Source organism: Micromonospora sp. SYSU B005 (assembly GCF_055362685.1).
Map to the genome: position 1 here is coordinate 57,672 of NZ_JAXCFU010000002.1, position 57,671 is coordinate 115,342.

Below are 57,671 nucleotides of genomic sequence, written 5' to 3' on the forward strand. Positions count from 1 at the left end.
ACCGCCTCGGGCCACCGTCCGACGCTTCAGGACGCGGCGGTCAGCCGGGCGAAGTGCCCGGCCGACTGCGCCCGCGTCCTCGGCCTGGAGCCGGACTCGCCGGTGTGGCGGGTCGACCGGCTCTTCGCCGTGGACGGGGTACCGGCGGCCTGGATCCGTGATCACCTGCCGCTGCGCTTCGACGGCCGTGACCTCGACCCGTCCGGGTTGCTCAGCATCGACCTGGACATGTTCGAGTTCCTGGCCAGCGCGACCGGCATGCCGGTGCGGCGGGCGGAGATCGAACTCTCCGCGGTGCTCGCCGACGAGGAGGCCACCGAGCGGCTCGGCGTGGCGATCGGACACCCGCTGGTCACCGCGACCCAGGTCGGTTACGGGACGGGCGGCGCGCCGCTGTTCCACGGCCACATCACGGTTCGCACCGACGTGTTGACCCTGCGGATCAGTCGCGGCGGGGAGCCGGAACCGGCCTCGCCGGCCGAGTAGACGGCGGCCCCGCGACCTCTCGGGTCGCGGGGCCGCCCCCGGCGCCGTGGGAAGGAACGTCGGAGTGTGGAGTGCCGGTCAGGCGAGCGTGCAGGGTGAGCCGTTGAGGCTGAACGAGCCGGGCCGGGCGGTGTTACCGGTGTGCGTGGCCTGGAAGCCGATGGTGGTCGAGCCGCGAGCCGGGATGACCGCGTTGTACGCGAGGTTGCGCGCGGTCACCTGACCCGAGGCGGGGGAGTAGGAGGCGTTCCAGCCCGAGGTGATGGTCTGGCCGCTGGGCAGCGTGAACGTCAGCGACCAGCCGTTCACCGCGGTCGAGCCGGTGTTGCTGATGGTGATGTTCTCGGTCAGCCCGTTGTTCCAGGCGTTCAGCTCGATGCTCACCGAGCAGGCGCCCGTACCGGGCGGGGGCGTGGTCGGGCCCGGCGGAGGTGTGGTCGGGCCGGGCGGCGGCGTGGTCGGGCCCGGCGGGGGCGTGGTCGGGCCCGGCGGGGGCGTGGTCGGGCCGGGCGGCGGCGTGGTCGGGCCCGGCGTGGTGGTCAGGCCGAAGAACGCCACCGCGGCCGCGGCCATGCCGGCCGACGGCAGGCTGTGCCCGGCGCCCTGGATGCTGTACGCCTCGACCTGCACGGTGCCGGTGCCGTCGGCGTAGCGCCGCCGGTTCCAGCCGGACTGCGGGGTGTCGGTGGACGTGGGCGTCTGGCTGAGGCCGAACACGTTCGTCCACTGCTCGATCGTCTCCTGGAGCAGCGAGTACGGCACCAGCGTGTCGTTGGTGCCGTGCCACAACTGCACCCGGGGGCGGGGCCCGGTGTAGCCGGGGTACGCCTGGCGGACCGCGTCACCCCACTGCTGCGGGGTGCGGTTCATGTTCCCGCCGGTGCACTGGCTGGAGCCGGGGGGATAGTCGGCGGCGCCGGCGAAGCAGTTGAACGGCACGCCCATGAACGCCGCGCCGGCCTTGAAGACGTCCGGGTAGAGCGCCAGCATGTGGTTGGTCATCATGCCGCCGGACGAACTGCCGGTGGCGTACACCCGGTCCGGGTCGGCGCCGTACTGCTGCTGGACGTAGCGGACCATCGAGATGAGCGACACCGGGTCGCTGCCGCCGCCGCGCCGCTTGGCCGCGTCGGACCAGGTGTCGAAGCAGTTGCCGAAGCCGGCCTGCTGGGTCGCGCTGGGGTAGATGACGATGAAGCCGTACCGGTCGGCCAGCCCGGCGAACTCGCTGCCGGAGTAGAAGCCGGGGCCGGAGCCGCCGCAGCCGTGCATGGCCACCACGGTGGCCGGCCGGGCCGGGCGGGTGTCCGGGACGTAGACGTGCATGCGCATCCGGCCGGGGTTGTCGCCGAAGCTGGTCACCTCGGTCAGCGACGCCGCGTACGCGGGTTGGACGGCGGGGATCACCAGGCCGGCCGCCACCAGCGACGCGGCCAGGGCCACCACCATCTTGGCTCTGATTCTCACGGAATCTCCTTCGATCGCCCTGTGCGGGCGGTGACGGGCGGGCGCGCGCCGCGCCGGCGGCCCGGACCGCCGCGGTGTCGCGTCTCGCCCATTGACGTGTCTCGCCCGGCCCGGCTCCGTCGTGTGGCACATAGTGTTCCCGCCGGACGCTGAAGTGTCAATCGATGCGCTCCGATGAGCTGCGGCGGCGTTCGTCTACAGTCGGTGCACCGTCCCTGAGCCGAGCCCGGAGCGCGCGTGGCAAACCCGTTCGACATCGAGGAGATCTACCCGGACGAGGGGCCCGCCGCGCGGCTGCCCCGGCGGCAGGCCGGCACCTCGCCGCAGAGCGTCGCGGTGACCCTGCTCGCCGACTACACGCTGCGCACCCGCGCCGACCTGCCGTCCGCGGCGATCGTCGCCCTGCTCGGCGAGGCTGGGGTGACGAGCGCCGGGGCGCGTACCGCGATCAGCCGGCTGGCCCGCCGGGGGGTGCTGGAGGGCAGCCGGCAGGGCCGCAACAGCTTCTACCGGCTCAGCCGCTCCGCCGCCGAGTACCTGTCCGCCGGCGGGAACTGGATCATCGCCTCCACGACCGACGTCCAGACGTGGGACGGATGCTGGACCGTCGTCGCCTTCTCGCTGCCGCAGGACCACGGGGCGCAACGCCGGGCGCTGCGCGGCCAGTTGCGCTGGCTCGGCTTCGCGCCGCTCTACGACGGGCTGTGGATCTCGCCGTACGAGCTGACCGCGCCCGCGCGGGCCCGGCTCGCCCCGCTCGCCCTCGGCGCGGTCACGGTGTTCCGGGGCCGGCAGGACGCGCTGGACGCGATCGGTCAGCGCGCCCCCGTGGACGCCTGGGACGTCGACGCGATCAGCGGACAGTACGAGGCGTTCCTGCGCCGGTGGACCCCGATGGTGTCGCGGCTCGGCACCGTCGACGGCGCCGCGGCCGTGCGGGCCCGGACCGAGGTGATGGACACGTACCGGCGGTTCCCCACGCTCGACCCGCGACTGCCGCTGGAACTGCTCCCCGCCGGATGGCCGCGCCGGGCCGCCCGGGACCTGTTCGCGGCCGTCTACGACGGCCTGGCCGACGCCGCCGAGACCCACGTCCGGGCGGTCGTCGCGCGGTTCGCCGAGCCGGTGCCGCCGGGCATCCGGGCGCACACCACCGCCGACATGCTCGCCGGCATTCGCGAGGAGCGGCCATGCGCGTGACCATCTCCCTCGACGAGCTGCTCGGTGACGAGGTACGGCGTGACCCGTACCCGTTCTACGCCCGGCTGCACGAGGCGGGGGAGGCGGTCGCGCTGCGGCCCGCCGACCCGCACGCGCTCGTCGTGCACGGGTACGACGCGGTCAACCGGGTGCTGCGCGACCCGGTCTTCCGGGTGCTCGGCGCCGAGTACCTGGACCGGGCCGGCGTGCGCTGGCGCGAGCACCAGGTGATCCGGATCCTCCAGTCGTCGATGCTCAACGCCGCCGAGGGCGACCATCTCCGGGTCCGGCACCTGTTCTCCCAGGCGCTCACCCCGCGCCGGGTCGCCGCGCTGGAACCGGCCATCGGGCGCATCGCCGACGACCTGTTCGACGGGCTCGCCGCCGAGGGCGCGGACGGCCGGCCGGTCGACTTCATGGCGCGCTTCGCGCTGCGGCTGCCCAGTGACGTCATCGGTGAGCTGCTGGGCGTGCCGCAGGCGGACCGGGAGTGGTTCCCGTCCCGGGTCCGCGCGTTCGACGCGGTGCTGGAGATCGGCCGCCGGTCCATGCGCGAGGTCCGGGCCGCCAACGTGGCCGCGGCGGAGCTGACCGCGTACTTCACCGGCCTGGTCGCCGCGCGCCGGGCGGCGCCGCGCGACGACTTCGTCTCGGCGCTGCTGCGCGGCCTGGACGACGAACCCGGCCGGCTGACCTCCGACGAGCTGCTGGCCAACCTCATCATCATGTACAACGCCGGGTTCCGGACCACCGCGAACCTGCTCGGCAACGGGCTGGTGCTGCTCACCGAGCGGCCGGACGCCCGGGACGCGCTGCGCGCCGATCCGTCGCTGGCCGCGTCGTACGTCGAGGAGATCCTGCGGTACGAGCCGCCTGTGCACTTCGCGGTCCGCTACGCCGCCGAGGACGCCGAGGTCGCCGGTCTCCCGGTGGCGGCCGGCCGGACCGTGGTGGTGCTGACCGGCGCCGCGAACCGGGACCCGCGCCGCTTCCCCGACCCGGACCGGTTCGATCCGTCCCGCCCCGACAACCGGCACCTGGCGTTCAGCGCCGGGCCGCACTACTGCTTCGGGGCGACGCTGGCCCGCGCCGAGGGGCGGCTGGTGCTGCCCCGGCTGCTGGACCGCTTCCCGGCGCTGGCCGCCGAGCCCGGCCCGCGCCGCGCACTGATGCTGCGCGGGTACGACCGGCTACCGGTACGGCTGACCGGTCGGGCACCTTGCCAAACCAACCCGATCGAGTAAGGTCGATGCTACGCGGAGTGTCCGCTCCGCGCCTCACACGTTCCGTCGAGCAGGTCGAGCGCGCCGCCAGGACACCGTGGAAGGGAAACACCGGACATGACCGACGAGATCCGCGCGTTCCTCCTCGCCGCACTCACCGAGATGAAGTACGACGTCTCCGACGTCGACGACGACACCGTCTTCGGGCCCGCCGGGCTCGACGTGGACTCCCTCGGCCTGGCCGAGCTGGCCGTACGCGTGGAGGACCGGTTCGGGGTCGCCTTCGACGACGACGAGGCGGAGGACCTCGCCATGATGACCGTCGGCGAGTTCAGCCGGACGGTGGCGGCGCGCATCGCACCGGCCTCGGCGCACTGACCGATGTCGGGGCACGGCACCCGGCCGCGCGGCGTCCCGGCGCCCACGCCGGCGCGGCGGGTCCGGTGAGCGTGCGCGAACCGGTCACCGTCACCGGGATCGGACTGGTCAGCCCGGTCGGCGCGACCGCCGCCGAGGTGTTCGACGCGGTCTGCGACGGCCGGTCCGGGCTCACCCGGCCGCCGGTCGGCCATCCGCTGCACGGCGTCGTCGACGTCGCCGCGTTCGCCCCGGCGATCGACCCGGCGAGCGTGCTGCCCGGCCCGGAGTCCCGCGTCGTGGACCGGTCGATCGTGATGGTGCTGCGCGCCGCCGAGGACGCGCTCGCCGGCGCCGGGCTGCGGATCGGCCAGGACGTCGATCCGTACCGGGTGGCGGTCGTCGTCTCCGGCGTCGGCGGCCTGTCCACGCTGGAGGAGCAGGTGCTCGCCCGCGCCGGGCGGGGCCGGTTCGGGGTCAGCCCGTACATGCTGCCCGGCACGCTGCCGAACATGGGCGCGGCCCGCATCGCGATCAAGTTCGGCATCCACGGCTACACGTCGTCGATCGGCACGGCGTGCGCGGCCGGGGCGCAGTCGATCGGGGAGGCGCTGCGCATCCTGCGCGCCGGCGAGGCGGACGTGGTGCTCGCCGGGTGCGCCGAGGCGCCGCTGTTCCCGACGTTCGCCGACGCGTTCGGCAACGCCCGCGCGCTCGCCCGCGGCTGGGCCGACCCGGCCGCCGCGAGCCGCCCCTTCGACCGCCGCCGCAACGGGCTCGTCCTCGGCGAGGGCGCCGGGGTGTTCGTCCTGGAACGCGCCGCGCACGCCGCCGCGCGCGGTGCCCACCGCCACGCCGACGTGCTCGGCTGGGGCGCCACGAACGACGCCCACCACCCGACCACGCCGCGCCCCGACGGCGCCGGCGCGGCCCGCTGCATGCGCATGGCCGTCCGCGACGCCGGGCTGCTGCCCGGCGACATCGGGTACGTCAACGCGCACGGCACCAGCACCCGGGCCGGGGACGCCGCCGAGCTGGCCGCGCTCGCCGAGGTCTACGGCGCCGCCCCGCCACCGCTGAGTTCGACGAAGGGCGTGACCGGGCACATGCTCGGGGTCTCCGGCGTGATCGAGGCGGCGATCGCGGTCGAGGCGCTGCGCCGCGGCCTGCTGCCGCCGACCCACAACCTGGACGACCCGGAGCGCGACGGCGAGGTCGACCACATCCGCGAGAAGGCGCGGGCGGTGGCGGTGGACGCGGTGCTGTCCAACTCGTTCGGCTTCGGCGGCCACAACGTGAGCCTCGTCCTGGCCCGGCCCGCCTGAGCGGCGGCGTGCCTCAGCGGAGCGTGATCACGGTCGCGGCGTCGTACGCGGCGACGGCGACGGTGAAGTGCGGGCGCAGCATCTCGGCCACGTAGTCGAGGTCGGCGACCAGCGGCACCGGCAGCAGGGCGCGCTGGTCCGGGCCGGTCCGGGTGGCGACCAGCTCGATCCGGTCGGCCTTGAGCAGCCCCCGGGTGAGGAACGCGGGCAGGTCCTCGGGGAGCAGGCACCGCCACATGTCGACGTTGACGATCAGGTCCAGCGCACCTGCCTTGAACTGCTGGAGCACGGTGCCGAGCAGGTGGGAGTTCGTCTCGCCGACCGGCGCGTCGTGGTCGTACGTGTGCGACCCGGCACCCAGGTCCAGTGCGGACACGCCGTTGCCGACGACCAGCGCCGCGCTCGCCGCCAGCTCCTCGCGCAACGACGCGGGCAGCACGTCCGGCCGGCCCAGCCCACCGGCCCGGTACGCCTCGATGGCCTGGCCGTAGAGCCGGATCCGGCCCAGGTGCCGGCCGAACGTGTTGAGCCCGTACAGCACCTCGACGTCGTAGCGCAGGTGCTTGCGCAGCAGGTACTTCATGTTGTCCATCGAGGCGAGCCCGTTCGACGTCTTGCGGAAGTGCGGCAGGTGGTACGAGAGCGCGTCGACGTCCAGCCGGAACAGCTCCGCCGGGGCGCCGTGCAGGTGGAACACCCGGTAGAAGAAGTCGAGGTCCTCGAAGCCCCACTTGACCATCGCCTCGTCGAAGCCGCCGACCCGCCGGAACGACTCGTGGTCCACCGACGCGTTGTGGGTCAGGCCCAGCACCCAGGGCGCGCTCGGGAAGTCGTCCGTCCGCTGCGGGAGGGCGATGTCCTCCAACCGCGGGTCGCCGCGTTCGGCGTCGAGCATCGCCGGGGCGACCGGGTCGCCCCGGCGCAGCGCGTCCGCGCCGGCCCAGTCCAGGTCGTACCGCTGCCCGAGCAGCACCCCGGGCCGCCCGGCTCGCCCGGCGTGGAAGTCGCGGTGCCGCTTCAGCAGCCCGGGATGGGCCACCGTGTCGGCGTCCAGGAACATCAGCGTGTCCGCGCGGGCCCGGGCCGCCGCCGCGTTGCGGTTGGCGCTGCGGCCCCGGTTCCGCTCGCTGCGGACGTAGTCGATCCGCAGGCGGTCCCGGTAGGCGTCCACCACCGGGCCCAGTGCCACGGCCGAGCCGTCGTCGCCGACGATCACCTCGAAGTCGCCGGTCGGCAGCGTCTGCCGGGTCAGCGACCGCAGCGTCGCGTCGAGCGCGGAGCCGTTCTCGTGCGCGGGCACCACCACGCTCAGGCCGGGCCGGTCCACGTCTCGGCCTGCTCAGCGCGGGGTGGAGTTGGCGGTGATGTAGTCGGCCAGGTCGCCGAGCGTGGCCATCCGATCCTCGTCGAGTTCCTCGACGTCGATCTGGATCTCCAGCTCGTCCTCCAGCGACAGCAGCAGTTCCAGGCCGAGCGAGGAGCTGAGGCCGAGGTCGTCCATCAGCTGGGTCTGCTCGGTGACCGGCGCGTCCGGCCGGAGCATGCGGGTCAGCAGGACGGTCAGGCGGTCGACGACCTGGTCACGGGGCGGCGCGTCGGCCGGCGCGTCGTGTTCTAGCACCGGGCGTCCCACGAGTCGATCATGCGCGTCGGCATGGAGTCATCAGAGCAGGGGACATCGGCAGGTGTCAACGGGTGCGGCGAGCGTCACCGATCGTGACCGAGGCCGACGCGGCACTCGACGGCGTACGGCCGGTCGCCGGCGAGCGCCACCGCCACCGCGTACCCGGCGGGTGTGGGCAGGTCGGCGAGCCGGTGCGCGCCGGCCGGCTCGACGCACTCGACCACGTCGACCCGGTGCACCGGCACGGCGAGGTTGGGCCACAGCCGGCCCCCGGCCGCCTTGACCGCCGCCTCCTTGCGCGCCCACAGCCGGGTGAACCGGAGTGCCCGGCCGGCCGGGTCCGGTCCGGCGGCGACGTGCCAGGCCTCCCGCGGGTCGAAGAAGCGCGCGGACGCCGACACCGGGTCACCACCCGGCGCGACGTGCTGGATGTCCACCCCGACCGGGCGGCCCTCGCTGAGCGCGACCGCCACCAGGTCGCCGGAGTACGACAGGCTCGTGTGCAGGCCGCTCCACCGGCCGGTCAGCGCCGGTTTGCCGTACCGGCCCCGGCGCCAGGCGAGCGCCGCCGGTGGCGCACCGGTGGCCCGCCCGGCCAGGACGCGCAGCGCGCCGTGCGCCACCGTGAACCGGTCCCGCAGCGCCCCGGCGCCGAGCCGCGCGGCCCGGTCCCGCTCGTCCGCGTCGAGCACCGCCCGGTACCGGGCCAGCTCGTCCGCCGGCACCGCCACCGCGACGATCCAGACCCGGACGGCGTCCCGCATGGACGGCAGCGTAACCGTGCGCCGTCACGTTGACACACACCGATGCGCGTTGCTCTGATGAGCGGGTGTTCGCGCAGACGGTCCAGGCCCAGGTTCCCGTGGCGTTCGCCGGGCCGGGCGCCGGCACCGCGCCCCTGACCTGGGGGCAGAAGGCCATCATGCAGGACATGCGGGAGACCGGCTGGACGCACAACGTCAGCGGCGCCCACCCGATGCCCGCGGGTGTCACGATCGAGCAGGTGGTGGCCGAGTTCGCCGCGTTGATGGCCCGGCACCCGGCGTTGCGGATGCGGCTCGGCGCGGGCGACGGCGGCGGCCCGTGCCAGGTCGTGTCGGCGAGCGGCGAGACGGTCCTGGACGTGGTGGACGTGCCCGACGACGCGGACCCGGCCGACGTGGCCGCGTTCGCCTACGACCTGGGCCACGCCCGCCTGCTCAGCCACTACGACCTCTACCGGGACTGGTCGGTGAGGATGGCGGTGATCCGGCACCGCGGCGCGCTGGTGCACCGGGTGCTGACTATCGACCACCTCGTGGTGGACGGCACCGCCACGTCCCTCATCCTGGCCGACCTCGGCCTGGCCGGCCGGCCGGTCCGCCGGGTAGCCGACCCGCGTACCGTGCAGATCCTCGAACTGGGCCGGCGGGAGGAGACGCCGCCGCTGCGCCGGCTCAGCGACCGGGCCGTGCGCCACTGGGCCGAACACCTGCGGGACGTCCCGCCGCTGACGTTCGGCGAGCCGGCGGCCGGTGGGCGCCGGGGCCACCGGTACTGGCACGGCCGGTTCAGCTCGCCCGCGGCGTACCTGGCGGTGCGGGCCATCGCGGCGCGGACCCGCACGGACACCTCGCGCGTGCTGCTCGCGGTCATCGCGATCGCGATCGGCCGGGCCACCGGCGTCAGCCCGCTCACCGCCAAGCTCATCGTCGGCAACCGGTTCCGGCCGGGCTTCGCCGAGGCCATCGCCCCGCTCAGCCAGAACGGCGTGCTGCGCGTCGACACCGCGGACTCCACTGTGGACGAGGTGGTGGCGCGCGCCCGCCGAGCCGCCGTCTCCGCCGGGAAGTACGCCTACTACGACCCGGCGCAGCTCGCCGAGGTCTCGGACCGGCTGGACGCCGAACGCGGGTACCCGGCCCGGATCAGCTGCCGGATCAACGACCGGCGGGTGACCACCCGGCAGGCGGCCGACGACGGGCTGCACGACGACCCGGTGACCGCCGAGCGGATCCGCCGCCGGGCCGACGAGACGTTCCTGGTCTGGGACGGCCCGCTGGACCACCTGCCCGAGCAGGTCTTCATCACCGTCGAGGACCAGCCGGAGACGGTCCACCTCCAGGTCATCTTCGACTTCGGCTGCTTCACCGAGGAGCAGGCGGAACGGCTGCTGCGCGGCGTGGAGGAGGTTGCGGTGGAGGCGGCGCTCGACCCCGCCGCGCCGACCCGGGTCGTCCCCGGGTCGGCGGGCGGCTGACCGGTCACCGGTCCCAGGTCACCGGCAGCGACTCCAGGCTGCGCACCACCAGCCCCGGCCGGAACCGCAGCTCCGCCTCGTCGACGGCGAGCCGCAGCCCCGGCAGTCGCCGCAGCAGCGCACCCAGCGCCTCCTGCAACTCCATCCGGGCCAGCGCCGCGCCCAGGCAGTGGTGCGGGCCGGCGCCGAACGCCAGGTGCGGGTTGTGCACGCGGCCCAGGTCGAGCGTGTCCGCGCCGGGGAACACCGTGGCGTCCCGGTTGGCCGACGCGATCGCCGGCAGCACGGCGGCGCCGGCCGGCAGGCGTACGCCGCCCAGCTCCACCTCCTCGGTCGTGACCCGGGGCAGCAGCACCCCGTTGTCGCCGAGCTGGATGAAGCGGGACAGCTCCTCGACCGCCCGGGCCACCGCCACCGGATCGTCGCCGCGCAGCCCGGCGAGCTGCTCGGGATGGCGGGCCAGCACCAGCAGGAACAGGTTGAGCTGGTTGGTGGTGGTCTCGTGCCCGCCCACGAAGATGCCGGCGGTGACCGACACCAGCTCCCGTTCGGTCAGGTCGTCGTGGTCGTCCCAGACCTTGATGAGCGCGCTCATCAGGTCGTCGCCGGGCTCGCGGCGCCGCTGGTCGATCAGCTCGCGGAACGCCTCCAGCGCCGCCCGCGGCGCGTCCGGGTCGGCGTCCCAGTCGCCGACGAGCGCGTCCGACCACCGGCGTACCCGCTCCCGGTCCCGCTCCGGGATGCCGACCAGCGTGCTGATCACGGAGATCGGCAGGGGACCGGAGACGTGCGTGATCAGGTCGGCGGGCGGGCCGGCCGCCTCCAGGTCGTCGATCATCCGGTCGACCAGCGCCGCGACCGTCGGGCGCAGCTCCTCCACCCGGCGGACGGTGAACGCGTGCGAGACGGCCCGGCGCATCGTGGTGTGCCGCGGCGGGTCCATCCCGATCAGCGAGTCCTCGGCGAGCGAGCCGAGTTCCCGGGTCGGGCGGTTCGGGCCGGCCGCGGCGGCCCGGCTGAACCGCTGGTCGGTGAAGACCCGGCGCACGTCGGCGTGCCGGGTGGCCAGGTACGCGCACGCCCCGTCGGGCAGCTCGACCCGGGCCACCGGGCACGACTCGCGCATCCGGGTGTAGTCCGGCGACGGGTGGTAGATCGTCGGAGCCGGCGCGAGCGGGTACGGGATGGCGGGTGGGTCCTGCGTCATCTGCGACTCCTCAGATCGGGCCGCCCCGGGCCAGGGCGGCGAGCGTCGGCACCAGGTCGGCGGGGGCGGGCATGGCGCGGACCCGGTCACGCATCAGCGCCGCCGCCCGCCGCCGGGGCCCGTCGCCGACCAGCTCGGCGACGTGGTCCCGGACCGCGTCGGCGGTGGCCCGCTCGCCCGCCAGCCACGTGCCCGCGCCGGCGACCGCCAGCCTCCCGGCGTTGAAGTGCTGGTCGCTGACCTGGGGCAGGACGAGCTGCGGCACGCCGTACGCGAGCGCGGTCATGGTGGTGCCGGCCCCGCCCTGCTGCACGAGCGCGGCGCAGGTGGGCAGCACCAGGCGTACCGCCAGCGGCCCGTCGACCAGGCGGACCCGGGCCGGCAGCGGACCCAGCCCCTCGTGCTGGCGCGGTTCGACCACCACGACGACCTCCACGTCGAGCCCGGCCACCGCGCGGATCACCCCGCCCAGGTCGAGCCGGTCGTGCAGCCCGGCACCGGCCATCATGGTGCCCGCCGTGACGCACACGCGGGGCCGGTCCGCCGGGCGGCGCAGCCAGTCCGGCACCACTGCCGGACCGTTGTACGGCACGAACCGAACCGGGCGGCCGGGGCGCCGCATCGGCACCTGCATCGGCGGCGGCACCGGGTCGAGCGTCAGGACGCCGTCCAGCGGCACGTCGGCGGCGCGCAACCCGAACCGGGCGGCCAGCGGCCGGACCACCTCGTCCGGGTCCAGGCGCAGCGTGGTCGAGGAGTCCGGCCCCCACAGGTTCAGCACACCCGGCACGCCCAGCGCGGCGGCGGCCACCGGCGCGGCCAGGTTGAACGGCTCCCAGAGGACCAGGTCCGGCCGCCAGGACCGGCCGTACGAGACCATGTCGTCGAGGACGGCGTCGGCGAACCGGACCACCCCGCCGTCGGCGGTGATCGCCGGCTCGACGGCGCCGGACGGCGCGGAACCGGCGAGCGGGGCCACCGCGTCGATCCGGCCGGCGAACGCCTCGGCGAAGTCGACGTCCGCGCCCAGCGGTACGGCGGCGAGCCCGGCCGCGCTGATCGTGGCGGCCATCGACGGGTGACTCGCCACCCGTACCTCGTGACCGGCGGCCTGCAACGCCCAGCCGAGCGGGACCAGGCTGTAGAAATGCGACCGCCAGCCCCACGTCGACATCAGAATTCGCAGCGGCGCAGTCAAATCCCACCAATCCGCGCGGCGAAACGGCAGCCCTGGAGAACCGATGCTAGGGGATCGACACCGGTACGTGGAAGGCCGCGAACGCACGCGGCGGATATTGACGCCGGACTAACCGATGCTGGACTCTTAGCCGATGTCCGAGGTGGACCGCGATCAGCCGCCCGGCGGCCCGGTGACAGTCAATTCCGGGCTGCGTTCCTATCCGTTCGAACCGTTCACCGGTGACCTTCCCGCCGAGCTGCTGGAGATGGTCGTCGCCGAGCCGGTCAGCCGGGTTCGGCTGCCCGACGGGCGGGCGGCCTGGCTCGTGCTCGGCTACGAGCACTGCTGCACCGTCCTGGCCGACCCCCGCTTCTCCCGGCTGCCGCTGGGCGCGACGGCGACACCGGACGGCGGCGGTCACCGGGAGCTGAACATGGACGGCCCGGCGCACGCCGTGGTGCGGCGGGTGGCCGGCCGCGCGTTCACCGCCCGGCGCACGGGGACGTTCCGGCCCCGGGTGCAGCGGCTGGTGGACGAGCTGGTCGACGCCATGCTCGCCGGTCCGCGTCCGGCCGACGTGGTGGCCGGACTGGTGGCGCCGCTGCCGGTGCTCGTGGTGTGCGACGTACTCGGCGTCCCGGCCGCCGACCGGCCCCGGTTCTACGCCTGGATCGAGGGGCTCAACTCGGTCACCGCGTACGGCTCGGCCGCCGCCGCGACCGCGCAGGCCGAGCTGCGGGACTACCTGGCCGGGCAGCTGGCGCGCAAGCGGGCCGAGCCCGGCGACGACCTGCTCTCGGCCTGGGTCCGCGGCGGCGGCGCGCACGAGCTGGTCGACGCCGAACTGGTCGAGCTGGCCATGGGCGTGCTGCTGGGCGGGCTGGAGATCAATTCGACGAGCGCGGGCCTGCGCGCGTTGTTCCAGCACCCGGAGCAGCTGGCGAAGCTGCGCGCCGCGCCGGGCAAGCTCGCCGCGGCCACCGACGAGATCCTGCGCTACACGTCGGTGAGCGCCATGTTCCGGGTGCAGGTGGTTCGCGAGGACCTGGTCCTCGGCGGGGTCGCGATGCGGGCCGGCGACTGCGTGATGGCGATCCCGTGGGCCGGCAACCGCGACCCCCGGTTCTTCCCCGAGCCGAACGTCTTCGACATCGACCGCCGGCCCGGCGTACCGCACCTGACCTTCGGCTTCGGGCCGCACTTCTGCCTCGGCACGGCGCTGGGCCGGATGCAGGTGGAGCTGTCGCTCGGGGCGCTGCTGACCCGGATGCCGGCGCTGTCGCCGGCCGTGCCGCTGGCGGAGATCCCGTGGCGGCACGACCGGATGAACGGCGGCATCGCCTCCTTCCCGGTCGCCTGGTGACCGGCGGTCAGTAGCTCTCCACCGCGTTGACCCGGCCCGGCCAGTAGCGCTCGCCGGGTGCCGGCACGTAGTGCTCCCACCGGGGCTCGTCGCCGGTCGGGTGGTCGCCGAGCACGGTGATCCGCTGCCCGCGCCGCAGCCCGTCGTAGTCGTTCACGGCGTAGTGCTGGGTGACCCGGTTGTCCCACACCGCGACGTCCCCGGTCCGCCACCGGTAGCGGCAGGTGAACTGGGGACTCTCGGAGAAGGTGAACAGGTGCTCCAGCAGCGCGTCGCTCTCGTTGCGGGTCAGCTGCGGGATGTGCGACGTGAACAGCCGGTTGACGTACAGCGAGCGGCGCCCGGTCTCCGGGTGCACCCGGACCACCGGATGCTCGGCCCGGCTGGTGAACTCGGTGCCGATCCGGATGACGTGGATGGCGGTCAGCCCGTCGAGCAGGTCCCGCATCGGCGCGGAGAGCGCCTCGTAGACCCGGTACTGGTTGGTCCACATGGTGTCGCCGCCGACCTCGGGCAGCTGGATCAGGTGCAGGATCGAGGCGATCGGCGGGCTCTGGTGGAACGTCATGTCGGTGTGCCAGACGTCGACCTTGCCGCCGTCGGCGGAGTCGATGACGACGATCTCCGGGTGCCCGTCCAGCCGGGGCAGGTACGGGTGCAGCTCCACCTCGCCGAAGCGGCGGCCGAACGCGACGTGCGCCTGCGGCGTCAGCCCGGTCTGGCCGGCGAGGAAGACCACCTGGTGCTTGAGCAGCAGGTCGTGGATCAGCGCGAAGCCCTCGTCGGTGAGCGTGTTCAGGTCGATGCCGTGGACCTCGGCGCCCAGCGCGCCGGAGACGAGCCGGACCTCGGCCGCGATGGATGTGGTCATCGATGATCCCTCCGGTCTGCGCGCCTGCGCTGGCCCGCGAATTGTTCCACGTCCATGAATGTCCTCACCAGCCGTCGTCGTTGACTCACCCGCCGTACGCCTGGAAGCATGCGCACCGGCGGGGGCGGCGGTGCCGGCCCGCGACGCGGGAGGAGGCGCCGGTGTCGATCGATGCCCCGATCGAGGGTGACGCGAGGGAGCGGCTCGACCGGCTCACCGACCTGGCCACCCCGTTCGCGGTGCGCACGGCGGTGACGCTGCGCGTGCCGGACCGGATCGCCGCGGGCGTCACCGGTCTGGGTGAGCTGGCCGACGCCTGCGGCGCGGACGCCGCCGCACTGGGCCGCCTGCTGCGCTACCTCGTGCACCGGGGCGTGTTCGTCGAGGTGTCGCCGGACGTGTTCGGCCTGACCGACGTCGGCGAGCTGCTCTGCGACCGCGACGGCGGCGGCCACGGCGCCTACCTGGACCTCGCCGGGCTCGGCGCGCGGATGGACCTGGCCTGGACGGGCCTGCCGCACGCGATCCGCACCGGCGGGCCCGGGTACCGGGAGGTGCACGGGCGTGACTTCTGGGCCGACCTCGACGCCCACCCGGACCACCGTGCCTACTTCGACGCGCTGATGCTCAGCCAGCAGCGGTTCACCGCGCCGGAGGTCGCCGCGCTCTACCCCTGGCACGAGGCCGGCCACGTGGTCGACGTGGCCGGCGGCGCGGGCGGGCTGCTGCGGGAGGTGCTGGGCGCCCATCCGCACCTGCGGGGCACGCTCGTCGACCGCGACGAGCCGGTGGCCACCGCCGCCGCGACGTTCGCCGCGTGCGGGCTGGCCGACCGGGCCGAGACCGTGGTCGGGGACTTCTTCGCCCCGCTGCCGCCCGGCGCCGACGTGTACGTGGTCTCCCGCGCGCTCACCGACTGGAGCGACGCCCACGCCACCGCGATCCTGCGCCGCTGCGCCGAGGCGGCCGGGACCACCGGGCGGGTGCTCGTCATCGAGGTGCTGCCGACGATGCCGCACGTGCCGCACCTGTCGCCGTACGACCTGCGGATGCTGGTGCTCGTCGGCGGACGGGAGCGCGGGGTGCCGGAGTTCGCCGCGCTGGCCGCCGCCGCGGGTCTGGCGCCCCGGCGCACCTACCGCGGTACCGACGGGCTGACGCTCATGGAGTTCGCCGCCGGCGCCTGACCCGGCCGGGGCGGGTCGTACCTGTCCGGTGCCGTCCCGTGCGCCCGAACATTGACGTATATGCATCGACATGGCGGCCGTGGGTCAAACGGCGGATTTCTCGGTGCTTCGGTCAATGTGCTGAAGAATGCTGTCACGACATTTGCGGCCACCCATGTCCATGCGCATTTATCAATGGTTGTTCCGGGGAGGGCCTACCGGTAACGTCTCGCGTGGCGACTAGCCGATCCCTGGCGAAAGGGTCGACGCGTCATGACGGTTGCTGGCTCCACGCGATATCCGCCCTTCATCGACGACCTGGCCCGTAGCGAATCGGGGCGGCTGCTGCGCGCCGAACTCGGCCGGCGGTGGCCGGAGACGTCCGACCAGCTCGACGCGATCGTCCGCTACGCGCTGCTGCCGGCCGGAAAGATGCTCCGCCCGATGATGACGCTGCACGCCGCCGAGGCGGTGGGCGGATCGCCACGGGACGTCCTCGCCGCCGCGCTCGGCACCGAATACCTGCACGTCGCGACGCTCGTGCACGACGACATCATCGACGCCGACACGCTGCGCCGCGGCCGCCCGGCGGTCCCGGTCGCGTACGGCATCCCCGGCGCCATAGTGGCCGGCGACCACCTCATCTTCCACGCCTTCCGGGCGATCGTGGAGAGCGGCCGGGCCGTCCCCGCGGCCTCGGTCGTCGCCGCCGTCACCGCGCTCGCCGAGGCCGGTCAGGACCTGTGCCGGGGCCAGGCGCTGGAGGAGCGGCTCGTCGGCGACCTGGACGCGGGCGCCCGCTGGTATCCGGAGATGATCCGGCTCAAGACGGGCTCGCTGTTCCGCGCTGTGTGCCACATCGGCGCGCTGCTCGGCGGCGCCGACCCGCTGCTCTCCGCCGCGCTGGCCCGCTACGGCGAGCACCTCGGCACCGCGTTCCAGATCCGCGACGACCTGCTGTCCTACCTGTCCACCCCGGAGCAGACCGGCAAACCGGCGACGAGCGACCTCAACAACGGCCGGCCCACGCTGCCGCTGCTGCTGGCGTACGACGCGATCGGCGACGCCGCACGGGTGGAGCTGCTGGCGGTGCTGCACCGCCGCGGCGCCGGCCCCGGCGACGTCGAGTGGGTCACCGCCCTGCTCGACGACGTGGGCGCGGTCGCCGGCGCCCGGCGGCGGATGGTGGAGCACGCCGAGCGGGCCCGCGCCGAACTCGCAGCGCTCACCCCGTCCGCGAGCGCGGACGTGCTCACCGGCATCGCGGCCTGGATGACGAGCGAGATGGCGTGAGCACGGCCGGCGCCGTGCGAGCACTGCGGGCCCACGTGGAGACCTGGCGGCCCTACACCCTCTGGTACGTCGGACTGGTCGGCCTGGCCGGCGCCGCAGTGGCCGGTGGCCGGCACGACCCGTGGCTGCTGCTGTCGGCCTGGGCCGCGCCCACCGCCGGCTGGCTCGGCGGCCACTACCTCGGCGACTACTTCGACCGGGACCTCGACGCGGGCAGCAAACCGCACCGGCCGATCCCGTCCAGCCGGCTGCGCGCGGGCACGGCCCTGTGGTGCGGCAGCGCCTGTTTCGCCGCGCTCGGCGTCCTCGCCGTGCTGGACGGATGGGGCACCACGCTGGCGGCGCTGCTGGCCGGGTGCGGCATCGTCGCGTACAGCAGGTGGTTCAAGGCCCGGGGGATCGCCGGCAACCTGGTCCGCGGCGCACTCGGCGCGGTCGCGCTCGGCTACGGCGCGCTCGCCGCCGGGATCGCGCCGGACCGCGCCTGGGCGGTGCCGGTGCTGCTCGCGCTCGTCGTCGCGTTCTGGTCGCACGACGCCATGTCCAACCTGGTCGGCGCGCTGCGCGACATCGACGGCGACCGCGCCGGCGGCTACCGCACGCTGCCGGTGGGCCGGGGCGTGCCGGTGGCCGTACGGACCGTGGTGGCGCTCTACGCCGTCACGATCGGTGCCGCGGTGACCGCCGGACTGCTGGCCGGCACGGGCACGCGGATGGCGTACCTGGCGACTGTGCTCGTCGTCCTGGCCACCGGCGTCGTCGCGCTGGCCCCGCTGGTGGCGCGCCGCGACGGGATGCCCGTCCTGGTGGCGCTGCGCGCCCACTCGGTCCTGGTCGTCGAACGGGTCGTGCTGGCCTCGGCGGCGGTCGGGCTCGGCCTCGGCGTCGCCGTGCAGCTCGCGCTCGCGTTGCCGATGGTGCTGCTGACCTGGCTGGCGCAGCGCGGCATGCGCGTCCGGCACGAACTCGGCCCGCCGGTGGCGGGCCTGACCCTCGCCACCCGCAGTCGACTGCCGCTGGAGGACGCGCCATGACCGCTGTGACCGCCGAGGCCGTCGGGAAGGCCCTCACCGACGGCGCCGAGGCGCTGCTCCGCCGCCGCCGCCCCGACGGCGCCTTCGGCGACGACCCGCCCGCCTCGGTGCTCGGCACCGCCGGCGCGGTCGCCGCGCTGCACGCCGCCGACCCGTCCGGTTGCGCCGACCTGGTCGACGCCGGAACCGCCTGGCTGCGCCGCGCGCAGCACGACGACGGCGGCTGGGGTGGCGTCGTGGGCGCCGGCACCGCCGTCGTACCCACCGCCGTGGCGGTCGCCGCGCTGGCGCTGAGCGCACCGGCGGACAGCGCCGACGCGATTGCGGCGGGCCGCGCCCGGCTGGCCGCGCTCGGCGGCGTCGACACCATCACCGACCCGGCGATCTCGCTGCTGTGCCGGCAACTGCTCACCATGGCCGGGATGACCGCCGAGGCCGGCCCGCTGCGCCGGCTGCCGCTGGAGATCGTCCTGTTCGACCGGGTACGCCGGCAGCACCTGTCGTTCCGTACCGCGCCGTTCGTCGGGCTGGCCCTGATGCAGGCCGGCATGCTGCCCGCGGGCCGGCTGCGCCGGGCCACGCTGCGCCGCGCCCGTCCGGCGGCGGTACGGCTGCTGCGGTCCATCCACGACCACGAGGGCCGCACCGGCGCGCTCAGCGAGGACCCGTGGCCGGCCGCGCTCGTCCTGCTCGGCCTGGCCCGCAGCGGCGAAGCCCCCGACATCGCCCGCGCCGTCGTCGGCTGGCTGCGCCGCGCGGTCCGCCCCGACGGGTCCTGGGACGCGGTCACCAACCTCGACCTCACCCGATCCGGGTACGCGGCGACCGGGCTGATCGCGGCCGGCTACGCCGACGACCCCCGGCTGCACGCCACCCGGGAGTTCCTCCACGCCGCCCGCAAGACGGAGGCGTTCGAGGTGCTGGACGTGCCGCCGGGCGGGTGGAGCTACTCCAACGCCCGGGGCTGGCCGGTCACGCTGGAGTCCGCCGAGATCCTCTCCGCACTCGCCGGACTCCCCGGCGCCGGCACCGACCCGGTGCTGCGCCAGGGCCTGGCGTGGCTCGTCGGCCGCCAGGACAGCCGCGGCTCGTGGAGCCTGTGGGTCCGCGACACCCGGCTCGCCAACGACGGCCCCTGCCCGGCCATCACCAGCCAGGCGATCCTCGCGCTGCACGACGCCGGGCACCCGGACGACCACCCGGCCATCGCCCGCGCGGCGGCCTGGCTGCTGACCCGGGCCGCGCCCGACGGCACGTTCGAGAACCTCTGGTACCGCGACCACACCTCCGGCACCGCGGTGGTGGTCGCCGCGCTGTCCCGGGTCGGGCACGCCCGGCACGAGGTGGTACGCCGCGCGGCCCGGTGGCTGCGCGACACCCAGTTGCCCGACGGCTCCTGGGGCCCGGGCGACGGCAGCGGCGGCACCGTCGAGGAGACGTCCTGGGCGGTGCAGGGCCTGCTCGCGACCGGCGACCCGGACGCCGCCGGGGCGGTGGACCGGGGCGTCGCCTGGCTGGTGGCCGCCGCCGGACCGGACGGCGCCTGGCCCGCCGCCCGGGTCTGCAACTACATCCGCCACCACATGCGCTACCCGAACGCGGTGATCACCCAGGCGCTCGCGCTGCGGACGCTCGGCGAGTACCGCAGGGCCGCCGCCGCGCGGTCCGGCGCCGCACCGGGCGCGGTGGCCCGATGACCGCCGACGTGGTGGTGGCAGGCGCCGGCGCCGGCGGGCTGGCCTGCGCCCACGCGCTCGGCGCGCTCGGCCTGCGGGTGCTCGTGCTCGACCGGCAGCGCGCTCCCGCGTCGATCGCCAAGGGCGAGATCCTCCAGCCCGAGACGGTCCGCATCCTCGACTCCTGGGGCGCGCTGGACGCCCTGCGGGCCACCGGCGCGCGGCCGGTCGGGCGGCTGGCCATCCGCGACGCGTGCGGCGAGCCGCTGCTCTGCCTGGACTACGCCGGCCTGCCCGGGGCGTACCGGCAGATCCTCTGCGCCGACTACGGCGACCTGCGCGCGGTGCTCGCCGGCCGGCTGCCGGCCACGGTGGAGGTCCGGTGGGGCGTGCGGGTGACAGGCGTCCGGCGCGATCACGACGGGCGGATCGACGGCGTCCGGGTCGTCGCGGACGGCACCGAGCGGGACGTCGCGGCGCCGCTGGTGGTCGCGGCCGACGGCATGTCCTCGCCGCTGCGCCGCGCGGCCGGGATCGGCGTGGAACGCCGGGAGTACCCGCACGGCCTGGTCGCCTTCGACGTGGACGGCGCCGAGGTGGCCGACGAGGTGTCCGCCTACCGCACCGCCCGGGGGCTCTGCCTGGTCTACCCGCTGCCGGGCGGGCGGTGCCGCCTCTACGTGCAGGTCACACCGGACGAGTTCCGGGGGCGCGTGGACCTGGACGCGTGGTGCGGGCGGCTGCTCGCCGACGTGCCGGCGATCCGTCCGTTGGCCCCGGCCGTGCGCGCGAGCCTGCACCGGCGCCAGTTGCTCGCCGTCTACCGGCTGCGCAGCGCGCGCCTGGCCGTACCGGGGCTCGCGCTCGCCGGTGAGGCCGCCCACGCGGTGCACCCGATGGCGGCCCAGGGCGTCAACAGCTCCCTCGGTGACGCCGAGACGCTCGCCACCTGCCTGGCCGCCGAGGGCGGCGCGCCGGAACCGGCCGCCGTGGACCGGGCACTGCGGGCCTTCGAGTCGGCCCGGCGGCGCCGGCTCGACCACGTCGCCACCGTCAGCCACAACGCCTCCCGCATGATCACCGCCGTGTCCGGACTGCCGAAGCTGCTCGGCGCGCGGATGATGCGCCGCACCGCCGCCAACCCCCGGCTGCTCGGGCTCACCGCCGGCAACCTCTCCGGCACCGACGTGCGGCCGCTGTCCGCCGTCGACCGGCTCTACCAACTGGGGCTGCTGGCCGACCGGCACGCGCACACCCCGTCCCCACCGGTCCCGTCGGAAAGTGAGCGATGATGACGCCTGCCACCGCCGTCGGGACGCAACCCCCGGCCGACCTGTCCATGAACGAGACGCCCTACCCGCCGCTACCAGGGATCCGGCGGGTGGTCGCCGACGCCGCCGCGACGCTCCAGCGCTATCCGGACCGCACGTCGTCGGCGCTCGTCGCGGCGCTGTCGGCGCGGCTCGGTGTCGGCCCCGAGGCGATCCTCGTCGGCCCCGGCTCGGCCGGGCTGTGCCAGCACCTCGTGCAGTCCCTCGGGCCGCGTCCGGACGTCGTCCACCCGGCCCTGTCGTTCGAGGGCTACCCGCTGATCATCGGCAACGCCGGCGCCCGCGCGGTGCCGGTCCCGATGGACGGGTACGACCACGACCTGCCGGCGATGGCGGACGCGGTCACCGACCGGACCCGGTGCGTGCTGCTGTGCAACCCCAACAACCCGACCGGTACGGCGCTGCTCCGCGACGACGTCGAGGCGTTCCTGGACCGCGTCCCGGCCGACGTGCCGGTGATCGTGGACGAGGCGTACCGCGAGTTCGTCACCGACCCGCGCTCACCGGACGGGATGGACCTGTACCGGGCGTACGACAACGTCTGCGTGCTGCGTACGTTCTCCAAGGCGTACGGCCTCGCCGCGCTGCGCGTCGGGTACGCCGTGGTGCCGCCCCGGCTCACCCGGGCCGCCGCGCTCACCGGGGCGGTGTTCTTCCCCTCCGCGCTCGCCCAGGCGGCCGCGGTGGCGAGCCTGACACCGGAGGTGGGCGCCGAACTGACCCGGCGGTGCACCGACCTGGTGGCGGCGCGTACCCGCCTGATCGGCGCGCTGCGCGGCGTCGGGCTCACGGTCGCGCCCAGCGAGGCCAACTTCGTGTGGCTGCCGCTGGGGGAGCGGGCCGTGCCGTTCGCCGAGCGGGCCCGGGAGGCGGGCATCCTGGTGATGGCGCTACCAGGCGCCGGAGTCCGGATCACCGTCGGCGCTCCGGAGGCGAACGAGCGGCTGTGCGCGTTCGTCCGCGCCGCGCTCGCCGACGGGCTCTGACCGGCCCGCCGGTGCCAGCGCGGCCACGCTCAGGTAGCCCAGGCCGGGCTCGTAGTCGGCCACCACCACCGGCCGGGGACGCGCCGCGTCCGCGGCGAGACGGTCCAGCAGCGCCCACCAGACCCCGGTGGACGGCTGCCGCTCCGGACCGGTGGTCACCGCGCCGCCGCCGGGGCCGGGCCACACGGCCGCGAGGTCAGCGCCGAGCACGACCGCGACATCGGTACGCCCGGCCGTCAGCTCGCGCACCTCGGCCGCCGCGAGCGCGGCCACGTCGCTCGCGCCGACGTCCGCGTGCTGGCGCAGCGCGGTCACCCGCACCCCGCGCGCGTCGCGGCTGCCGCTGGTGCCGGTGCCGGTGCCGGTGCCGTAGAGCATGGCCACCGCCCGGTGGCGGGCCGGTACGGGCACCGTCGCGTCGTACGGCAGGACCGACTGCTCCACGGTGACCAGCAGGGCGCGGCGGCAGCCGTAGTCGCGGGCGATCCGCAGCCCGGTGAACGCCGCCGCCGAACCCTGGTCGCAGAGCGCGAACGACATCGGCGTGCCCGGGCACACGTGACTGAGGTACGCCGCGGTGGCCCGGCCGGGCAGCATGTCGTGCACGGCGAACGCCAGCACCAGCAGGTCCACCGGCTCGTCCGGCGGCACGAGCGCCGGGATCAGCTCGGCGGCCATCTCCCCGTAGGACTGTCCGAGCGCCTCCGACGGCGCGTCGAACAGGCCGTCCGGCACGCGCAGCCCGTACGGCCCGGTCAGGTCCGTCAGGTAGCCGGCGGTGCGCTCGCGCAGCACGGGATCGCCGAGCAGCGCGGCCGGGCCGGTGACCGTCTGACGGGCGGCCCGCAGCAGGCGGAGTCCGCTCTCCACGGTGACCACCGCCGCTCAGTGCTCGAACACCATGGCGGCGAACGTCGCGCCGTCCCCGGCACCGACCGCCGCGACCAGGTAGCGGTCACCCGGCCGGAGCAGGTCGCGTTGCCGGGCGGTGCGGTAGTTGACGAACGCGTCGGCGCAGAACACGTGACCGGTCTCGGTCACGTTGTCCAGCAGCACCCGGTCCAGCGGCAGCCCGATCAGCCGGCACAGCCGCTTCCAGGTCATCAGGTTCACGTTGTGCGGCAGCACCAGCCGCAGCTCGGACAGCGCCGTCCCGGCCCGGTCCAGCGCGCGGCCGATCACCTCGGCCAGCGCCGGCCGGTACGCCCGCTGGAACCGCGCCGGGGACTCGCCGCCTGCCACGTCGAACTCGCCCCGCTGGTGGCAGGCGTACGCGAGCAGCCGGTCCCGGCCGCCACCGGCGCTGAGCAGGCAGGCCGAGGAGCCCTCGCTGAACACCGACGTCTCCGGGATGAACTGGGCGTCGCGGGTGAACGCCTTCTCCCCGGTGAGCACCAGCGCGAGCGGCGGGCCGTCCGGCGTGTCCGGTTCGGACGCGAGCAGCCGCCCGGCCACGTCGATCGCGGCGAGCGCGCTCGCGCAGGACTGCTGGGTGAGCGTGAACGCGAGCGCGTGGCTCAGCCCGAGCGTGCGGCACACCTCGTGCAGAGGGTTGACCGGATAGGGGGTGACCACCGGGAACGCCCGCCCGTACACCACGAACCGCACCCGATGCCGCAGCGTGGGCAGCGCGGTGAGGCCGCCCGCCGCGCGCAGCAGCAGGTCGGTCAGGGACAGCGCGGGATCGCGGCGGACCTCGGTCAGGCCGTGGAAGCGGCCGAACAGGCGGACCTGCATGTCGGTCAGGCCCAGCGGCGCGGCCAGGCTCTCGACCGGCACCCGGCGCTGCGGCAGGAACACCGAGACGGCGTCGATCGCCGTCATACGCGTACCGTCACGACACGGATCAGATCAGTGACACAGGTGGATGTCAACGCGCGTGCGATCATATCGACGTGGCTCGCTTCCTGTTCGTCGTGCTGCCGGTGGAGTCCCATCTGCACGCCCCGGTCGCCATCGCCCAGGCGCTGGAGGCGGCCGGGCACGAGGTGGCCTGGGTCGGGCCGCGCAGCGACCTGCGCCCGCTGGTCGGCCCGGACGCCGTGCTGTTCCCGACCGGCAAGCGCTACTACCGGCCCGACGGCGCGTCCGGGGCGGCTTCGGTGCGCAGCCTCTGGGAGGGGCACGTGCTGCCGGCCAACCGGTTCATCCGCGACGCCGCCGACGCGGCGGTCGAGCGGTACGAGCCGGACGTGGTGGTGGCCGACCAGTACGCACTGGCCGGCGCGCTCGCCGCGCACCGCCGCGGGCTGCCGTGGGCGACGTTCTGCGTCGGCATGCTGGAGCTGACGCCGCCCACCGGGGAGATGCCCGAGTTCACCGACTGGGTACGCGCCCAGGTCCGCCGGGTGTGGGCGATGACCGACGTCCCCGTGGACGAGACGATCGACCTGCGCTTCTCGCCGTACCTCGTGATCGGGCTGACCACGACGACGCTGACCGGCCCGGCGCCACTGCCGCCGGGCTGCGTGCTCACCGGGCCGGCACTGGGACGGCGGCCGAACGCGCCCCCGTTCGCCTGGGAGGCGTGGGATCCCGGCCGCCGGCACGTGCTGGTCACCGTCGGCACGATGGCCGAGCACCTCGCCGCCGACTTCTTCCGGCGGATGACGGCGGCGACCGCGCCGCTCGCCGGCCGGGTCCAGGTGATCCTCACCGCCGGGCCGGGCCTGGTGCCCGACCCGCCGCCGCACGTGCTGGTCGCGCCCCGGGTGCCGGTGCTGGAGCTGATGCCCCGGCTCGACGCGCTGGTGTCCCACGGCGGGCTGGGCACGGTGTCCGAGGCGCTGGCCCACGGCGTACCGGTGGTGGTCGCGCCGATCCGGCACGACCACCCGGCGGTCGCGCGTCAGGTGCGGCGGGCCGGCGCCGGCCTGGAGGTCGCCTTTCACTCGGCGACCCCGGCGGAGCTGACCGCCGCGCTGAGCGCGGTGCTCGACGAGCCGGCGTACCGGGCCGGGGCGCGCCGGGTCGGTGAGTCGTTCGCGACGGCCGGCGGCGCGCGGGCGGCGGCGGCGCACCTCGCCGCGTTGGCACGGACGGCTCCCGACGCCTGACGCATCGACCGTTGTCCAACCGTCGGCGCGGAACTAGCCTGACCTGACGCACCCGCGCCGGCGTCGTGCCGCACGAGGAGGCTCGATGATCGAGGCCACCGGCCTACGCAAGTCCTTCCGGGTCGGACGCGGGCGCGGCGCCACCACAGTCGACGCCGTGCGCGGCGTCGACTTCGCGGTACGGCGCGGCGAGATCGTCGGGTTCCTCGGCCCGAACGGCGCCGGGAAGTCCACCACGCTGCGGATGCTCGCCACGCTGATCCGGCCCAGCGGGGGAGCGGCCACCATCGCCGGGGTCGACCTGCTGCGCGCGCCCGCGCAGGTCCGGCGACGGATCGGCTTCGTGGCACAGGCCAGCGGCACCTACGACGACTCCACCGCCCGGCGTGACCTGGTGCTCCAGGCCCGCATGCACGGGCTGTCCAAGTCGGTGGCGCAGGACCTGGCCGTCGGCGCGATCCACGCGTTCCAGCTCGACGACTTCGCCGACCGCAAGATCAAGACGTACTCGGGCGGGCAGCGCCGCCGCCTCGACGTCGCGCTGGGTGTCATCCACTCGCCGCAGGTCATGTTCCTGGACGAGCCCACCGCCGGGCTCGACCCGCCCAGCCGGGTCCGGATGTGGCAGGAGGTACGACGGCTGCGCGAGGAGGGCATGACCATCTTCCTCACCACGCACTACCTGGACGAGGCCGACAGCCTCTGCGACCGGGTCTCGATCATCGACGCCGGGCGGATCGTGGCCGAGGGCACCCCGTCGGCGCTCAAACGCGAGATCTCCGGCGACGTGGTCGCCGTCGACTTCGCCACCGCCGACGTCGCGGACCAGGCCGGCGGCGATCTGCCGGCCGCGACGAAGCTGCTGGCCGAGGCGCCGTACGTGCACGCGGCCGAGCCGGTCGACGGCACACTGCGGCTCTACGTGGACAGCGCCGCCACCGCCATCCCGCAGATCATGCGGGCGCTCTACGACAGGGGCATCGAGCCCGGCGCGATCGAGGCCCGCCGGCCCAGCCTCGACGACGTGTTCCTGGCCAAGACCGGCCGGTCGCTCGCCGAGTGACCGGACGCCGAGAGGAGTACGGCGTGAAGCTCGTCCGCGACACCTGGCTGATCTTCCAGCAGGAGGCCGGCCTGATGGTGCGCAACCCGGTGATGGTCGCGTTCAGCCTGGCCCAGCCGATCACCTACCTGATCCTGTTCGCACCGTTCCTCAAGGTGGTGATGGTCGACCGGGGCGCCGCGTCGTACGCCGACGCGTACCGCATCTACGTACCCGGCCTGTTCGTGGCGATGGGCCTGTTCGGCGGCCTGTTCGCCGGGTACGGGCTGCTCAGCGCGCTGCGCGCGGGCATCATCGACAGGTGCCGGGTGACGCCGGTGAGCCGGACCGGCCTGCTGCTGGGCCGGGCGCTGATGCACGTGTGCCTCAACGTGGTGCAGGCGGTGGTGGTCACGCTGGTGGCGCTGCCGTTCGGCCTGCGGGTGCACCTGGCGAACCTGCTGGTGTCGTACGCGCTGCTGTCGGTGATGGTGCTGCTCAGCACGTCGATCTCGTACGACATCGCGCTGCTGGTGCGTAACGAGAACAGCCTCGGCGTGCTGGTGAACACCGTCGGCCAGCCGGTGTCGCTGCTCGCCGGCGTGCTCATCCCGCTCGTGCTGGCGCCGATGTGGATCCAGCGGGTCGCGGTGTGGAACCCGTTCGCCTGGGCCACCGACGGCATGCGCGCGCTGTTCGCCGGCCAGATCACCCAGACCGTGGTGTGGCAGGGCGCGCTCATCATGTCCGGGCTGGCCGCCGCCAGTCTGTTCTGGTCGTCGCACCTGTTCAACCGCGAGGTCTCCTGACCGTCCGTGCATCGACCATTGTCTCAGCGTGGCGGGCGCTCTAGCCTGATCGTGTCCCCGCTCGGCGGCCGGTACGGGGCGCGGCCGTGACGCGTGTCAGCTGAGGAGGCCACTCGTTGGGTGCCGACAACTTCCGGGCGACGCTGGCGGCCGACATGGAGCTGGGCGCGGGCAACGTGCTGCTCCGGCTGGCCGAGCACGGCGCCGACATGGACATGCCCCGGGTGACGTTCGACGCCGACGTCGACGGCATCCCCGCCTGGACGCCGCTGTCGCTCGCCACGCTCACCGAGCGGGTCGCGGCCCGGGCCGCCTGGTTCCGGGCGCGCGGCGTCGGCCGGGCCGACCCGGTCGCGGTGTACGTGACCTCCGCGCCCGACGTGTTCCTCAACTTCCTGGCGCTGACCTGGCTCGGCGCGATCCCGGCGCTGATGAACGGAAACATGCCGGTCGAACTGGCGGCCGAGTTCGTCAGGCGGCTGCGCGGGGCCGGGGTGGTGGTCGACGCCGACCACGCCGCCCTGGCCGAGCACGACCTCGGCGCGCCGATCCTCGGCGACGCGGCGCAGACCGGCACCGGCGACCCGGCGCAGGCGCCGCCGCACCACCGGCACCACCCGCAGGAACCGGTGGTCATCACCCACTCCTCGGGCACCACCCGGGTGCCCGCCGCGATCGTCCACTCGCACCACGGGCTGTTCGCCGCGATCCGCGCGGTCCGGCTCACCGAGTCCCGGCCGTCCGGCGAGGTGCGGGAGATGTCCGCGCTGCCGGCCGCGCACGCCGCCGGCATCATCACGCTCAACCAGGCGCTCTGCAACGGCTACCAGCTGCTGTGCCTGTCCGCGCAGGGCGGCCCGTTCGCGCGCAGCGCCGAGACGATCCTTTCCGCGATCGAACGGTGGCGCCCCACCGGCGTGTTCGGCTTCGCGGTGACCTGGTCCGAGCTGGCCCGGGTCGACCTCACCACCCGCGACCTCAGCTCGGTGCGCAACTGGTTCAACACCGGTGACTGCGCGCACGAGGCGCACGTACGCCGGCTGGTCGCGGCCGGCAGCCATCCCGCGTACACCCGCGACGGCATGGTCGACGTCCCCGGCTCCAAGTTCGTCGACATGCTCGGCTCCACCGAGATGGGACACGGCGCGTTCCGGATCACCCACCGGCTCGGCAGCGACCGCTACGACCGCTGCGTCGGCAAGCCGTACCCGTTCGCCGAGATCGCCCTGCTCGACGTGGACACCGGCGAGGAGGTCCCGCCGGGGCAGGTGGGGCACGTCGGCCTCAAGTCGCCGACGCTGGCGCTCGGCTACTGGAACGACTCGGTCACCACGTACCGCACCCGGCTGGGCGGCTACTACCTGACCGGCGACCTGATGTACCGCGACGCGGCCGGCGACTACCACCACGTCGACCGGGCCAGTGACGCGGTCGACCTGGGCGGCGGCACCTGGCTGTACACCGCGCTGTCCGAGGAGCGCATCCTCCGGCACTGCCCGGACGTCCGCGACTGCACCGTCCTCGCGGCGGCGGGGGAGGACGGCACGACCGTCACCGACGTGCTGCTCCTGCTCGCCGCCGACGCCGATCCGGCGCGCGACCGTACCGAACGGGTCCGGGCCGCGCTGGGGCCGGCGGTGGCCGCGACGCTGCGGCGGGTGGTGACTGTCCCCGACGACGACGTGGTCACCGGGCCGACCGGAAAGGTCCGCAAGTTCCTCATGCGACAGCGACTGCTCGCCGGCGCCGGAGCCCCCGGCGCCGGCTGACCGGGGACATCGACGGTTGGCGCGGCCGTGCCAGAATCCAGCCGTGTCCTACCTCCCCTCGCAGCCGTACCCGCCGATGCCCGGCGGCGTCAGCCCGCTGATCGCCTACCCGCACCCGATCACCCCGCCGCCCGGCTGCGGGGTGCTCGTCGTCTCGGTGAACCGCGGGCCGTACCTGATCCCGGTGCCGGTGACCAGCCGCTTCAAGATCAACCGCCAGGTGGTCGCAATCCCCGGCGAGGGGACGTGGCACGTCGCGGTGCCGGCCGGCGCGCACGACGTCAGGTACACCGACTTCATGGGCGTTCCGCTCGTCACCACGACGCTCGCGGTGCAGCCGGGGGCCGCGCACCACCTCGCGTTCCGCTTCGGCGGGTGGCGCAACCGGGTGTACGACGGCTACGGCACCGACGTCACCCGGTTCGGCCTGTGGTCCAACTACAGCGTCATGCTGGTCCTGCTGCCGGTGGTCGGTCTGGCCTGCTGCGGGGCGTTCGGGCTGGTCATCGGCTCGACTCCCTGATCCGGCCCGGCCGGCGGGCCTGGTCGCTCGGCTAGCGCAGCGACCAGGTCTGCTTCACGTTGAACACGCAGGTCCAGGCGTTCAGCGGTGCGCCCGCGGCGTGCCCGTCGACGTCCAGGCAGCGGTCGGTGGCCCGGTTGAACAGCGACCGCCGGCCCTGGCTCTCGATCCACTCCCACTTCTGCGCCGGATTGCCGCTGCACCACGCCGTCTGCACCGGTACGCCGTCGCGCTTCTCGCCCCAGGCCACGTCCAGGCAGAGGCCGCCCTCGACCCGGACGCTGCCGTCGGACGCGAACGTCCACCACTGGGAGCGCTCCTCCCGGCAGGCCCGCAGCACGACGCGTACGCCGTCCCCGCTGCCGCCGCTGGCGCACAGACCGGTCTCCTTGCCGACGAGTTGCTTCGCGCCGGCCGGGCGGACCGGCGCGGCCGGCTCATCCGGCTTCTTCGACGTGCCCGCCGCCGGCGACGACGTGGACGGGCGCGCGGCCGACGACGCCGGCGGCTTCGGCGTCCGCGTGCCGGGCGACGGGGTGCCGGAACTCGCCGGCGTGCCCCGCAGCCGGCCGTCGAGGGCGTAGAAGTCGGTGAACTCCCGGACCGTGCGCAGGAACGCCTGCGTCCCGGCGTCGAAGTCGCCGCCGGTGTGCCGCACGGCGTCGGTCCCGTCGCGGTACGCCGCCAGCGCCAGCAGGTCCGGGTCGCCGTCGAGCGCGGCCAGTTCCCGCCGCAGGGAGCAGAGCGTGGCGCCGACCGCCGGTACCGCTGCCTGCGGGTCCCACGGCGAGGCGCCGGACGGGCCGTACGCACGCCACAGCTCGGGCCGGAACTGGGCGATGCCCTTTCGGCCACCGTCGCCGAGCAGGTTCGGATCGAAACCGGAGGAGGCCATCAGCTGCGCGGCGACAGCGGCCGGGGGCACCTGCGGGCACACCGAGCCGGCCCGTACCACCAGGCGGACGTACCCGGCGGGGACCGCCTTGGGCTGCCGGCGCTCGCCCTCGCCGCTGGGTGGGCCGGTCTCGGCGAAGCCGTCCTGCCGTCCGTAGTAGGCGGCGTACCGGCCGGCCTCGTCGACGTACGGGACCGCCGCCGAGGGCACCCCCTCGGCGGCGCGTACCTCCTCGAACCCGGTGTGGAACGCGGCGAGCGACAACCGCCACGGGTCGCCGGGGACGGCAGCCGCGCGCACCTGCCCGGCCAGGTCGCACATCTGGTGGGCCAGCGCGAGGATGTTGGCCGCGCCGTCGGTGCGCGGCGCGTCCGGCCACGGCGCCCAGGTCCGCCACCGCTCGTCGTCCAGCCCGGCCAGGCCCCGGCCGCCGGACGCGGTCCGCTCGGCCCGCGCGTCCAGACCCGACTCGGCCATCAGCTGCCCGGCCAGCCGCGCCGGGGTCAGCGCGGGACAGGAGCGGGCAGCGGCCCGGATGGCGGCCAGGTGCTCGGCGGAGACGGCCCGGCCGGCCGGCTCGTCGTCGCGGGCGGTGGCGACGCTCCCGCTGAGGGCGGCGACCGCCAGGCTCAGCGCCGCCAGCCCGGCGGCGCCGGCGGCGACGACGCCGCGCGGGATCCGGCGCGGCCGCGGGCGCGCGCCGGGGGCATCGGGTGTCACAGGGCGGTCCCTCCGGTGATGACGGACGCCCTACCGGTGCGCGACGTCCTCGGTTCACCCGGCCGGAATCGGGTCCGATCCGGTCCGGCCGTCATTGAACCGAGCGTCCGGCGAGCCGTCAAATGTGGACGGTCTTGCCCGGCCCGGCCCCGTCGCGCGCGCCGGGCGGCGGTAGCGGTGTTGATCCGGAAAGGGACCGAAAAGTTTCGGGATCCTGTCGCCCTCAATGGCGGTCGGGTGGCTGTCGCCGACCGTCGACGCTGATCGGAGTCCCTTTTCGGCAGCCGTAACGGCCGTTCAGGGTCCGAGCGGGGGTTACCACAACATTTCCGGAACTTGTTGACAGGATGAACCGGGCCTCCAATACTGTGGCCATCGGCGTATCTCGATTGACGTCGATGTCCGACCACCACCCGTGGCGCGGCTGTCGCCCCGGTCCCGCCGTCCGCGGGCGGGCGAGCACCCGCGGCTCGCGCCACCGGAAGCTGGCCGCCCGCCAGCCGTCACAGGGAGGAAACCCGTCCATGAAAGACGCCCCCGTCCGTACGGGCATCCGCAGGCGCGGACGCCTCAGGATGGCCCTCGGCGGCGCCTGTGCCGTGGCGCTGATCGCCGCCGGGGCGACGGCCGTCGCGTCAGGTCCGGCCTACGCCGACACCACCGTCACGTCGAACTCCACCGGCACCAACAACGGCTACTTCTATTCCTTCTGGAAGGACAGTGGCAACGTCTCCATGACCATGGGCAACGGTGGTCAGTACAGCACCCAGTGGAGCAACATCAACAACTTCGTCGCCGGCAAGGGCTGGAACCCGGGCGGGCGCCGCACGGTCAGCTACTCCGGCAGCTTCAACCCGTCCGGCAACGCGTACCTGACGCTCTACGGCTGGACGCGCAACCCGCTCGTCGAGTACTACATCGTGGACAGCTGGGGCAGCTGGCGCCCGCCGGGCAGCGGCTACATGGGTTCGGTGTCCTCCGACGGCGGCACGTACGACATCTACCGCACCCAGCGGGTCAACGCCCCCTCGATCGAGGGCACCCGGACGTTCTACCAGTACTGGAGCGTCCGCCAGTCGAAGCGCGTGGGCGGCACCATCACCTCCGGCAACCACTTCGACGCCTGGTCGCGCTACGGCATGAACCTCGGTTCGCACGACTACCAGATCCTGGCCACCGAGGGCTACCAGAGCAGCGGCAACTCCAACATCACGATCGGCGGCACCGGCGGTGGCAACCCGACCACCCCGCCGCCGAACAACGGTGGCTGCACGGTCAGCGTCAGCCGCGCCGAGGAGTGGGGCGACCGGTTCAACGTGACCTTCTCGGTCAGCGGCACCAGCAACTGGGTGGTCAGCATCCAGACCCAGGGCGGGCAGAGCCTGCAGAACAGCTGGAACGCGTCGGTCAGCGGCACCAGCGGCACGCTCACCGCGCGCCCGAACGGCAACGGCAACAACTTCGGCATCACGCTCTACAAGAACGGCAACAGCAACACCCCGACGGCGACCTGTTCCGCCGCCTGAGCCCTCTTCCGGGGAGGGGGTGCCGCGCCTGGCGCGGCACCCCCGTTTCGTGTGCCCGGAGTGCCATGATATGACGGCCGACACACCTGGGCAAAAACTTGATTGATTCCAAAAGACCGGACTAAGGTCGTCGCATGACGGCCGACTTCGAGACGCAGCTCCGGGCGGTCTCGTTGCGGGTGACCCGGCCCCGTCTGGCGGTGCTGTCCGCGCTGCGCGACCACCCGCACGTCGACACCGACACGGTGATCGCCCTGGTCCGCGCCGAGCAGCCCACCGTGTCCCACCAGGCGGTCTACGATGTGCTCCGGGCACTCACCGACGCCGGGCTGATCCGGCGCATCCAGCCGGCCGGCGCCACGGCCCGCTACGAGTCGCGGGTGGGAGACAACCACCACCACGTCGTGTGCCGTTCCTGCGGCGCCATCGCCGACGTCGAGTGCGCCGTCGGCCGCGCCCCCTGTCTCACCGCCTCGGACGACCACGGCTTCGTGGTGGACGAGGCGGAGGTCGTCTACTGGGGCACCTGCCCCGGCTGCGCGGCCGACCGCACCGCCCAGTGATCCGCCAGTTCGGAAGGAAGCAGATGAGCGACACCCAGGACAACCGGCCCGTCAGCCCGCAGGGCGTGGACGCCAAGGAGGCGGCCGGCTGCCCGGTCGCGCACGACTCCGTGACCGCGCACGGCAGCGAGAGCGAGAACCCGGCGATCGACTCGCCGACCCCGAAGACCGGCGGTCGTCCGCGCAGCAACCGCGACTGGTGGCCCAACCAGCTCGACCTGTCGGTGCTGCACGCCCACTCGTCCAAGGGCAACCCGCTGGGCCCGGAGTTCAGCTACGCCAAGGAGTTCGCGAAGCTCGACGTCGAGGCGCTCAAGCGGGACATCACCGAGGTGCTCACCACCTCGCAGGACTGGTGGCCGGCCGACTTCGGCCACTACGGCGGCCTGATGATCCGGATGAGCTGGCACGCCGCGGGCACCTACCGCATCGAGGACGGCCGCGGTGGCGCCGGCGACGGCGGGCAGCGGTTCGCCCCGCTGAACAGCTGGCCGGACAACGCCAACCTGGACAAGGCCCGCCGGCTGCTCTGGCCGGTCAAGCAGAAGTACGGCCAGAAGATCTCCTGGGCCGACCTGCTGGTGCTCGCCGGCAACGTGGCGCTGGAGTCGATGGGCTTCAAGACCTTCGGCTTCGGCTTCGGCCGGGAGGACGTCTGGGAGCCGGAGGAGATCTTCTGGGGTCCCGAGGACACCTGGCTGGGTGACGAGCGCTACGCCTCCGAGAAGGACATGGTGGCCGGCGTCGGCGCGACCGAGATGGGTCTGATCTACGTCAACCCGGAGGGCCCGCGCGGCAACGCCGACCCGCTCGCGGCGGCGCACTTCATCCGTGAGACGTTCCGCCGGATGGCGATGAACGACGAGGAGACCGTCGCGCTGATCGCCGGCGGCCACACGTTCGGCAAGACCCACGGCGCGGGCCCCGCCGACGCGCACGTCGGCCCCGAGCCGGAGGCCGCGCCGCTGGAGGCGCAGGGCCTGGGCTGGCTGAGCACGTACGGCGAGGGCAAGGGCGGCGACACGATCACCAGCGGCCTCGAGGTCACCTGGACCGACAAGCCGACCCAGTGGAGCAACCGGTTCTTCGAGATCCTCTTCGGCTACGAGTGGGAGCTGACCACCAGCCCCGGCGGCGCCAAGCAGTGGGTCGCCAAGGACGCCGAGGCGATCATCCCGGACGCCCACGACCCGTCGAAGAAGCACAAGCCGACGATGCTCACGACCGACCTGTCGCTGCGCGTCGACCCGGCGTACGAGAAGATCTCCCGCCGCTTCCTGGAGAACCCGGACGAGTTCGCGTTGGCGTTCGCCAAGGCCTGGTACAAGCTGCTGCACCGTGACATGGGCCCGGTCAGCCGCTTCCTCGGCCCGTGGGTGCCCGAGGCCCAGCTCTGGCAGGACCCGGTGCCGGCCGCCGCGCACGAGCTGGTGAACGACGCCGACGTCGCCGCGCTCAAGGCGAAGGTGCTGGAGTCCGGCCTCACCACCGCCCAGCTGGTCTCCACCGCCTGGGCCTCGGCCGCGAGCTACCGCTCCACCGACAAGCGCGGTGGCGCCAACGGCGCGCGGATCCGGCTGGAGCCGCAGCGCAACTGGGAGGTCAACCAGCCCGAGCAGCTCGCCACCGTGCTGGCCACCCTGGAGGGCATCCAGCAGGAGTTCAACGCCGCCGGCGGCGCCCAGATCTCGCTCGCCGACCTGATCGTGCTGGCCGGCTCGGCCGCTGTCGAGCAGGCGGCGCGGGACGCCGGCGTCGAGGTGACGGTGCCGTTCCACCCGGGTCGTACCGACGCCACCCAGGAGCAGACCGACGTCGAGTCGTTCCGCGTGATGGAGCCGCGCGCCGACGGGTTCCGCAACTACCTGCGGCCGGGCGAGAAGACCCAGCCGGAGGTGCTGCTCGTCGACCGCGCGTACATGCTGAACCTGACCGCGCCGGAGATGACCGTCCTGGTCGGCGGCCTGCGCGCGCTCGGCAACAACGTCGGCGGCGCCGCGCACGGCGTCCTCACCGACCGGCCCGGCGTGCTCACCAACGACTTCTTCGTCAACCTGCTCTCCCCGGGCACCCGGTGGAAGGCGGCGGAGTCCGAGGAGCACGTGTACGAGATCCGCGACCTGGCGACCGACCAGGTGAAGTGGACCGCCACCGCGGTCGACCTCATCTTCGGCTCCAACTCGCAGCTGCGGGCGCTCGCCGAGGTCTACGCCAGCGACGACGCGCGGGAGAAGTTCGTCCGCGACTTCGTCGCCGCCTGGACGAAGGTCATGGAGCTGGACCGCTTCGACCTGGCCTGATCCGCCACATCTGAGCGAGCCCCGGTCCGTCGCGCCGCGACGGGCCGGGGCTCGTCCGTGTCCGGGGTGCCGGGTGTCGGGGGATCAGCGGCACGCACCCGGCCCGCAAACGTTGGAAAATCTGCTCGGAAGTTGCGGTCGTCCCGCGCAGCGGTTGGTGCCGTCCCGAGCAGCGGGATCTCGGCCGAGCGCCGGCCCGCTCGCTCCAACGTGGATCGCCGCTGGTGGTCGCGAATCCGAGCCCACTCGTGTTGCCTGCTGGTTTCGAAAACTTTGCCGCAAGCTCTTGCAAAGACTTTCATGAATGGCGCATGGTGTTCGCTACCCGGGACGGCCGCCCCACCCCCGCTCACCCTTTCGAACCCACGGAAGAGGTCCCCCAGCCATGCACTCCGCCAGGCCACACCCCCGTGGCCGCGCCGGTCGCCTGCTGCTCGCCGCCGCGCTCGTCGCGGCCGGCGGCACGGTGGCCGTCGCCGCCGCCACCACCGCCCCCGCCCGCGCCGCCGTCGCGCTCAACGACAGCGAGGTGACCGCCAACCTCTGGGAATGGAACTGGACCTCGGTCGCCGCCGCCTGCACCGACCACCTCGGACCGGCCGGATACGGCGCGGTGCAGGTGGCACCGCCGCAGGAGTCGGTGAAGCTGCCCGCCAGCGCCGACGGCGCGTACCCCTGGTACGAGGTGTACCAACCGGTGTCGTACAAGCTGGACAGCCGGTTCGGCAACCGCCAGCAGTTCGCCGCGATGGTCACCGCGTGCCACAACGCCGGTGTGCGCGTCTACGTCGACGCGGTGGTCAACCACATGGCCGGCACGAACAACCCGGCCGGTACGCGCGGCTACGCCGGCACCGAGTTCTCCGGCTACAGCTACCCGGCCGTGCCGTACGGCGCCGGTGACTTCCACCGCCCCGGCGACAACTGCCCGACCGGCGGCGCGATCAGCGACTGGAACAACGAGGCCCAGGTGACCAGCTGCGAGCTGCTGTCGCTGTCCGACCTCTACACCGAGAAGGAAGCGGTCCGCAACAAGATCGCCGGTTACCTGAACGACCTGATCGGGCTCGGCGTCGACGGCTTCCGAGTCGACGCGGTCAAGCACATCCGCAAGGACGAGTTCGCGGCCGTCCTCGGCAAGCTGAACGACACCGTCGCCGAGGGCCGGCGTCCGTACGTCGCGCAGGAGATCTTCGACGGGGCGAGCAACCCGGCGTTGCAGGCCCGCGCGTACATCGGCAACGGCGACGTGCTCGACTTCGCGTACGCCAAGGGCATCCGCTCGGCGTTCCAGGGTTCGATCTCGGCGCTGGCGAACGTGCCGAACTGGAACCTCGACGCGCCCGGCGCGAACGTCTTCTCCATGGTCACCAACCACGACCTGGAGCGTGACGGCGTGGTGCTGTCGTACAAGAACGGCACCGACTACGTGCTGGCGAACTACTTCGCGCTGGCCTACCCGCACGGCAAACCGTCGGTCTACGACAGCTTCACCTGGGCTGACCGCAACCAGTCCCCGCCGCACGACGGCACCGGCCGGGTCACCGACACCGTCTGCGGCGCCGCCTGGAACTGCCTGAGCCGCACCACCGGCGTCAAGGGCATGGTCGGCTGGGCCAACGCCGCCCGCCCGGTGAGGACCGTCTCGGACTTCACCACGGTGAACAGCAACGTGATCGGCTTCCACCGGGGCGACCGGGCGTGGATCGGCATCAACGACTCCGGTTCGGCCACCACCGCCACCTTCGTCACCGGGCTCGCCGACGGACGGTACTGCGACGTCATCTCCGGCGTCGCCACCGGCAGCGGCTGCACCGGCTCCACGGTGACCGTCTCCGGCGGCCGGGCCACTGTGACCCTCCCGGCAAACGACGCGGTCGCGATCCACGTGAACGCCCGGCCGGGCGCGAGCCCGTCCCCGTCGGCCTCCCCGACCGCGTCCCCGTCGGTCTCGCCGACCGCCTCGCCGACGGCGTCGCCCACCGTCAGCCCGGGGGACCGGATCGCCACCACGTTCACCGTCGCCGCGAACGTGGCCGCCGGGCAGGACGTCCACGTCGTCGGCAGCATCCCCGAGCTGGGCTCGTGGACGCCCGCGAACGGCGTCAAGCTCGCCGCGCAGGGCGGCGGCGCCTACCGCGCCACCGTCAGCCTGCCCCGGTCCACCGCAGTGGAGTACAAGTTCGTCAAGCTGACCGCCGCCGGTGCCGTCACCTGGGAGTCCGGCGCGAACCGGACGTTCACCACCCCGGCCGGCGGCACGTACGCGGTGACCGAGACGTTCCGCGGCGACACCGTCAGCACGACTGTGGCCACCACGTTCTCCGCCACCGCGACCACCGTCTACGGGCAGAACGTGTTCGTGGTCGGCAACATCCCGGCGCTCGGCGGCTGGAACCCGGCCGCCGCCGTCGCGCTCTCGCCGGCCGCCTACCCGGTCTGGCGGGCCACAGTCGACCTGCCCGCGAACACCGCTGTCGAGTACAAGTACGTCAAGAAGAACCCGGACGGCACGGTGATCTGGGAGTCCGGCGTGAACCGGACGCTCACCACGCCGGCCGGCGGCACCCGCGCCGTCACCGACACCTGGCGCTGACGATCGCGCGGCCCGTCCCCCTCACCCCTGGGGACGGGCCGCATCCGCGCCGGTCAGACGGCCGTGAACGACCAGACCTGGGCCGGGTTGCCGAACCCGGTGCAGCGGTAGATCTGGACGGCCGCGCCGTCGGCGTCCGATCCGCCCCGGACGTCCATGCACCGGCCACCGATCTGCGACCTGATCTGGTGCACCCCGGCGAAGGAGTTCGGGTCGACCGTCCACTTCATGCTCGACGTGCCGGTGCAGGCCCACTGCTGCAGCGGCGTGCCGTCGGCGTTCACCCCGTTGCGGACGTCCACGCACATGCCGCTGAACTGGTTGACGAACGTGTAGGTGTCCCGGCCCACCGGCGACCAGCGCTGCACGGCCTGGCCGTCGCAGGTGCGCTGCACGACCCGGCCGCCGAGCGACGACGGGGCGTCGGACCGGTCCACCTCCAGGCACTTGCCGCTGCCGTAGTTGACGATGGCGTAGTGGCCGCTCGCGGCCTGCGCCGGCGGGCCGGACGCCACCCCGAACCCGGTGGCGAGCAGTCCCGCCGCCAGCACCCCGGCCGCTCTCTTCCCGATCATGGTGTCTCCCCTCGGAGTCGTGTCGCCGTCCCGGTTCCGCCGGTGGTCACCGGCCGGACGACTGGGGAAGACGCTAGGGATCCACGACGGCCCCCGGATCCGGGTTCCTCCTAGTCGACGAGGCCGCGCGGGCATCCTGTCGGGTTGCCGTCGCGCCCGCCCGCCCGGACCGCGCCGGCGGCTAGCGTGCGGTCATGGGCAGCGGTCCGGCGCCGGCCGGTGCCGTCGGCACGGCCACGGACACCGGTGGGGACGCCCTGCTCGGGCGCGCCGACGAGTGCCGGCGGCTCGGCGCGCTGCTGGCCGGCGCGGTCGACGGTCACGGCGGTGCCCTGGTGCTGCGCGGCGCGGCGGGCGTCGGCAAGACGGCACTGCTGGAGCACTGTGCCGCCCGGTCCACCGGGATGCGGGTGCTGCGCGCCACCGGCGCCCCGTTCGAGGCGGAGCTGCCGTTCTCCGCGCTGCACCAACTGGCGCGCCCGCTGCTGCACCGGCTCGGCGATCTGCCCGCGCAGCAGGCCGACGCGCTGCGTACCGTCTTCGCCATCGGCGGCGGCTCCCGCCCGGTCAACCGGCTCGCCGCGTACGTGGCGACGCTGAGCCTGCTCACGACGGCGGCCGAGGACACGCCGGTGCTCTGCCTGGTCGACGACGCGCACTGGATCGACCCGGCCTCGGCGGAGGCGTTGCTGTTCACCGCGCGGCGGCTGCTCGCGGACCGGGTCGCCGTCGTCTTCGCGGCCCGCGACGCCCCCGCGTTCCCCGCGCCCGGCCTGCCGGAGCTGCCGCTGACCGGTCTGGCTCGGGACGACGCGATCCGGCTCGCCATGCGCGCCGGCCTGGACCGCCGGGTCGCCGCCGACCTGGCGGCGGCCACCGCCGGCAACCCGCTCGCGCTGACCGAACTGCCGGCGACGCTGTCCGAGGAGCACCGCAACGGATGGCTGCCGCTGCGGGAGCCGCTCGTGCTCGTCGAACGCATCGAGATGACCGTCCTCGCGCACGCCCGCGGGCTGCCCGACGACACCTGGCGTGCGCTCGTCGCCTGCGCGGTCACCGAGGCCACCACCCCGGCGCTGCTGGAGCGGATCCTGGCGGCGGACGGGCTGCGCCTGGGCGTGCTCGACCCGGCGGTCGACGCCGGGCTGATCCGGGTGACCGACCGCGAGGTGACGTTCCGCCACCCGCTGACCCGCGCCGCGGTCCACTCGGTCGCCGGCCCCGGCCGGCGGCGGGCCGCCCACCTGGCGGTGGCCGCCGCGCTCACCGGCGACGACACCGCCGACCGCCGGGCCTGGCATCTCGCGGCCGCCACCACAGTGCCCGACGAGGGCGTCGCCGCGTTGCTGGCCGGCTCCGCCGAGCGGGCGCAACGCCGGGGCGGCGTGGTGGCCGAGGCCCGCGCGTACGAGCGGTCCGCCCGTCTCACCCCCGACCCGGACGTACGCGCGTCCCGGCTCGCGGCCGCGTCCCGCGCCTGGGCCAACGCCGGCGCGAGCCGGCACGCCATCACTCTGGGCGAGGAGGCGATCGGGCTGACCCGGCGCGCCGACCTGCGCTGCCGGGTCAAGCCGCTGCTCGCCCACCTGGCGCAGCAGCACGGTGACATGGCGGGCGCCGAGGCGTACCTGGCCGACGCGCAGGCGTACGCGCAAGCGGATCCGCTCGGCGCGGCCCGGCTGATGAGCGCCCGCGTCAACCAGTTCTGGGCGCGGCTGGACGTCACCGGCATGGTGCCGCTGTGCGCGCGGGTGGCCGAGCTGGCCGCCGCTGATACGGGCGCGACCTGGCCGAAGGGGCCGATCCGGCTGGCCGCGGCGCAGGTGCTGGCCGGGCTGCCCGAGGGGGTCGCGTCGGCCCGTACCCTGGTCGCCGCCTGCGCCGGCCACGCCGACGGATCGGCGGCGGAGCTGGCCGAGGTGTTCTGCTGGATCGGGGACCACGACACCGCGCGGGCGCTGCTGGAACCGGAGATCGACCGGGCCCGCGCCACCGACGACGTGTTCCTGCTGGCGTACGCCCTGCCCCGGCTCGCCGGGCTGGAGTGGCGCACCGGCCGGCTGCACGCGGCGTACCAGGCCGCCGCCGAGGCGGTCCGGATCGCCGAGCAGGTGGCGCTTCCGGTGCTGCGGGCGGAGGCACTGGCCGCGCTGGCGCTGGTGGAGGCGCTGCTCGGCGAGGAGCCGGAGGCGCTCGCGCACGTCGACGACGCCCGCCGGCTCCTGCCGGGCGAGTTCCGGGAGATCGAGGTCCGGCTCCGCTACGCCACCGGGATCGCGGCGGTGGTGGGGGCGCGCTGGCACGACGCCGTGACCGAACTGGAACGGGTCCGCCGGGCCCAGCGCGACGGCGGCATCGCCGAACCGGGGTGGCTGCCTGTCGCTGCCGAGCTGGCCGAGGCGTACACGCACCTGTCCGACCCGCAGCGGTCGGCGCGGCGGTTGCGTGACCTGGCCGGGGCCGGCGGTGCCGCCGCCCGCGCCGCCGCCGCGCGCGTCGAGGGCCTGCTCGCCGGCGAACCGGACCTGGACGAGGTCTTCGCGGCGGCGCTGGCCCGGTGCGATCCCGCCGTCGTCCCGCTGGAACGGGCCCGGACGCTGCTCAGCTACGGGCAGCGGTTGCGCCGGGCCCGGCGCCGCCGGGACGCGCGGGTCCAGTTGCACGCCGCGCTGCGGTTGTTCGAGGCGCTCGGCGCGCAGGGCTGGGCGCGGCGGTGCCGCACCGAGATCGACGCCACCGGCCGGCGGCAGCCCGACCCCGGCGACCGGACCGTCGACCGGCTGACCGGTCAGGAACGCCTGATCGCCCTGCACGTGGCGGAGGGCCTGACGAACCGGGAGATCGCGGCCCGGGTCTTCCTGTCACCGAAGACCGTCGAGTACCACCTCGGCAACGTCTACCGGAAGCTGCGGCTGCGCTCCCGGCCGGAACTGATCCGCCACCTGTCCGGCCCGCCGGCCGCGGGCTGACGACGCGGCCGGACGACCGCCAGTGCCGCGGCCAGGCACGCCACGGCGGCGAGCACCAGCGGCGGCCGGCCGCCGGCCGCGACCGCCGCCGACCCGAGCGGGATGGCCAGTGTGATCGGCCCGAACATCGCGGTGTTCGCCGTCCCGGCGACCCGTCCGAGCATCGCCTGCGGCGTGTACGTCTGCACGGCGGTGACCGCCGCGACGAGCGTCCACGGCAGACCGACGCCGATCACCACCGAGGCGGCCACGGTGCCCGGCCACCAGGGCAGGCAACGCCCGAGACAGCCGGCCGCGAACAGGACCGTGCCGGCGGCACCGACCGCGATCTCACCGTGGCGGCGGACCAGCCGGCCGACGACCAGCCCGGCGAGCAGCGATCCGCCACCCTGGGCGCCGGCGAGCACGCCGAGAAAGGTGGACGGCAGCCCGAGGCCGGTCACCACCACGTGGTACAGCGCCGCGGTGGTGAAGCCGGACATCGCGATGGACACTGCCGCGAGCGCCACGGGTACGCGTACCGCCCGCCGGGTCAGCAGTGCGGTGAGCCCGTCCCGGACTCGCGCCGGCCGTGCGGCCGGGGGAGCGGGGACGGTCCGCGTCAGGCGCAACGCGCCGTACAGGGCGGCCACGAGCACCGGTACGACGGCGGCGAGCACCGCGACGACGTGCCCGCCCCGCCACGCGTACAGGCCCGCCCCGGCCAGCGGCGCCACCAGCTTCACGCCCTCCTGCGCGCTCGACCGCCAGCCGTTGACGTCGGCCAGCCGGGCCGGGGGGAGCGCGGCGGGCAGCAGCGCGGTCTCGCCGGCGTCGACGAGCACGTAGCCGATCCCGTAGGCGAGCGAGACGGCGTAGATCAGCCACGCCTCGCCGGGCCCCCGTACCGCCAGCAGGCTCAGCAGCGCGGCGGCGAGCGCGAGGTTGACGCCGATCACCAGCGGACGCCGGGGCACCCGGTCGAGCAGGCCGCCGAGCCACGGGCCGGCCAGCGTCGGGGCGTAGACGCAGAGACCGGCCAGCGCGGCGAGCCCGGTGGAGCCGGTCAGGTCCAGGATCCAGATCCCGCAGACCAGGGCCATGGCGCTGCCGCCGAGGCCGGACAGCAGCGAGACGGCCACGAACAGGACGGCGTTGCGGCGCATGGATCCCCCGTGAGGTTGAGCCTGGTGGACTCACATCCTCCGGAGTTGAGCCGTCAGGGGGCAATGCCTAGAGCAATCGTCAATGCGATGTTGACAAGGCGGCGGCGATACGCAGGGCGGCGTCGCGTGCCGGAGCGGGCAGCCGCCGCCCCGCCCCGGCCAGGTCGTCGGCGAGGTGCGCGGCCAGCGTGTGCAGCGGCCCGGCGTCGGCGTCCAGCGCGAGCGCGCAGGTGCGGCGCGTCAACGCCGCGCGGGGGAAACGGCCGTCCCACGCGCGGTCCGCCTCGATCCAGCGGTGCAGGTCGGTGACCGCCGCCCGCAGCACAGGCAGGTCGGGGGCACCGACCGGATCGAGCCGGGACAGGCGGGTCCGCCGGGCCGCGACGAGGCGTTGCCGGCGCTGCTCGGCGGCCTGCCGGCTGCCCAGGCCCAGCGCCCGCGCGATCTCGGCCCAGGTGGCGCCGCCGTGCCGGGCCCGGTCGATCAGGTCAAGCTCGCGGTCGTCCAGCCGGACCCGGGCCGCGGCGATCTCGGACAGGTGGTCCAGGGTCACCTGTCAACGCTACATTGACAACCGCCTCGGCACGTCAGTCCTCGGGGACGCCCGGGCCCACCTCGCCGCGCGCCAGACGCTCGGCGTTGCGGTCGGCCTCGCTCTCCGCGTTCTCCGCCCCGGCGCCCGGGTCCCGGGTACGCCGCCCCTCGGCGTCCTGGAACACCTGCCCGCGCTCGAGCGCGCCCTCCTGCTGCCGCTGGAACTGCTCCGGATCCGTCATGACCGTCAGGTGCCCCGGCGGCCACGCGGCAAACCGGTACGTCAGCGCGGCGGCGCCACGTACAGGCCGGTCTTGCAGCCGGTCTCGCCCGGCTCCAGCCAGATCCGGTCGTACCCGGGGGATTCGATCTTCCCGGCCGGTGTGCGGACGAGCAGGAGGCAGTCCCGTTCGGCCGGTACGCCGACGGCGGCGACGAGCGCGCCCTCGTGCACCGTCGTGTCGACGGTGATCCAGTCCTGCGGGAAGGCCGCCCGCACAGCGCCCGCCAGCGTGTCCGGGGTGGCGGTGCGCAGCACTGCGGTGAGCCGCTGCCGCCCGTCCTCGGGCACCCTCGGCACCGGCGCGGCGGTGGGCGGCGAGGGAGCGGGGCCGCTCGGACAGTCGATCTCGTGGTACGTCGTGTAGCGGTAGAGCTCGAACTCGTAGCGGTAGCAGCGCGTGGCCTCACCGGCGCTGTTGCTCGCGCCGCCGATCGACACCGGCGGCCGCTCCGGGACTGTCACCACGAACCGCACGTCGACGGTGGCCCGCTCGTTCCCGGCGGTGCGGCCGGACCAGGCCAGCGCCTCCCGCCGGACCGTCGCACCGCCGCCGGACGCGGCGTCCTTCGGCTCCTGGACGATCTCGGCCGCCGCGATCGACCCGGCGTCCCGCGCCCGGTTGCGGTGCCCCAGCTCCGTGTTGAGCTGCTTCGCCTCCGCCGCCGCGGTGTCGCGCGCCAGCGCGTCGCCGCTCTCCTCCCCGAGTCCCCTCCCGCACCCCGCCGACGCGAGCAGGAGCACCGCGAGCGTCCACCGCACCCACCGGTGACGGGACGGAGGTGTCGGCCCGGTGGCGCTGCGTGTCCGGTTCACCGCGCGGACGTTACCGGCGCGCCGGGCGCCGCGCTGCCCCGTACGCGGGGGCCGTTGGTCCCGGGCCCGACAGGCCCTCGGCCCTGCGACCCACGTAGGGTCGCGCGGCATGCTGGGATTGCCCGGCGCGGGCGGCGACGACATGGAGGACGATGTGGTGATCAACGGCGGGCCGGCGACAGCGACGACGCCCACCGAGATCTCTCCGGCCCCCGCGACCGGGCTCGGCTCGGCCGAGGCGGCCGCCCGGCTGCGCGCCGACGGCCCGAACACCGTTGCCGCCCCGCGCAAGCGCGGGCTGGCCGGCCGGGTGTTCCGCCAGCTCACCGACCCGCTGGTGGCGCTGCTGCTGGCCGCCGCCGTGGTGACCACGTTGCTGCGCGACTACCCGGACACCGCCGTGATCGTGCTGGTCGTCCTGATCAACACGGCGATCGGCGTGGTGCAGGAGGTACGCGCCGACCGGGCCGTCGCCGCGCTGGACCGGCTCGCCGCGCCGACCGCGCGTGTGGTCCGCGACGGCCGTGACCTCGTGCTGCCCGCCGCCGACCTGGTCCGGGGCGACCTGGTCCGGCTGGAGGCGGGCGACGTGGTGCCGGCCGACCTCGATCTCACCGACGCGGTACGCCTCAGCCTGGACGAGTCGGCGCTGACCGGCGAGTCGGTGCCGGTGGCCCGGGTCGCGGGGGAGGAGGCGAGCGCCGGCACCGTGGTCACCACCGGCCGCGCCACCGGAACCGTGGCGCGTACCGGCGCGGCGAGCGCGCTGGGCCGGATCAGCGCCCTGGTCGCGGCGACCCGGCCGGCGCCCACCCCGCTGCAACGACGCCTGTCCTCGCTCGGCCGGGTGCTCGGCCTGACCGCCGTGGTGCTCTCCGGGCTGGTCTTCGCCATCGGCGTGCTCGACGGGCGGCCGGTCACGCAGATGGCCGTCACCGCCGTCAGCCTCGTGGTGGCGGCCGTACCGGAGTCGCTGCCCGCCGTCGTCACGCTGGCGCTCGCCCTGGGCGCGCGCCGGATGGCCGGCAGCCGCGCCATCCCCCGCCGGCTGCACGCGGTGGAGACCCTCGGTTCGGTCACCGTGATCGCCTCCGACAAGACCGGCACGCTCACCGAGGGCCGGATGGCGGTGCAGTACGCGGTCGTCCCCGGCCGCGACCGCTACGCCGTCACCGGCACCGGCTACGCGCCCGGCGGCGAGGTGCACCACCGGGGCGAGCCGGTGAGCGCCCCCGACGAGCTGCGCGCCCTCGCCCGCGCCGGGCTGCTCTGCAACGACGCCACTGTGACGCCGCCGACCGACGAGCGGCCCGAGTGGACGGCGATCGGTGATCCGCTGGAGGCCGCGCTCGTCACGTTCGGCGCCCGCTGCGGCCTGGACCCGGACACCACCCGCGACGCCTGGCCCCGCGTGGCGGAGGCCCCGTTCGACCAGGACCTGCGCCGGATGACCACCGTGCACCGCCGCTGCGACGGGCGCTACCTGGTGGTCTGCAAGGGCGCGCCGGAGAACCTGCTGGCCGCGCCGCTGGTGGACGCCGACGCCGCGGAACTGGCCGAGCTGACCGACGCCGCGCACCGGCTCGCCACCGAAGGGCTGCGCGTGCTGGCGGTGGCCTCCGCGGTGGTCGACACCCTGCCCGACCCGGCCCGGCCGACCGGCCTGCGCCCGCTGGGCCTGGTCGCGGTCGGCGACCCGCTGCGCGCCGCGGCGCCCGGCATCGCCGCGGGCTTCGAGGAGGCAGGCATCCGGCTGGTCCTCATCACCGGCGACCACCCGGCGACCGCCGCCGCCATCGGCGGACGGCTCGGGCTCTGGCGCGACGGCGACCCGCTCGCCAACGGTGACGACGGCGACCCGGGCCGCGCCCACCCCGAGACCCGGGTGTACGCGCGGACCCAGCCGGAACAGAAGCTCGACATCATCGCCGGCCTCCAGAACCGGGGGCACGTGGTGGCGATGACCGGCGACGGCGTCAACGACGCCCCGGCGCTGCGCCGCGCGGACATCGGCGTGGCCATGGGTGGCGGCACCGAGGTGGCCCGGCAGGCCTCCGACCTGGTGCTCGTCGACGACGACCTGACCACCGTGGCGACCGCCATCGGCGAGGGCCGCCGGATCTACGACAACATCCGCCGGTTCCTGCGCTACGCGCTCGCCGGTGGCGTGGCCGAGATCGCGGTGATGCTGCTCGGCCCGCTGTTCGGCCTGCCGGTGCCGCTGCTGCCGGCGCAGATCCTCTGGATCAACCTGCTCACCCACGGCGTCCCCGGCGTGGCGCTCGGCGCGGAGCCGGCCGAGCCGGGCACGCTGCGCCGGCCGCCCCGCTCCCCGCAGGAGTCGGTCCTCGGCGCCGGCCTGGGCCGGGACGTGCTGGTCACCGGCGGGCTGATCGCCGCGGCGACGCTGGGCGCCGGGGTGTGGGCCGCGGCGGCCGACCGGCCGTGGCAGTCGGTGGTGTTCGTGGTGCTCGGCCTGGCCCAGCTCGGCGTGGCGCTGGCGGTCCGCGCGATCCGTACCCCGGGCTCGCGCGAGCGCAACCTCGCGCTGCCGGTGGCGGTAGCGGTCTCCGCTGTGCTCCAGGTGGCGGGCGTGCTGCTGCCGCCGCTGCGCGAGCTGCTCGGCACGTCCCCGCTCAGCGCGCTCGACCTGCTCGCCTGCGCCGCGATCGGCGTGTTGCCGGGGCTGGTGCTGCGGCTGACCCGCCGTCTCCGCGGGACCAACGGCCCTCACGCCGTGACCCCGGACCCTGCCGGGCCGGCCGCCTGACCGGCAGGCTGAGCACGAGTGAAGGAGGACGACATGACGATCCACTCGCAGGCCCCCGTCGTGGTGGGCGTGGACGGCTCCGCCGCCTCGCTGGACGCGGTCCGGGTCGCCGCCCGCGAGGCCGCCGACCGGAACCGGCCGCTGCAGGTCGTCCACGCGTTCATCTGGCCGTTGACCCGCGCGCCGCTCACCCCGGCCCCGGGCGCGCCCGCCGGCGCCGGCCTGCGCAACCAGGCCGAACGGGTCGTCGCCGAGGCGGTCGCCGAGGCCGGCAAGGTCGCCCCGGACGTCCCGGTCACCGGCGTGGTGGTCGACGGCGCACCGGCTGCGGTGCTGGTCGCCGAGTCCCGCGAGGCGGCGCTGATCGTGCTCGGCCACCGGGGCCTGGGCGGGTTCGCCGGTCTGCTGATCGGCTCGGTCACGCTCCAGGTGTCGGCCCGCGCACACTGCCCGGTGCTGGTGACGCGTGGCGAGGCGCGCGCCGACGGCCCGATCGTGGTCGGCGTGGACGGCTCCGAGCTGTCCACCGCGGCGGTCGGGTACGCGTACGAGGAGGCCGCCCGCCGGGGCGCGTCGCTGATCGTGGTGCACGCCTGGCTGTACCCCACCCCGATCGGCCCCGGCGACATCCTGCCGCTGGTGTACGACCCGGAGGCGCTCGCCGAGGAGTCCCGGCGCGTCCTCGCCGAGTCGATCGCCGGCTGGGCCGAGCGTTACCCGGACGTGCCGGTACGGCAGCGGTCGCTGCGCGGCGCCCCGGCCCGGGTGCTTGTGGAGGAGTCGAAGGACGCCCAGCTCGTGGTGGTCGGCGCGCACGGCCGGGGCGCGCTGGGCGGGCTGCTGCTCGGCTCGGTCAGCCACGCGGTGCTGCACCACGCCCACTCGCCGCTGGTGATCGTGCGCAACGGCGCCTGACCTCGCGACCGCGCCCGACCAGGCGAGAACGCCGACTGTGCCCGACCCCCGCGACAGCGCCTGACGCCCCGACGGCGTCAGGCGCTGCGGACCGTGGTGAGGTCGGCCAGCCCGGAGATGGTCAGCAGCGGCTCCAGCAGCGGGCCGGCGATCAGCGCGATCCGGTCGGCGTGCGGGAACAGCGCGGCCAGCCCGGCGCTGTCCAGGTACTCCACCTTCGTGAGGTCCACGACCAGGGGTTCGCCGTCGGGGCGTACGGCTTCGGCCAGCGCGTCGGCGAAGGTGGACGCGTTGCTCATGTCGATCTCACCGACGGCTGCCAGCACGCGGACGCCGTCCGGACTGTCGCTCGTGGTCAGGGTCAGGGACGTGCTCATGGCGTGATCCTCGCCTGCATGTCGACGGTGGTGCCGGTGGCCCCCGGGGTGACGCTGATGTTGTCCATCAGCGCGCGCATGAGCACGAGTCCCCGGCCGCGGTGCGGGTCGGGAGGCTGGTCCCGGTCGCGCCAGTGGCCGCTGTCGGTGACGCTCAGGCGCAGGCCGCCGGCGGTGGCGGCGGCACGCAGCCGGATCCGTCCGCCCGGGTCGTCGCGGTGCCCGTGCTCGACCGCGTTGGCGCACGCCTCCCCGGCCGCCACCAGGATGTTGTACGCGTGGGCCGGGGCCAGCCCGCAGCGCTCCAGCCATCCCCGCAGCGCGGTGCGGACCTCGGCCAGGCGCGTCGACTCGGCCGGGAACTCCAGTTCCAGCGGCCCGGGGTGGCGGTAGAGCAGCAGGGCCACGTCGTCGTGGTAGCCCCCGTCCGGGGTGAGCCGGTCCATGATCTCGGTCGCCAGCACCTCGACCGGCGCGTGATGGCCCTGCTGGATGGCGTCGGTGGCGCGGGAGATGCCGGCGGTGATCGGCTGGCGGCGGCGTTCCACCAGGCCGTCGGTGTAGAGCATCAGGGTGGCGCGCGGCGGCACCGTCGCCTCCGCCTCCGGACGTTCCTGCCCGGGTCGTACGGCCAGCGGCCGGGACCGGCCGTGCTGCAGCAGTTCGGGAGTGCCGTCGGCGCGGACCACGATGGCCGGTGGGTGACCGGCGCTGGAGTAGCGCATCAGGCCGGTGGCCGGGTCCAGCACGCCGCAGAAGACGGTGGCGCAGGACGCGCCCGGCAGCAGCGCGGCGAACCGGTCCAGCGCCTCGAGCGTCCGGGCCGGGCTCGGGCCCTGCAACAGCAGTGCGCGGCAGGCGCTGCGCAGCTGCCCCATCACCGTCGCGGCCTGAAGGCCGTGGCCCACGCAGTCGCCGACCACGATGCCGATGCGCCCGTCCGGCAGCTCCACGGTGTCGTACCAGTCGCCGCCGACCTTGAGCGGCATCGCAGCGGGGGAGTACCGCACCGCGAAACCGGCGGGGAGCTGCGCCGGGCCGAGGATCGCCCGTTGCAGGGCCAGCGCGGTCTCCCGCTGCTGGTCGATCTGGTGCACCCGGTGCAGCCCTTGCCCGATGTGGCCGGCCAGCAGCGCCAGCAGCGTCTGGTCCTGCTCGGTGAAGGGCCGCTTCTCGCCCAGGTCGATCCAGAGTGCCATGGTGCCGTCCGGGTGCTCGACGGCGATGCCGGCGCCGTGCGTACGCGTCGCCACCGGGGTCAGCAGCGGGGTGTCCCGCAGCGCGAGCAGCGCCTGCCGGCGCTCCTGCGGCAGCGTGTCCCACCGTGCCGCCGGGTCGGTGGCGGTCACCTCGGGGACGGGCGGGTCGCCGAAGACGGCCGTGAGCACGCCGGCGGCCCGCCACAGCTTGCGCAGCTCGTCCAGCACCCCGTGCAGCGCGTCGGTGAGGTCGTCCGCCTGCGACAGCCGCATGCTGAGCCCGGCGAGGGCGGTCTCCCGCTGCACCGCGTAGTGCTCGGCGGTGACGTCACGGAACGTGCCGACGATCACCCGGCGGCCGGTGTCCGGATCGTCGACCTGGTTGAACGCGGCCGAGATCCAGATCCGGTGCCCGTCGCGGTGGGTCACCGGCACGGTGTACGTGCCCCGGGTCTGCCCCACGAGTCTCGAGAACGCCTCCGCCACCTGGCGGTGCGCCTCGGGCTCGGCCTCCCGGTCCGGCCACCACGGGTGCACCGCCGGATAGGGCAGCCCTTCGGTCCCGTAGCCGAGGATGCCGGTGAACGCCGCGTTGATCTCGACCACCGCGCCGTCCTCGTCGCAGACGAAGAACGCCTCCTGCAGCGAGTCGACGAGCGCGGTACGCCAGCGGGCGTGGTGGTTGCGCAGCCGGGCCAGCTCCACGTTCGCCCGTACGCGGGCCAGCAGCTCGGCGGCCGGGAACGGCTTGACCAGGTAGTCGTCGGCGCCTGCTTCCAGCCCTTCGATCGAGGCCTCCTGCCCGGCGCGGGCGGACAGCAGCAGCACCGGGGTGCCGGCCGTCCGCTGGTCGGCGCGCAGCGCGGCGACCAGTTGCAGGCCGTCGAGCCGGGGCATCATCACGTCGCTGACCACCAGGTCGGGGGTGTGCGCGCGGGCGGCGTCCAGCGCGGCCTGCCCGTCGGCGACCGCGTGCACCTCGTGCCCGGCCGAACGCAGCAGCCGGGTGAGGTACTCCCGCATGTCGGCGTTGTCGTCGGCCACCAGGACGCGGGCCTGCGCCCCGTCGGGCAGCGGCTGGAGCGGTCCGCCGGCCGGGACGTCCCCGCCGCCGGCGGCGGTGCCCGGTTCGGCCGGCAGCCAGCGCAGCGCCTCCTGCACGAACGGCTCGGCCGACGCCGGCGTCCGGCCGGTGCCCGCCGGGGCGAGCGCGTCGGCCGGCAGGTGGCCGGTGCCGAACGGCAGCCGGATGGTGAAGGTGGTGCCCCGGCCCACGGTGCTGATCGCGTCGATGCCGCCGCCGTGCAGCGTGACCAGCTCCCGAACCAGGGCCAGGCCGATGCCGCTGCCCTCGTCGGAGCGGGAGCGGGCGTTCTCGATGCGGTGGAACCGCTCGAACAGGCGCGGCATCTCGTCGGCGGGTACGCCGATACCGGTGTCGGAGATCCGCAGCACCGCGGTGTCGGCCTCGCCGCGCAGCTCCACCCGGATGGCGCCGTCGAAGGTGAACTTCAGCGCGTTGCTGAGCAGGTTCAGCACCACCTTCTCCCACATGCCGAGGTCCAGGTGCACCGGCTCGGGCAGGGGCGGGCAGTCGACCTCGAAGGACAGGCCGGCCCGTTCGATCGCCGACCGGAAGACGCTCGCCAGGTCGGCGGTCACCGCGGCCAGGTCGACCGGCTCGTAGCGGGCCTGCATCCGGCCGGCCTCGATCCGGGAGAAGTCGAGCAGGCTGTTGACCAGCTTGCCCAGGCGCAGGCCGTTGCGGCGGATGACGTCCAGCTCGGCGCGGACCTGCTCGTCGGCGTCCGGCAGCCGGCCGCGCAGCTCGTCCAGCGGTCCCATGATCAAGGTGAGCGGGGTGCGGAACTCGTGGCTGATGTTGGAGAAGAAGGCGGTCTTCGCGCGGTCCAGCTCGGCGAGTTCCTCGGCCCGCCGCTGCTGTGCCTGGTAGCTGCGGGCGCTGGCGATGCCGGTGGCCAGGTGCCCGGCGGTCAGCTCCACGAAGCCGCGGTACCCGTCGTCGAGCGCCCGGTAGCGGTTCAGCCCGGCGACCAGGAACCCGTACGGGGCCCCGCCCTGTTGCCGCAGCGGCACCAGCAGCGCCTCGGCCGGCGCGGCGGGCCAGGCGCCCGCCGGCAGGTCCGCGAAGGGCGGGCCGTCGAGCCCGACCCGCACCGAATCGCCCTCGGTGAGGTCGCCGGCAGGCCACGGCGCGGCCGGGTCGCCGAGCGACAGCGTGGCCGGGGCCGCCGGGTGCCCGTCCGGCAGGCCGGTCGCCTCCACCAGCCGGGCCCCGCCGTCGTCGTCGTACAGGTAGGTGAGCGTGAACGGCAGGTCCTGCGGGTTGCGGGCCAGCTGGCGGCTGACGAACGCGAGCGTCTCCTGCTCGGTGCGGATGACGCTCGGATCCGAGCCGAGGTCGCGCAGCGTCGCCATCCGCCGCTCGCCGATGACCCGCTCGGTGTCCTCGCTGACCACGCAGAGCATCCCGACCAGGCCGCCGTCGTCGTCGCGCAGCGGGCTGTAGGAGAACGTGTGGTAGGTCTCCTCCCGGTAGCCGGCGCGTTCCAGGAACAGCAGCAGCCCTTCGTCCCAGGTCGCCTCGCCGGTGCGCAGCACGGTGTCGACGCGGGGGCCGATGTCGTCCCAGATCTCCGCCCACACCTCGTTCGCCGGCAGCCCCAGCGCCCACGGGTACTTGCGGCCGAGCGTGTCCCGCCGGTAGGCGGCGTTGCAGAAGAAGCTGAGCTGCGGCCCCCAGGCCATCCACATCGGGAACCGGGAGGACAGCAGGATCCGTACCGCGGTCCGCAGGCTCTGCGGCCAGGTGTCCGGCGGTCCCAGGGGATGCGCCGACCAGTCGATCCGCGCCAGGTCCGGCCCGATCTCCGCGTCCACGGCGAAGACGTCGGCACGCGTATGCGGGTCGGTGTCAGCGCCGCTCATCGCCCGAGTCTCCCCCACCCCGTCCGGTCCCGCTCGTCCGGGCCACGTCGCGGCCTCGTGGTCGCTTCTTGCCCCGTCGCGCCCCCGGCACTCCACCCGGGGCGGGGAGATCTGACTCACGTGACGGCAGCGGGCCAGGCAGGGGTTGGTGGTGCGGAAAAACGAAAGGCTGCGGCATAACGAAAGGCAAGGAGACAGATCTCCTCGCCACTATCAACGTATATCGCACCCCGGGTCTTGCCGCAAGACCCCGGTGATGCCGCAGAATCATCGGCCGATGCGGGTCGAGCTGCGAAAACGGGGGCACGGCATGACCGGACGGTACGTGTGGCAACTGCACGAGGTGGACGAGACGCGGATCGCCGCGGTGGGGGGCAAGGGCGCGCACCTGGGGGCGCTGAAGAGGATCGACGGGGCGCGCGTACCTCCGGGTTTCTGCGTCACCACCGACGCGTTCCGGCTGGCCGTGGCGCGGACGCCGGCGCTGGCCGGCCCGCTGGAGCGGCTCGCCCGCGCGGACGCGGACGACCCGGCGGCGATCCGCGCGGCCGCCGCCGAGGTCCGTCGCGCGGTCGAGCGGGCCGCGCTGCCGGGCGAGGTCGCGGCGGCGGTCACCGCCGCGCTGGCCGGGCTCGGCGCGGACGCCGCGTACGCCGTGCGGTCGAGCGCGACGGCGGAGGACCTGCCGGACGCCTCGTTCGCCGGCCAGCAGGACACCTACCTGAACGTGGTCGGCGCGGCCGAGGTGCTGCGGCACGTCAGCCGCTGCTGGGCCTCGCTGTTCACCGACCGTGCGGTGACCTACCGGCGGCGCCACGGCATCGACGACCGGGCCGTGGAGATGGCGGTGGTGGTGCAGCTGATGGTCGTCCCGGACGCGGCGGGGGTCATGTTCACCGCCGACCCGGTCACCGGCGACCGGACGGTGGTGTCGGTGGAGGCCGGCTTCGGTCTCGGCGAGGCACTGGTCTCCGGCCTGGTGAACCCGGACGTCTTCACGGTGCGCGACGGCGCGGTGGTCGGCCGGGCGATCGGCGCGAAGGCGCGGGCGGTGTACGCGGCGCCCGGCGGCGGCACCCGGGAGACGCCGGTCGACCCGGCGCGGCAGGCCCAGCCCGCGCTGACCGACGCGCAGGCGGTACGCCTCGCCGCGCTGGGCCGGCGGATCGAGGCGTACTTCGGCTGCCCGCAGGACGTCGAGTGGGCAGTGACCGGGGACGACGTCCACATCCTCCAGAGCCGGCCGATCACCACGCTGTTCCCGGTGCCGGCGGCCGCCGCCGACGGGCGGTTCCACGTCTACCTGTCGGTCGGCCACCAGCAGATGATGACCGACGCGATGAGGCCGCTGGGCCTGTCGATGTGGCGGCTGACCGCCATGGCGCCGATGCACGAGGCGGGTGGCCGGCTGTTCGTCGACGCCACGCCGCACCTGTCCACGGCGGCGGGCCGGGCCGCGTTCCTGGGCATGATCGGCCGGGCCGACCCGCTCACCCGGGACGCGCTGGAGACGGTCCTCGCCCGGGACGTCGTACCGGCCGCGCCGGAACCGGCCCCGGCCGGCCCGCCCGCGGGCGGACCGCCACCCCCGATCGACACCGACCCGGCGATCGTCACCACGCTCGTCGAACGCAGCCGGGAGTCTCTCGCCGCCCTGCGCCGCGACGTCCGCGGCCGCTCCGGACCCGAGCTGTTCGACTTCCTGGCCGAGGCGTTCGCCGAGCACAAGCGGGTGCTCACCGATCCGTTGAGCGCCCAGGTGATCATGGCGGGGATGCAGGCCACCTGGTGGCTCAACGACAAGCTGGGGGAGTGGCTCGGCGAACGCGACGCCGCCGACACGCTCACGCTGTCCGCGCCCGGCAACGTCACCGCCGAGATGGGCCTGGCGCTGCTCGACGTGGCCGACGTGGTCCGCGCGTACCCCGAGGTGGTGGCGTTCCTGCGGGACGCCGCCGACGACGGGTTCCTGGACGAGCTGCCGAAGCTGCCCGGCGGCGCGCGGGTGCGCGAGGCCGTCGAGGGCTACCTGGACCGGTACGGCATGCGCTGCGTCGGCGAGATCGACATCACCCGGCCACGGTGGAGCGAACGCCCGGCCACGCTCGTGCCGCTGATCCTGGACAACGTCCGCACCTTCGCCCCGGGCGCCGCCGCGCGCCGCTTCGCCGAAGGCCGGGAGCGGGCCGAGGCGAAGGCCCGGGAGGTGCTGGACCGCCTGCGCGCGCTGCCCGACGGCGAGCGCAAGGCCACCGAGACGCAGGCCGCGATCGAGCGGGTACGGACGTTCGCCGGCTACCGGGAGTACCCGAAGTACGACATCGTGAGCCGCTACGCCGTCTACAAGCAGGCGCTCATGGCGGAAGCCGGTCGGCTGGCGCGCGCCGGTGTGCTCGCCGACCCGGAGGACGTCTACTACCTCACCTTCGACGAGTTCCGGGAGGTCGCGGCCACCGGGCGGGTGGACGCCGGGCTGATCCGCAGGCGCCGGGAGGAGTTCCGGTCGCACCAGGCGCTCACCCCGCCCCGGGTGCTCACCTCCGACGGCGAGGCCCTCAACGGCTCGTACCGGCGGGACGACGTACCGCCGGGCGCCCTGGCCGGGCTGGCGGTCTCGGCCGGCGTCGTCGAGGGGCGGGCGCGGGTCGTGACGGACCTGGCCGGTGCCGACCTGGAGCCGGGCGACATCCTCGTCACCGCGCACACCGACCCGAGCTGGACGCCGCTGTTCGTCGCAGTCGCGGGCCTGGTGACGGAGGTGGGCGGCCTGATGACGCACGGCGCGGTGATCGCCCGCGAGTACGGCCTGCCCGCGGTGGTGGCGGTACCGGACGCGACCCGGTTGATCCCCGACGGCGTGCGGATCCGCGTGCACGGCACCGACGGGTACGTCGAGCTGCTGTCCTGACGGCCGGTCCGGGTCCCGGCGTGCCCCGCCGGGACCCGGAGCGCCGGTCAGGCGGGGCTGCCGGTCACCGTGTCTCCGGACCTGACTATCCGGTACGTGACCTGGGTGCCGCTCCAGAAGTGGAAGGTGAGCGTGACCGGGCCGTCGTCGACCTCGGCGAAGAACTCCGGCTTCAGGAGGATCATGTTCGCGGCGTAGTCGGGCTGGAAGTGCGTCCAGAACTCCTTGTACGGGGTCCAGTTCGCCGGTCCGGCGGGGCTGCCGTCGGCGTACTTCGCCTCCATCGTGGCCAGCTCGTCGCCGTTGAACCGGGTGGGGACGGCGAAGGCGCCGGTCGTGCCGGTCGCCGCGGACTGCGTCGGCGGATCGTACGAGACGACGCTGATCCGCCACGGCACGCCGGCGGAGAAGCGGGTTTCGACGGTGGCGTTGACGCCGGGGGCGCGGTCACCGGCCAGCCGCGCCACGGCCGTTCCGGTCAGCGTGAGTGTGGTGCCGGACACTGTGTAGTCGGCGCCCTCGGTCAGCCTGGTGTCACCCTGCCACAGTCCTTGGAACGACGTGCCGTGGAGATCGAGCGTGAGCGCCTTCGCGGTGACGGCGCCGGTGCGGGACACGTGGATCCGGTCCGAGGACGCGGTGGCGGAGCGGGTGGTCCAGCTCGCCTTCATCAGGGCGAACAGGCCGGGATCGCGCCACTGGAGATCGTTGCGGTTGAGGAACGAGCCGGCGTCCCAGAGGACCGTGGTGAGACCTCTGCTGCGGGCGTGGTAGCCGACGGCCTCGAAGAACTTGAGCAACTCCCCGCGCTCGATGATGCCGGGCCGCGTGTAGTCGTAGCTGAGCAGCGCCCACTCGCCGATGATCACCGGGATACCCCGGGCGACGAACGTGTCGCGTACCCGGTTGAAGCCGTCGACCATGTCCTGTTCGACGTTGGCGTCGTACCGGGTGCCGCCGGCGATGTTGACGCTGAACGGCCACCACCCGTAGAAGTGGACGGTTGCCGCGATGTGGTCGTCCTGGAGCCGGCCGATCGTGGCCGACAGGGCGTCGAGCCGCGCCTGCTCGGAGCTGGTGTGCAGGGTGGGCAGCACGAGTACGCGGTCGGCGTTGTTCCCACCGGTGCGGCGTACGAGGCGCACGAATGCGGTGTTCAGCTCGTCCAGCACCTCGTCGCTCTGCGTGTCGCCCGCCGTGCCGGTGAACTGCGGCTCGTTGATGCTCTCGAAGAGCAGCTTCGACGAGTGGCCGCGGAAGGCGGTGGCGATCTGGGTCCACAAGGCGGTGTACCGGTTCATCACAGTGCTCCGGTCACCGGGATAGGCGTTGATCCACTGCCATGAGTCGTGATGCAGGTTGATCAGCACGTAGAGGTCCTCGGCCAGTGCCCAGTCGACCACCTGACGGATCCGGCTCAGCCAGGCTGCGTCGATGGTGTGGTCGGGTGCGGGGCCGTGGTGGTTGCTCCAGGTCACCGGGATGCGGATGCTGCGGTAGCCCTGGGAGCGAACGTGGTGCAGCAGCGCCTGCGTGACCGGCGGGTTGCCCCACGACGTCTCGTCCGGGATGGCGTCGAACGTGTTTCCCAGCCCCCAGCCGGGCTGCATGTCGGCCACCGTGCTCATCGCGTCGTCGGACGGCGACCCGGTCGGCGGCGGCGAGGTGGACGGCGACGGTGACGGGGAGCGCGAGACCGACGCCGACGGCGAGGGCGGTGGGGTGGAGGTCGGCGCGCCGCCGCTGCCGTCGCAGGTGACGCCGTTGAGCGCGAACGAGGTGGGTGCCGTGTTGCTGCCCGTCCAGGCCCCGTTGAACCCGAAGGACACGCTGGCGTCGGTGCCGATCGTGGCGTTGTAGCTCATGCTCTTCGCGGTCTGGCGGGGACCGGCCGCGGTGACCGTCGCGTTCCACGCCTGCGTCACCCGCTGCCCGGACGGGAACGTCCAGGTCAGATTCCAGCCGTTGACCGGGCTGCCCAGGTTGGCGATCGTGACGTCGGCGGTGAAGCCGCCCGGCCACTGCGACGGCACCGTATAGGTGACGCGGCAGCCGGCGGCGGCCTGGGCGTTGCCGGTGACGGTCAGGCCGCCGGCGACCGTGAGGGCCACGACGGCGGCCACCAGGCCGATCCGCCGGCGGACCTGTCGGACGTTGTGCTCACTCATGAAAGGGCTCCTCGCCGTGCAGGCGTGCGGTCGGTGCCGGATGCGCGGCGGGCCGCCTGCGTGCGGCGGCCGGCGACGTTCCGGTGCGCGGCGCCTGCCCGGGGCGCGCGCGACGAGTGGCGAGGCTCCCGCGGCTGCCGACCGTATCGATGTGACCGATAACATCGTCGGCAGTCGATTACTGTACCGGAGGCCCCCGCTTGCGGGAACGACGCGCGGCCCGGTCGCCGGTATCGTCG

44 protein-coding genes (1 of these 44 only partly in view) are annotated in these 57,671 nt (G+C 74.4%); 26 read left to right on the forward strand and 18 right to left on the reverse strand.

Translation table 11 applies throughout. The annotated features are described in order from the left end of the window. A protein-coding gene (locus tag SM452_RS05530; protein ID WP_194799048.1) for a GntR family transcriptional regulator crosses the window boundary here: on the forward strand, positions 1–486 show its 3' portion. 270 nt of this gene lie to the left of the window's left edge; the window shows 486 of its 756 coding nt (coding positions 271–756); the start codon falls outside the window, past its left edge; the stop codon is at positions 484–486. A 78-nt stretch (positions 487–564) separates the two neighbouring features. On the opposite strand, the gene SM452_RS05535 is transcribed toward SM452_RS05530, so the two are convergent. Further along, positions 565–1,935, reverse strand: coding sequence for an extracellular catalytic domain type 1 short-chain-length polyhydroxyalkanoate depolymerase (locus tag SM452_RS05535; RefSeq protein WP_463839718.1), 1,371 nt, complete (start codon positions 1,933–1,935; stop codon positions 565–567). A 255-nt stretch (positions 1,936–2,190) separates the two neighbouring features. Here SM452_RS05535 and SM452_RS05540 point away from each other — a divergent pair, with 255 nt between their 5' ends. From SM452_RS05540 to SM452_RS05555, 4 genes are all read left to right on the forward strand, one after another. Continuing rightward, a complete protein-coding gene (locus tag SM452_RS05540) occupies positions 2,191–3,153 on the forward strand; it encodes a PaaX family transcriptional regulator (RefSeq protein WP_262011944.1) in 963 nt (320 codons plus the stop codon). Next, a complete protein-coding gene (locus SM452_RS05545) occupies positions 3,144–4,397 on the forward strand; it encodes a cytochrome P450 (protein WP_262011943.1) in 1,254 nt (417 codons plus the stop codon). Before SM452_RS05540 ends, SM452_RS05545 begins: the two co-directional genes overlap by 10 nt. A gap of 96 nt (positions 4,398–4,493) precedes the next feature. After that, complete coding sequence (locus SM452_RS05550; RefSeq protein WP_013286876.1) at positions 4,494–4,754, forward strand: acyl carrier protein; 261 nt, start codon at positions 4,494–4,496, stop codon at positions 4,752–4,754. 65 nt (positions 4,755–4,819) lie between these two features. Next, positions 4,820–6,058: a beta-ketoacyl-[acyl-carrier-protein] synthase family protein gene (locus SM452_RS05555; protein ID WP_355509847.1), complete on the forward strand. Its 1,239-nt coding sequence runs from the start codon at positions 4,820–4,822 to the stop codon at positions 6,056–6,058. A 13-nt stretch (positions 6,059–6,071) separates the two neighbouring features. Here SM452_RS05555 and SM452_RS05560 read toward each other — a convergent pair whose 3' ends face one another. From SM452_RS05560 to SM452_RS05570, 3 genes are all read right to left on the reverse strand, one after another. Continuing rightward, positions 6,072–7,385, reverse strand: coding sequence for a glycosyltransferase family 2 protein (locus tag SM452_RS05560; RefSeq protein WP_262011941.1), 1,314 nt, complete (start codon positions 7,383–7,385; stop codon positions 6,072–6,074). A gap of 12 nt (positions 7,386–7,397) precedes the next feature. After that, positions 7,398–7,691 carry a phosphopantetheine-binding protein gene (locus SM452_RS05565; protein WP_232236583.1) on the reverse strand — a complete coding sequence of 98 codons (294 nt, stop codon included), beginning with the start codon at positions 7,689–7,691 and terminating at the stop codon, positions 7,398–7,400. Positions 7,692–7,765: 74 nt separating this feature from the next. Then, entirely contained in the window at positions 7,766–8,446 is a 681-nt protein-coding gene (locus SM452_RS05570) for a 4'-phosphopantetheinyl transferase family protein (RefSeq protein WP_463839409.1), read from the reverse strand. Between the two features lie 65 nt (positions 8,447–8,511). On the opposite strand from SM452_RS05570, the gene SM452_RS05575 reads away from it, so the two are divergent. Further along, the gene (locus tag SM452_RS05575; protein ID WP_463839410.1) at positions 8,512–9,921 is read left to right on the forward strand and encodes a condensation domain-containing protein; all 1,410 of its coding nucleotides are present in this window, start codon (positions 8,512–8,514) and stop codon (positions 9,919–9,921) included. Positions 9,922–9,925: 4 nt separating this feature from the next. Here SM452_RS05575 and SM452_RS05580 read toward each other — a convergent pair whose 3' ends face one another. Both SM452_RS05580 and SM452_RS05585 read right to left on the reverse strand, forming a co-directional pair. Then, positions 9,926–11,128: a cytochrome P450 gene (locus SM452_RS05580; protein WP_463839411.1), complete on the reverse strand. Its 1,203-nt coding sequence runs from the start codon at positions 11,126–11,128 to the stop codon at positions 9,926–9,928. 10 nt (positions 11,129–11,138) lie between these two features. Next, a complete protein-coding gene (locus SM452_RS05585) occupies positions 11,139–12,302 on the reverse strand; it encodes a nucleotide disphospho-sugar-binding domain-containing protein (protein ID WP_463839412.1) in 1,164 nt (387 codons plus the stop codon). 157 nt (positions 12,303–12,459) lie between these two features. Here SM452_RS05585 and SM452_RS05590 point away from each other — a divergent pair, with 157 nt between their 5' ends. Next, entirely contained in the window at positions 12,460–13,671 is a 1,212-nt protein-coding gene (locus tag SM452_RS05590) for a cytochrome P450 (RefSeq protein ID WP_463839413.1), read from the forward strand. A gap of 7 nt (positions 13,672–13,678) precedes the next feature. Here SM452_RS05590 and SM452_RS05595 read toward each other — a convergent pair whose 3' ends face one another. Beyond that, positions 13,679–14,542, reverse strand: a complete 864-nt coding sequence (locus SM452_RS05595; RefSeq protein ID WP_194799059.1) for a TauD/TfdA dioxygenase family protein — start codon at positions 14,540–14,542, stop codon at positions 13,679–13,681. 161 nt (positions 14,543–14,703) lie between these two features. Between SM452_RS05595 and SM452_RS05600 the strand changes: the two genes are divergently transcribed. From SM452_RS05600 to SM452_RS05625, 6 genes are all read left to right on the forward strand, one after another. Beyond that, positions 14,704–15,729 carry a methyltransferase gene (locus SM452_RS05600; protein ID WP_463839414.1) on the forward strand — a complete coding sequence of 342 codons (1,026 nt, stop codon included), beginning with the start codon at positions 14,704–14,706 and terminating at the stop codon, positions 15,727–15,729. A 252-nt stretch (positions 15,730–15,981) separates the two neighbouring features. Next, positions 15,982–17,001, forward strand: coding sequence for a polyprenyl synthetase family protein (locus tag SM452_RS05605; RefSeq protein ID WP_366619478.1), 1,020 nt, complete (start codon positions 15,982–15,984; stop codon positions 16,999–17,001). Continuing rightward, the gene (locus SM452_RS05610) at positions 16,998–18,035 is read left to right on the forward strand and encodes a UbiA family prenyltransferase (RefSeq protein ID WP_262011932.1); all 1,038 of its coding nucleotides are present in this window, start codon (positions 16,998–17,000) and stop codon (positions 18,033–18,035) included. The genes SM452_RS05605 and SM452_RS05610 overlap by 4 nt, the downstream gene beginning before the upstream one ends. Continuing rightward, positions 18,032–19,732: a prenyltransferase gene (locus tag SM452_RS05615; RefSeq protein WP_463839415.1), complete on the forward strand. Its 1,701-nt coding sequence runs from the start codon at positions 18,032–18,034 to the stop codon at positions 19,730–19,732. The genes SM452_RS05610 and SM452_RS05615 overlap by 4 nt, the downstream gene beginning before the upstream one ends. Beyond that, complete coding sequence (locus tag SM452_RS05620) at positions 19,729–21,003, forward strand: FAD-dependent oxidoreductase (protein WP_463839416.1); 1,275 nt, start codon at positions 19,729–19,731, stop codon at positions 21,001–21,003. Before SM452_RS05615 ends, SM452_RS05620 begins: the two co-directional genes overlap by 4 nt. Next, complete coding sequence (locus SM452_RS05625) at positions 21,003–22,028, forward strand: aminotransferase class I/II-fold pyridoxal phosphate-dependent enzyme (protein ID WP_463839417.1); 1,026 nt, start codon at positions 21,003–21,005, stop codon at positions 22,026–22,028. The genes SM452_RS05620 and SM452_RS05625 overlap by 1 nt, the downstream gene beginning before the upstream one ends. Here SM452_RS05625 and SM452_RS05630 read toward each other — a convergent pair. Beyond that, entirely contained in the window at positions 21,933–22,898 is a 966-nt protein-coding gene (locus SM452_RS05630) for a 2-hydroxy-acid oxidase (protein ID WP_463839418.1), read from the reverse strand. The genes SM452_RS05625 and SM452_RS05630 overlap by 96 nt on opposite strands. A 15-nt stretch (positions 22,899–22,913) precedes the next feature. After that, positions 22,914–23,852: a 3-oxoacyl-[acyl-carrier-protein] synthase III C-terminal domain-containing protein gene (locus SM452_RS05635; RefSeq protein WP_463839419.1), complete on the reverse strand. Its 939-nt coding sequence runs from the start codon at positions 23,850–23,852 to the stop codon at positions 22,914–22,916. A gap of 71 nt (positions 23,853–23,923) precedes the next feature. Here SM452_RS05635 and SM452_RS05640 point away from each other — a divergent pair, with 71 nt between their 5' ends. The 5 genes from SM452_RS05640 to SM452_RS05660 all read left to right on the forward strand — a co-directional run bounded on the left by SM452_RS05640 (position 23,924) and on the right by SM452_RS05660 (position 29,227). Further along, positions 23,924–25,084 (forward strand): glycosyltransferase, encoded by a 1,161-nt coding sequence (locus tag SM452_RS05640; protein ID WP_463839420.1) that lies wholly within the window; start codon positions 23,924–23,926, stop codon positions 25,082–25,084. 85 nt (positions 25,085–25,169) lie between these two features. Then, positions 25,170–26,147 carry an ATP-binding cassette domain-containing protein gene (locus SM452_RS05645; protein ID WP_463839421.1) on the forward strand — a complete coding sequence of 326 codons (978 nt, stop codon included), beginning with the start codon at positions 25,170–25,172 and terminating at the stop codon, positions 26,145–26,147. 23 nt (positions 26,148–26,170) lie between these two features. Further along, positions 26,171–26,935 carry an ABC transporter permease gene (locus tag SM452_RS05650; protein ID WP_013476421.1) on the forward strand — a complete coding sequence of 255 codons (765 nt, stop codon included), beginning with the start codon at positions 26,171–26,173 and terminating at the stop codon, positions 26,933–26,935. A gap of 116 nt (positions 26,936–27,051) precedes the next feature. Continuing rightward, on the forward strand, positions 27,052–28,704 hold the full coding sequence (locus SM452_RS05655) for a class I adenylate-forming enzyme family protein (RefSeq protein WP_463839422.1): 1,653 nt from the start codon (positions 27,052–27,054) through the stop codon (positions 28,702–28,704). Between the two features lie 43 nt (positions 28,705–28,747). Then, complete coding sequence (locus SM452_RS05660; protein WP_318334457.1) at positions 28,748–29,227, forward strand: hypothetical protein; 480 nt, start codon at positions 28,748–28,750, stop codon at positions 29,225–29,227. A 31-nt stretch (positions 29,228–29,258) separates the two neighbouring features. Here the strand turns inward: SM452_RS05660 and SM452_RS05665 are convergent, their stop codons facing one another. Beyond that, entirely contained in the window at positions 29,259–30,842 is a 1,584-nt protein-coding gene (locus SM452_RS05665; RefSeq protein WP_262011923.1) for a ricin-type beta-trefoil lectin domain protein, read from the reverse strand. A gap of 524 nt (positions 30,843–31,366) precedes the next feature. Between SM452_RS05665 and SM452_RS05670 the strand changes: the two genes are divergently transcribed. From SM452_RS05670 to SM452_RS05685, 4 genes are all read left to right on the forward strand, one after another. Next, the gene (locus SM452_RS05670) at positions 31,367–32,368 is read left to right on the forward strand and encodes a glycoside hydrolase family 11 protein (RefSeq protein WP_262011922.1); all 1,002 of its coding nucleotides are present in this window, start codon (positions 31,367–31,369) and stop codon (positions 32,366–32,368) included. A 134-nt stretch (positions 32,369–32,502) separates the two neighbouring features. Further along, complete coding sequence (locus SM452_RS05675; protein ID WP_135240611.1) at positions 32,503–32,931, forward strand: Fur family transcriptional regulator; 429 nt, start codon at positions 32,503–32,505, stop codon at positions 32,929–32,931. Positions 32,932–32,954: 23 nt separating this feature from the next. Beyond that, on the forward strand, positions 32,955–35,231 hold the full coding sequence (gene katG, locus SM452_RS05680; RefSeq protein ID WP_262011921.1) for a catalase/peroxidase HPI: 2,277 nt from the start codon (positions 32,955–32,957) through the stop codon (positions 35,229–35,231). Between the two features lie 385 nt (positions 35,232–35,616). After that, entirely contained in the window at positions 35,617–37,827 is a 2,211-nt protein-coding gene (locus SM452_RS05685) for a carbohydrate-binding module family 20 domain-containing protein (RefSeq protein ID WP_463839423.1), read from the forward strand. A 53-nt stretch (positions 37,828–37,880) separates the two neighbouring features. Here the strand turns inward: SM452_RS05685 and SM452_RS05690 are convergent, their stop codons facing one another. Beyond that, positions 37,881–38,402 carry an RICIN domain-containing protein gene (locus SM452_RS05690; RefSeq protein WP_463839424.1) on the reverse strand — a complete coding sequence of 174 codons (522 nt, stop codon included), beginning with the start codon at positions 38,400–38,402 and terminating at the stop codon, positions 37,881–37,883. A gap of 194 nt (positions 38,403–38,596) precedes the next feature. Between SM452_RS05690 and SM452_RS05695 the strand changes: the two genes are divergently transcribed. Next, positions 38,597–41,371 (forward strand): helix-turn-helix transcriptional regulator, encoded by a 2,775-nt coding sequence (locus SM452_RS05695; RefSeq protein ID WP_262011918.1) that lies wholly within the window; start codon positions 38,597–38,599, stop codon positions 41,369–41,371. Here SM452_RS05695 and SM452_RS05700 read toward each other — a convergent pair. The 4 genes from SM452_RS05700 to SM452_RS05715 form a co-directional block, all read right to left on the reverse strand. Next, positions 41,299–42,516, reverse strand: coding sequence for an MFS transporter (locus tag SM452_RS05700; RefSeq protein WP_463839425.1), 1,218 nt, complete (start codon positions 42,514–42,516; stop codon positions 41,299–41,301). The genes SM452_RS05695 and SM452_RS05700 overlap by 73 nt on opposite strands. Before the next feature lie 79 nt (positions 42,517–42,595). Next, positions 42,596–43,069 (reverse strand): hypothetical protein, encoded by a 474-nt coding sequence (locus SM452_RS05705; RefSeq protein WP_463839426.1) that lies wholly within the window; start codon positions 43,067–43,069, stop codon positions 42,596–42,598. Positions 43,070–43,103: 34 nt separating this feature from the next. Further along, complete coding sequence (locus tag SM452_RS05710; RefSeq protein ID WP_013286843.1) at positions 43,104–43,292, reverse strand: hypothetical protein; 189 nt, start codon at positions 43,290–43,292, stop codon at positions 43,104–43,106. 41 nt (positions 43,293–43,333) lie between these two features. Further along, positions 43,334–44,146, reverse strand: coding sequence for a hypothetical protein (locus SM452_RS05715; RefSeq protein WP_262011914.1), 813 nt, complete (start codon positions 44,144–44,146; stop codon positions 43,334–43,336). Positions 44,147–44,255: 109 nt separating this feature from the next. Between SM452_RS05715 and SM452_RS05720 the strand changes: the two genes are divergently transcribed. Together SM452_RS05720 and SM452_RS05725 are read left to right on the forward strand one after the other, a co-directional pair. Next, on the forward strand, positions 44,256–46,916 hold the full coding sequence (locus tag SM452_RS05720; RefSeq protein ID WP_463839427.1) for a cation-translocating P-type ATPase: 2,661 nt from the start codon (positions 44,256–44,258) through the stop codon (positions 46,914–46,916). A 33-nt stretch (positions 46,917–46,949) separates the two neighbouring features. Beyond that, positions 46,950–47,831 (forward strand): universal stress protein, encoded by an 882-nt coding sequence (locus tag SM452_RS05725; RefSeq protein ID WP_262011912.1) that lies wholly within the window; start codon positions 46,950–46,952, stop codon positions 47,829–47,831. Between the two features lie 77 nt (positions 47,832–47,908). Here SM452_RS05725 and SM452_RS05730 read toward each other — a convergent pair whose 3' ends face one another. Both SM452_RS05730 and SM452_RS05735 read right to left on the reverse strand, forming a co-directional pair. Beyond that, positions 47,909–48,208 carry an STAS domain-containing protein gene (locus SM452_RS05730; RefSeq protein ID WP_262011911.1) on the reverse strand — a complete coding sequence of 100 codons (300 nt, stop codon included), beginning with the start codon at positions 48,206–48,208 and terminating at the stop codon, positions 47,909–47,911. Further along, positions 48,205–52,356 (reverse strand): SpoIIE family protein phosphatase, encoded by a 4,152-nt coding sequence (locus SM452_RS05735; RefSeq protein WP_463839428.1) that lies wholly within the window; start codon positions 52,354–52,356, stop codon positions 48,205–48,207. The genes SM452_RS05730 and SM452_RS05735 overlap by 4 nt, the downstream gene beginning before the upstream one ends. A 310-nt stretch (positions 52,357–52,666) precedes the next feature. Between SM452_RS05735 and rph the strand changes: the two genes are divergently transcribed. Then, positions 52,667–55,264 carry a rifamycin-inactivating phosphotransferase gene (gene rph / locus SM452_RS05740; protein WP_355509774.1) on the forward strand — a complete coding sequence of 866 codons (2,598 nt, stop codon included), beginning with the start codon at positions 52,667–52,669 and terminating at the stop codon, positions 55,262–55,264. Positions 55,265–55,311: 47 nt separating this feature from the next. Here the strand turns inward: rph and SM452_RS05745 are convergent, their stop codons facing one another. Continuing rightward, positions 55,312–57,432 carry a cellulase family glycosylhydrolase gene (locus SM452_RS05745; RefSeq protein WP_463839429.1) on the reverse strand — a complete coding sequence of 707 codons (2,121 nt, stop codon included), beginning with the start codon at positions 57,430–57,432 and terminating at the stop codon, positions 55,312–55,314. Positions 57,433–57,671: the final 239 nt, after the last annotated feature.

Coding starts and splice junctions, on each gene's coding strand:
- SM452_RS05550 (WP_013286876.1), top strand. CDS start 4,494: ATGACCGACGAGATCCGCGCGTTCCTCCTCGCCGCACTCACCGAGATG.
- katG (WP_262011921.1), top strand. CDS start 32,955: ATGAGCGACACCCAGGACAACCGGCCCGTCAGCCCGCAGGGCGTGGAC.
- SM452_RS05720 (WP_463839427.1), top strand. CDS start 44,256: ATGCTGGGATTGCCCGGCGCGGGCGGCGACGACATGGAGGACGATGTG.
- SM452_RS05685 (WP_463839423.1), top strand. CDS start 35,617: ATGCACTCCGCCAGGCCACACCCCCGTGGCCGCGCCGGTCGCCTGCTG.
- SM452_RS05635 (WP_463839419.1), bottom strand. CDS start 23,852: ATGACGGCGATCGACGCCGTCTCGGTGTTCCTGCCGCAGCGCCGGGTG.
- SM452_RS05545 (WP_262011943.1), top strand. CDS start 3,144: ATGCGCGTGACCATCTCCCTCGACGAGCTGCTCGGTGACGAGGTACGG.
- SM452_RS05535 (WP_463839718.1), bottom strand. CDS start 1,935: ATGGTGGTGGCCCTGGCCGCGTCGCTGGTGGCGGCCGGCCTGGTGATC.
- SM452_RS05585 (WP_463839412.1), bottom strand. CDS start 12,302: ATGTCGACGTGGGGCTGGCGGTCGCATTTCTACAGCCTGGTCCCGCTC.
- SM452_RS05735 (WP_463839428.1), bottom strand. CDS start 52,356: ATGAGCGGCGCTGACACCGACCCGCATACGCGTGCCGACGTCTTCGCC.
- SM452_RS05690 (WP_463839424.1), bottom strand. CDS start 38,402: ATGATCGGGAAGAGAGCGGCCGGGGTGCTGGCGGCGGGACTGCTCGCC.
- SM452_RS05570 (WP_463839409.1), bottom strand. CDS start 8,446: ATGCGGGACGCCGTCCGGGTCTGGATCGTCGCGGTGGCGGTGCCGGCG.
- SM452_RS05590 (WP_463839413.1), top strand. CDS start 12,460: ATGTCCGAGGTGGACCGCGATCAGCCGCCCGGCGGCCCGGTGACAGTC.
- SM452_RS05745 (WP_463839429.1), bottom strand. CDS start 57,432: ATGAGTGAGCACAACGTCCGACAGGTCCGCCGGCGGATCGGCCTGGTG.
- SM452_RS05605 (WP_366619478.1), top strand. CDS start 15,982: ATGACGGTTGCTGGCTCCACGCGATATCCGCCCTTCATCGACGACCTG.
- SM452_RS05645 (WP_463839421.1), top strand. CDS start 25,170: ATGATCGAGGCCACCGGCCTACGCAAGTCCTTCCGGGTCGGACGCGGG.
- SM452_RS05725 (WP_262011912.1), top strand. CDS start 46,950: ATGACGATCCACTCGCAGGCCCCCGTCGTGGTGGGCGTGGACGGCTCC.
- SM452_RS05675 (WP_135240611.1), top strand. CDS start 32,503: ATGACGGCCGACTTCGAGACGCAGCTCCGGGCGGTCTCGTTGCGGGTG.
- SM452_RS05620 (WP_463839416.1), top strand. CDS start 19,729: ATGACCGCCGACGTGGTGGTGGCAGGCGCCGGCGCCGGCGGGCTGGCC.
- SM452_RS05730 (WP_262011911.1), bottom strand. CDS start 48,208: ATGAGCACGTCCCTGACCCTGACCACGAGCGACAGTCCGGACGGCGTC.
- SM452_RS05615 (WP_463839415.1), top strand. CDS start 18,032: ATGACCGCTGTGACCGCCGAGGCCGTCGGGAAGGCCCTCACCGACGGC.
- SM452_RS05700 (WP_463839425.1), bottom strand. CDS start 42,516: ATGCGCCGCAACGCCGTCCTGTTCGTGGCCGTCTCGCTGCTGTCCGGC.
- SM452_RS05580 (WP_463839411.1), bottom strand. CDS start 11,128: ATGACGCAGGACCCACCCGCCATCCCGTACCCGCTCGCGCCGGCTCCG.
- rph (WP_355509774.1), top strand. CDS start 52,667: ATGACCGGACGGTACGTGTGGCAACTGCACGAGGTGGACGAGACGCGG.
- SM452_RS05595 (WP_194799059.1), bottom strand. CDS start 14,542: ATGACCACATCCATCGCGGCCGAGGTCCGGCTCGTCTCCGGCGCGCTG.
- SM452_RS05695 (WP_262011918.1), top strand. CDS start 38,597: ATGGGCAGCGGTCCGGCGCCGGCCGGTGCCGTCGGCACGGCCACGGAC.
- SM452_RS05710 (WP_013286843.1), bottom strand. CDS start 43,292: ATGACGGATCCGGAGCAGTTCCAGCGGCAGCAGGAGGGCGCGCTCGAG.
- SM452_RS05670 (WP_262011922.1), top strand. CDS start 31,367: ATGAAAGACGCCCCCGTCCGTACGGGCATCCGCAGGCGCGGACGCCTC.
- SM452_RS05625 (WP_463839417.1), top strand. CDS start 21,003: ATGACGCCTGCCACCGCCGTCGGGACGCAACCCCCGGCCGACCTGTCC.